Origin of the sequence: Ruegeria profundi (assembly GCF_001507545.1) — a bacterium.
GTDB lineage: Bacteria > Pseudomonadota > Alphaproteobacteria > Rhodobacterales > Rhodobacteraceae > Ruegeria > Ruegeria profundi.
The window spans coordinates 1-56,565 of sequence record NZ_LQBP01000002.1; the positions used below are offsets into that span (position 1 = coordinate 1).

Annotated in this window: 57 protein-coding genes and 1 pseudogene (1 of these 58 only partly in view); 27 read left to right on the top strand and 31 right to left on the bottom strand. The window is 55.1% G+C overall.

Annotated elements, in window-relative coordinates; all coding sequences use genetic code 11:
- Positions 1-132: 132 nt before the first annotated feature.
- From AVO44_RS03540 to AVO44_RS03585, 10 genes are read right to left on the bottom strand one after another with little or no spacing between them, the layout of a single operon-like run.
- On the bottom strand, positions 133-480 hold the full coding sequence (locus AVO44_RS03540; protein WP_068332726.1) for a RidA family protein: 348 nt from the start codon (positions 478-480) through the stop codon (positions 133-135).
- A gap of 13 nt (positions 481-493) precedes the next feature.
- The gene (locus AVO44_RS03545; protein WP_068332728.1) at positions 494-1,594 is read right to left on the bottom strand and encodes an NAD(P)/FAD-dependent oxidoreductase; all 1,101 of its coding nucleotides are present in this window, start codon (positions 1,592-1,594) and stop codon (positions 494-496) included.
- Positions 1,591-2,616: a histone deacetylase family protein gene (locus AVO44_RS03550; RefSeq protein WP_068332730.1), complete on the bottom strand. Its 1,026-nt coding sequence runs from the start codon at positions 2,614-2,616 to the stop codon at positions 1,591-1,593. The genes AVO44_RS03545 and AVO44_RS03550 overlap by 4 nt, the downstream gene beginning before the upstream one ends.
- Complete coding sequence (locus AVO44_RS03555) at positions 2,613-3,089, bottom strand: GNAT family N-acetyltransferase (RefSeq protein WP_068332731.1); 477 nt, start codon at positions 3,087-3,089, stop codon at positions 2,613-2,615. Before AVO44_RS03555 ends, AVO44_RS03550 begins: the two co-directional genes overlap by 4 nt.
- A complete protein-coding gene (gene kce, locus AVO44_RS03560) occupies positions 3,089-4,015 on the bottom strand; it encodes a 3,5-dioxohexanoate:acetyl-CoA acetone transferase (protein ID WP_068332732.1) in 927 nt (308 codons plus the stop codon). Before kce ends, AVO44_RS03555 begins: the two co-directional genes overlap by 1 nt.
- A gap of 1 nt (position 4,016) precedes the next feature.
- The gene (locus AVO44_RS03565; RefSeq protein WP_068332733.1) at positions 4,017-5,348 is read right to left on the bottom strand and encodes an aminotransferase family protein; all 1,332 of its coding nucleotides are present in this window, start codon (positions 5,346-5,348) and stop codon (positions 4,017-4,019) included.
- A 1-nt stretch (position 5,349) separates the two neighbouring features.
- A complete protein-coding gene (locus AVO44_RS03570) occupies positions 5,350-6,426 on the bottom strand; it encodes an ABC transporter ATP-binding protein (protein WP_068332735.1) in 1,077 nt (358 codons plus the stop codon).
- A gap of 58 nt (positions 6,427-6,484) precedes the next feature.
- The gene (locus tag AVO44_RS03575) at positions 6,485-7,624 is read right to left on the bottom strand and encodes an extracellular solute-binding protein (protein WP_068333951.1); all 1,140 of its coding nucleotides are present in this window, start codon (positions 7,622-7,624) and stop codon (positions 6,485-6,487) included.
- 55 nt (positions 7,625-7,679) lie between these two features.
- Entirely contained in the window at positions 7,680-8,465 is a 786-nt protein-coding gene (locus tag AVO44_RS03580) for an ABC transporter permease (RefSeq protein ID WP_068333954.1), read from the bottom strand.
- Positions 8,466-8,479: 14 nt separating this feature from the next.
- A complete protein-coding gene (locus AVO44_RS03585; protein WP_068332737.1) occupies positions 8,480-9,346 on the bottom strand; it encodes an ABC transporter permease in 867 nt (288 codons plus the stop codon).
- A gap of 92 nt (positions 9,347-9,438) precedes the next feature.
- On the opposite strand from AVO44_RS03585, the gene AVO44_RS03590 reads away from it, so the two are divergent.
- On the top strand, positions 9,439-10,407 hold the full coding sequence (locus AVO44_RS03590; protein ID WP_068332740.1) for a LysR family transcriptional regulator: 969 nt from the start codon (positions 9,439-9,441) through the stop codon (positions 10,405-10,407).
- Positions 10,408-10,416: 9 nt separating this feature from the next.
- On the opposite strand, the gene AVO44_RS03595 is transcribed toward AVO44_RS03590, so the two are convergent.
- The 3 genes from AVO44_RS03595 to AVO44_RS03605 form a co-directional block, all read right to left on the bottom strand.
- Complete coding sequence (locus AVO44_RS03595) at positions 10,417-10,689, bottom strand: helix-turn-helix domain-containing protein (protein ID WP_068332742.1); 273 nt, start codon at positions 10,687-10,689, stop codon at positions 10,417-10,419.
- A 72-nt stretch (positions 10,690-10,761) separates the two neighbouring features.
- A complete protein-coding gene (locus AVO44_RS03600; RefSeq protein WP_068332744.1) occupies positions 10,762-11,157 on the bottom strand; it encodes a helix-turn-helix domain-containing protein in 396 nt (131 codons plus the stop codon).
- Entirely contained in the window at positions 11,154-11,714 is a 561-nt protein-coding gene (locus AVO44_RS03605; RefSeq protein ID WP_157769922.1) for a GNAT family N-acetyltransferase, read from the bottom strand. Before AVO44_RS03605 ends, AVO44_RS03600 begins: the two co-directional genes overlap by 4 nt.
- Positions 11,715-11,924: 210 nt before the next feature.
- Here AVO44_RS03605 and AVO44_RS20975 point away from each other — a divergent pair, with 210 nt between their 5' ends.
- A complete protein-coding gene (locus AVO44_RS20975) occupies positions 11,925-12,083 on the top strand; it encodes a hypothetical protein (RefSeq protein ID WP_157769923.1) in 159 nt (52 codons plus the stop codon).
- Between the two features lie 46 nt (positions 12,084-12,129).
- Here the strand turns inward: AVO44_RS20975 and AVO44_RS03610 are convergent, their stop codons facing one another.
- From AVO44_RS03610 to ectA, 5 genes are all read right to left on the bottom strand, one after another.
- Positions 12,130-13,503 carry an aspartate aminotransferase family protein gene (locus tag AVO44_RS03610; protein ID WP_068332749.1) on the bottom strand — a complete coding sequence of 458 codons (1,374 nt, stop codon included), beginning with the start codon at positions 13,501-13,503 and terminating at the stop codon, positions 12,130-12,132.
- 344 nt (positions 13,504-13,847) lie between these two features.
- Positions 13,848-15,284, bottom strand: coding sequence for an aspartate kinase (locus AVO44_RS03615; RefSeq protein WP_082677377.1), 1,437 nt, complete (start codon positions 15,282-15,284; stop codon positions 13,848-13,850).
- Positions 15,285-15,316: 32 nt separating this feature from the next.
- On the bottom strand, positions 15,317-15,709 hold the full coding sequence (locus tag AVO44_RS03620; RefSeq protein WP_068332754.1) for an ectoine synthase: 393 nt from the start codon (positions 15,707-15,709) through the stop codon (positions 15,317-15,319).
- 4 nt (positions 15,710-15,713) lie between these two features.
- Entirely contained in the window at positions 15,714-17,003 is a 1,290-nt protein-coding gene (ectB, locus tag AVO44_RS03625; RefSeq protein ID WP_068333958.1) for a diaminobutyrate--2-oxoglutarate transaminase, read from the bottom strand.
- 63 nt (positions 17,004-17,066) lie between these two features.
- Positions 17,067-17,615: a diaminobutyrate acetyltransferase gene (gene ectA, locus AVO44_RS03630; RefSeq protein WP_420865714.1), complete on the bottom strand. Its 549-nt coding sequence runs from the start codon at positions 17,613-17,615 to the stop codon at positions 17,067-17,069.
- A gap of 196 nt (positions 17,616-17,811) precedes the next feature.
- On the opposite strand from ectA, the gene AVO44_RS03635 reads away from it, so the two are divergent.
- Positions 17,812-18,288: a MarR family winged helix-turn-helix transcriptional regulator gene (locus AVO44_RS03635; RefSeq protein WP_068332758.1), complete on the top strand. Its 477-nt coding sequence runs from the start codon at positions 17,812-17,814 to the stop codon at positions 18,286-18,288.
- Between the two features lie 22 nt (positions 18,289-18,310).
- Here AVO44_RS03635 and AVO44_RS20570 read toward each other — a convergent pair.
- A pseudogene (locus AVO44_RS20570) lies at positions 18,311-19,152 on the bottom strand (IS5 family transposase).
- A gap of 305 nt (positions 19,153-19,457) precedes the next feature.
- Between AVO44_RS20570 and AVO44_RS03650 the strand changes: the two are divergent.
- Entirely contained in the window at positions 19,458-20,513 is a 1,056-nt protein-coding gene (locus tag AVO44_RS03650) for a tyrosine-type recombinase/integrase (protein ID WP_068332762.1), read from the top strand.
- A 52-nt stretch (positions 20,514-20,565) separates the two neighbouring features.
- Here AVO44_RS03650 and AVO44_RS03655 read toward each other — a convergent pair whose 3' ends face one another.
- Positions 20,566-21,672: a ParB/RepB/Spo0J family partition protein gene (locus AVO44_RS03655; protein ID WP_068332767.1), complete on the bottom strand. Its 1,107-nt coding sequence runs from the start codon at positions 21,670-21,672 to the stop codon at positions 20,566-20,568.
- The gene (locus AVO44_RS03660; RefSeq protein ID WP_068332769.1) at positions 21,669-22,976 is read right to left on the bottom strand and encodes an AAA family ATPase; all 1,308 of its coding nucleotides are present in this window, start codon (positions 22,974-22,976) and stop codon (positions 21,669-21,671) included. The genes AVO44_RS03655 and AVO44_RS03660 overlap by 4 nt, the downstream gene beginning before the upstream one ends.
- A 467-nt stretch (positions 22,977-23,443) precedes the next feature.
- Here AVO44_RS03660 and AVO44_RS03665 point away from each other — a divergent pair, with 467 nt between their 5' ends.
- The 6 genes from AVO44_RS03665 (at position 23,444) to AVO44_RS03690 (ending at position 31,337) form a co-directional block, all read left to right on the top strand.
- Positions 23,444-24,127 carry a DnaA N-terminal domain-containing protein gene (locus AVO44_RS03665; protein ID WP_068332771.1) on the top strand — a complete coding sequence of 228 codons (684 nt, stop codon included), beginning with the start codon at positions 23,444-23,446 and terminating at the stop codon, positions 24,125-24,127.
- Positions 24,128-24,446: 319 nt separating this feature from the next.
- Positions 24,447-27,236 (top strand): bifunctional aconitate hydratase 2/2-methylisocitrate dehydratase, encoded by a 2,790-nt coding sequence (locus tag AVO44_RS03670; RefSeq protein ID WP_068332773.1) that lies wholly within the window; start codon positions 24,447-24,449, stop codon positions 27,234-27,236.
- A gap of 245 nt (positions 27,237-27,481) precedes the next feature.
- Positions 27,482-28,414: a response regulator gene (locus AVO44_RS03675; RefSeq protein ID WP_068332775.1), complete on the top strand. Its 933-nt coding sequence runs from the start codon at positions 27,482-27,484 to the stop codon at positions 28,412-28,414.
- 19 nt (positions 28,415-28,433) lie between these two features.
- Entirely contained in the window at positions 28,434-28,781 is a 348-nt protein-coding gene (locus AVO44_RS03680) for an Hpt domain-containing protein (protein WP_068332776.1), read from the top strand.
- 64 nt (positions 28,782-28,845) lie between these two features.
- Positions 28,846-30,903, top strand: coding sequence for a sensor histidine kinase (locus AVO44_RS03685; RefSeq protein WP_068332779.1), 2,058 nt, complete (start codon positions 28,846-28,848; stop codon positions 30,901-30,903).
- Between the two features lie 38 nt (positions 30,904-30,941).
- On the top strand, positions 30,942-31,337 hold the full coding sequence (locus AVO44_RS03690; protein ID WP_068332781.1) for a response regulator: 396 nt from the start codon (positions 30,942-30,944) through the stop codon (positions 31,335-31,337).
- Positions 31,338-31,386: 49 nt separating this feature from the next.
- On the opposite strand, the gene AVO44_RS03695 is transcribed toward AVO44_RS03690, so the two are convergent.
- The 4 genes from AVO44_RS03695 to AVO44_RS03710 all read right to left on the bottom strand — a co-directional run bounded on the left by AVO44_RS03695 (position 31,387) and on the right by AVO44_RS03710 (position 34,675).
- Positions 31,387-32,763 (bottom strand): sensor histidine kinase, encoded by a 1,377-nt coding sequence (locus AVO44_RS03695; RefSeq protein ID WP_157769924.1) that lies wholly within the window; start codon positions 32,761-32,763, stop codon positions 31,387-31,389.
- Positions 32,764-32,989: 226 nt separating this feature from the next.
- Positions 32,990-33,367, bottom strand: coding sequence for a response regulator (locus tag AVO44_RS03700; RefSeq protein WP_068332786.1), 378 nt, complete (start codon positions 33,365-33,367; stop codon positions 32,990-32,992).
- 259 nt (positions 33,368-33,626) lie between these two features.
- A complete protein-coding gene (locus tag AVO44_RS03705) occupies positions 33,627-34,187 on the bottom strand; it encodes a TetR/AcrR family transcriptional regulator (protein ID WP_068332789.1) in 561 nt (186 codons plus the stop codon).
- A complete protein-coding gene (locus AVO44_RS03710) occupies positions 34,184-34,675 on the bottom strand; it encodes an HPP family protein (protein ID WP_068333961.1) in 492 nt (163 codons plus the stop codon). Before AVO44_RS03710 ends, AVO44_RS03705 begins: the two co-directional genes overlap by 4 nt.
- 294 nt (positions 34,676-34,969) lie before the next feature.
- Between AVO44_RS03710 and AVO44_RS03715 the strand changes: the two genes are divergently transcribed.
- Positions 34,970-35,527 (top strand): CIA30 family protein, encoded by a 558-nt coding sequence (locus AVO44_RS03715; protein WP_068333964.1) that lies wholly within the window; start codon positions 34,970-34,972, stop codon positions 35,525-35,527.
- A gap of 51 nt (positions 35,528-35,578) precedes the next feature.
- Here AVO44_RS03715 and AVO44_RS21680 read toward each other — a convergent pair whose 3' ends face one another.
- The gene (locus tag AVO44_RS21680) at positions 35,579-35,710 is read right to left on the bottom strand and encodes a hypothetical protein (RefSeq protein WP_267885746.1); all 132 of its coding nucleotides are present in this window, start codon (positions 35,708-35,710) and stop codon (positions 35,579-35,581) included.
- A 57-nt stretch (positions 35,711-35,767) separates the two neighbouring features.
- Positions 35,768-36,013: a YdcH family protein gene (locus tag AVO44_RS03725; RefSeq protein ID WP_068332794.1), complete on the bottom strand. Its 246-nt coding sequence runs from the start codon at positions 36,011-36,013 to the stop codon at positions 35,768-35,770.
- Between the two features lie 173 nt (positions 36,014-36,186).
- Between AVO44_RS03725 and AVO44_RS03730 the strand changes: the two genes are divergently transcribed.
- A complete protein-coding gene (locus AVO44_RS03730) occupies positions 36,187-37,119 on the top strand; it encodes a hydrogen peroxide-inducible genes activator (protein WP_068333967.1) in 933 nt (310 codons plus the stop codon).
- A gap of 42 nt (positions 37,120-37,161) precedes the next feature.
- On the opposite strand, the gene AVO44_RS03735 is transcribed toward AVO44_RS03730, so the two are convergent.
- Positions 37,162-40,305 (bottom strand): efflux RND transporter permease subunit, encoded by a 3,144-nt coding sequence (locus tag AVO44_RS03735; RefSeq protein WP_068332796.1) that lies wholly within the window; start codon positions 40,303-40,305, stop codon positions 37,162-37,164.
- A gap of 12 nt (positions 40,306-40,317) precedes the next feature.
- Positions 40,318-41,478 carry an efflux RND transporter periplasmic adaptor subunit gene (locus AVO44_RS03740; protein ID WP_068332798.1) on the bottom strand — a complete coding sequence of 387 codons (1,161 nt, stop codon included), beginning with the start codon at positions 41,476-41,478 and terminating at the stop codon, positions 40,318-40,320.
- Positions 41,479-41,565: 87 nt separating this feature from the next.
- On the opposite strand from AVO44_RS03740, the gene AVO44_RS03745 reads away from it, so the two are divergent.
- Positions 41,566-42,207, top strand: coding sequence for a TetR/AcrR family transcriptional regulator (locus AVO44_RS03745; RefSeq protein WP_068332801.1), 642 nt, complete (start codon positions 41,566-41,568; stop codon positions 42,205-42,207).
- A gap of 10 nt (positions 42,208-42,217) precedes the next feature.
- On the opposite strand, the gene AVO44_RS03750 is transcribed toward AVO44_RS03745, so the two are convergent.
- A complete protein-coding gene (locus AVO44_RS03750) occupies positions 42,218-42,682 on the bottom strand; it encodes an NUDIX hydrolase (protein WP_068332803.1) in 465 nt (154 codons plus the stop codon).
- Between the two features lie 231 nt (positions 42,683-42,913).
- Here AVO44_RS03750 and AVO44_RS03755 point away from each other — a divergent pair, with 231 nt between their 5' ends.
- The 6 genes from AVO44_RS03755 to AVO44_RS03780 are packed head-to-tail and all read left to right on the top strand — an operon-like array spanning position 42,914 to position 48,138.
- Entirely contained in the window at positions 42,914-43,729 is an 816-nt protein-coding gene (locus AVO44_RS03755) for a DeoR/GlpR family DNA-binding transcription regulator (protein WP_068332804.1), read from the top strand.
- A gap of 54 nt (positions 43,730-43,783) precedes the next feature.
- Complete coding sequence (phnD, locus tag AVO44_RS03760; RefSeq protein WP_068332805.1) at positions 43,784-44,758, top strand: phosphate/phosphite/phosphonate ABC transporter substrate-binding protein; 975 nt, start codon at positions 43,784-43,786, stop codon at positions 44,756-44,758.
- Between the two features lie 56 nt (positions 44,759-44,814).
- A complete protein-coding gene (phnC, locus tag AVO44_RS03765) occupies positions 44,815-45,609 on the top strand; it encodes a phosphonate ABC transporter ATP-binding protein (RefSeq protein WP_068332806.1) in 795 nt (264 codons plus the stop codon).
- Positions 45,606-46,421, top strand: a complete 816-nt coding sequence (gene phnE, locus AVO44_RS03770; protein WP_068332807.1) for a phosphonate ABC transporter, permease protein PhnE — start codon at positions 45,606-45,608, stop codon at positions 46,419-46,421. The genes phnC and phnE (AVO44_RS03770) overlap by 4 nt, the downstream gene beginning before the upstream one ends.
- A complete protein-coding gene (phnE, locus tag AVO44_RS03775; protein ID WP_068332808.1) occupies positions 46,421-47,236 on the top strand; it encodes a phosphonate ABC transporter, permease protein PhnE in 816 nt (271 codons plus the stop codon). Before phnE (AVO44_RS03770) ends, phnE (AVO44_RS03775) begins: the two co-directional genes overlap by 1 nt.
- On the top strand, positions 47,233-48,138 hold the full coding sequence (locus tag AVO44_RS03780) for an HAD-IIA family hydrolase (RefSeq protein WP_068332810.1): 906 nt from the start codon (positions 47,233-47,235) through the stop codon (positions 48,136-48,138). Before phnE (AVO44_RS03775) ends, AVO44_RS03780 begins: the two co-directional genes overlap by 4 nt.
- 59 nt (positions 48,139-48,197) lie before the next feature.
- On the opposite strand, the gene AVO44_RS03785 is transcribed toward AVO44_RS03780, so the two are convergent.
- Entirely contained in the window at positions 48,198-48,722 is a 525-nt protein-coding gene (locus AVO44_RS03785; RefSeq protein WP_233421912.1) for a YceI family protein, read from the bottom strand.
- A gap of 182 nt (positions 48,723-48,904) precedes the next feature.
- Here AVO44_RS03785 and AVO44_RS21225 point away from each other — a divergent pair, with 182 nt between their 5' ends.
- The 8 genes in view from AVO44_RS21225 to AVO44_RS03820 are tightly spaced (at most 46 nt apart) and all read left to right on the top strand, a layout consistent with a single transcriptional unit that may run on beyond the window.
- Positions 48,905-49,072, top strand: a complete 168-nt coding sequence (locus AVO44_RS21225) for a hypothetical protein (protein WP_169794825.1) — start codon at positions 48,905-48,907, stop codon at positions 49,070-49,072.
- A 46-nt stretch (positions 49,073-49,118) separates the two neighbouring features.
- Positions 49,119-49,841: a CDP-alcohol phosphatidyltransferase family protein gene (locus AVO44_RS03790; protein ID WP_099045638.1), complete on the top strand. Its 723-nt coding sequence runs from the start codon at positions 49,119-49,121 to the stop codon at positions 49,839-49,841.
- The gene (locus AVO44_RS03795) at positions 49,838-51,451 is read left to right on the top strand and encodes a sulfatase-like hydrolase/transferase (protein WP_068332812.1); all 1,614 of its coding nucleotides are present in this window, start codon (positions 49,838-49,840) and stop codon (positions 51,449-51,451) included. The genes AVO44_RS03790 and AVO44_RS03795 overlap by 4 nt, the downstream gene beginning before the upstream one ends.
- Positions 51,448-52,353 carry a lysylphosphatidylglycerol synthase transmembrane domain-containing protein gene (locus tag AVO44_RS03800; protein ID WP_068332814.1) on the top strand — a complete coding sequence of 302 codons (906 nt, stop codon included), beginning with the start codon at positions 51,448-51,450 and terminating at the stop codon, positions 52,351-52,353. Before AVO44_RS03795 ends, AVO44_RS03800 begins: the two co-directional genes overlap by 4 nt.
- Positions 52,350-53,345: an ABC transporter substrate-binding protein gene (locus tag AVO44_RS03805; RefSeq protein WP_068332816.1), complete on the top strand. Its 996-nt coding sequence runs from the start codon at positions 52,350-52,352 to the stop codon at positions 53,343-53,345. Before AVO44_RS03800 ends, AVO44_RS03805 begins: the two co-directional genes overlap by 4 nt.
- A gap of 15 nt (positions 53,346-53,360) precedes the next feature.
- Positions 53,361-54,107, top strand: a complete 747-nt coding sequence (locus AVO44_RS03810; RefSeq protein WP_068332818.1) for an ABC transporter ATP-binding protein — start codon at positions 53,361-53,363, stop codon at positions 54,105-54,107.
- Positions 54,108-55,640, top strand: a complete 1,533-nt coding sequence (locus AVO44_RS03815) for an ABC transporter permease (RefSeq protein ID WP_068332820.1) — start codon at positions 54,108-54,110, stop codon at positions 55,638-55,640.
- A protein-coding gene (locus AVO44_RS03820; protein ID WP_068332824.1) for a glycosyltransferase family 4 protein crosses the window boundary here: on the top strand, positions 55,637-56,565 show its 5' portion. The gene runs 124 nt beyond the window's last position; 929 of the gene's 1,053 nt are visible here — the first part of the coding sequence; its start codon is at positions 55,637-55,639; the stop codon falls past the right edge of the window. The genes AVO44_RS03815 and AVO44_RS03820 overlap by 4 nt, the downstream gene beginning before the upstream one ends.

The following is a 56,565-nucleotide window of genomic DNA, read 5'->3' on the forward strand; positions in this document are numbered from 1 at the left end:
ACTACCACGTCGGGCTTTCGGCTATTTGCCGAGATCGCTGGATAGGTGTGTCCGGTAGGTCGCTGGCGTTGGCTGTTCTAAATGTTTGCGACACATCCCTTGACGATCCCCCTACAGCGGTTGGCTGAAAGCTCAGCGCGCCGCGACCACTATGAACTCCACCAGATATTCGGGGGTTGCCAGTCTAGCCTCACCGCAGGCACGGGCTGGCGCGTGCCCCTCTGGCACCCAGGCGTCCCAGACAGCATTCATTGCGGCGAAATCCTTCATATCGGCTAACCAGATTGTTGTCTGAAGAATGCGTGTCTTGTCACTTCCGACCTCGGCGAGCAACGCATCGATCTTGTCGAGGCAATCCTGCGTCTGCTGTGCGACCGGTGCACCGGCGGTGCCAACCTGACCTGCAAGGTAGATCGTATCACCAAGTTCAACGATCTGGCTCATGCGCGTGGCGGTATGATGTCGAGTGATGTCTGTCATGTTTTCCTCGTGGTCAGGGATTGAAACGACCCGGATCAAGCGCCCGAACGATGTCAGGCTGCAAGCCGAGATTGGAATTGCAGATCAAGGCAGCAGTTAAACGAGCCAACGCCGGGGCGGTTTGGACACCATAACCACCCTGCCCAGCCAGCCAGTAAAAACCTTCGGCCTTCGGGTCATATCCGACAACCGGCGTGCGATCATTTGAAAAAGTACGCAGACCAGCCCAACTGGTTTCGACGCGCGTGACTGGAGTGAAAACGGCTTGTTCGAAACGATGCAGCCCCTCTGCCAAAACCATGTCGTCAACCCACGCGTCATGGGGGTCGACAGGGTCCTCATCTGCCGGGCTGACCATCAGCTTGCCCGCTTCCGGTTTGGCGTACCATTTCTCGGTCGCGCTGGCGAAAAGAGGCCAATTCCGGATTTCGTAACCCAGGGGTGCTGGTAACAACGCTGCCGAGCGACGCATTGGCAACAAACGAAGGTCAGTCGCTTTTGCCATCCGGGCTATTCCTTCAGCCCAGGCTCCCGCGGCGTTGATCACTATCGGGGCCTGATAGCATTGGCCACCGGCCTGCACGGTCCAGAGGCCAGAGCTTCGGTGTAGCCCTGTAACTGGTGCATTGGCTTCGACCTTGCCACCGCGTACCTTCAGCAATCGGACATACCCTGCAAGCATTCGGTCGACGTCGATATCCTGCGCGTCCCACTCAATCACGGCACCTGCGATAGCGTCTTTTCGCAAGATCGGGACCAGTTCGACCGCTTGAGCAGGTGTCAGTTTCTCAAGCCCGGTTGACCCGGTTTTGTAGGCGTCGAGCGCATCGAGCTCTTCGTCTGTCGCCACCAGCATCTCACCACGAGGCGACAGAAGGCTTTGTTCGCTCACTCCGTCGGGCTGTTGCAGAAACGGAGCGGATTCCGTGTTTAATGCGCGCAGTGTCTCGTTGCCATAGTTGCGAATAAAAATCGCGGCAGAGCGACCCGTCGCGTGGTAGCCGAGCTGGCTTTCGGCCTCAAGAACAAGAACAGACATATCGCCCGCAAGCTCAGCCGCGGCACTGATCCCGGCAATTCCGCCGCCGATTACAATGGCATCTGCCGTTTTCACGCCGCCTCCTGAAATCCGGTTAGAACCCGTATCAGGTTTTCGCCCAGGCTATCGGACAAATAGCCACCTTCCTGCACGAACAACACGGGCAGTCCTGTTTTCGCAAGAGCTTTACCAATGCGCGCAAACCCGTCTTGGGTTACAGCCAAACCCTTGAACGGATCGTCGATCGATGCATCCAACCCGAGCGCCACGACAAGGGCGTCTGCACCAAAGCTCTGAACCCGTTGCAGGGCCGTATCCAGCGTCTCCATATAGTCGTCATCGCCGGTTCCCCGCTCCAATGGCAAGTTGAGGTTGTAACCCAGCCCGCGCCCTTCCCCACGCTCTTGCGCGTGGCCCCAAAAGAATGGGTAAAAGCGCGCCGGATCAGCATGGATCGAAACCGTCAGCACGTCGTCGCGCGTATAGAAGATGCCCTGAGTTCCGTTTCCGTGATGCACATCAACATCCAGTATTGCTGGTCGAAGGCCCGCCGCCCGCAAACGTTCCGCAGCAATACCGGAGTTGTTCAAAAAGCAAAAACCGCCCGCCAGATCACCAAACGCGTGATGCCCGGGGGGACGCGAAAGCACATAAGCTGACCTTTCCTCGCCCCTGATCAAGTCAGCCCCCGAAATCGCCGATTGAGCAGACCAATAAGCAGCCTCCCATGTCCCTTCAGCGATTGGGCAAGCGGTGTCGGCCTGATGAAACCCGGCCTGTCCAACAGCAGACTTGGGATACCCATCTGTCCGGGCCGCAGGATGAATGTTCGGGATAACTTCCTCACCTGCGTCGGGAATCCTACGCCAGCGTGAATAGATATTTTGCAGGAAAGTCAGGTATTCCGCCGAGTGCAGTGCCGCAATCGGCCCAAGCCCTGCGTCACTTGGAGCATAGAAAACGCAACCTGCGGCCTCCGCTCCGGCCATCAATACTTCGATCCGCTTTGGCTGTTCCGGATTGGGTAAGATTGCCCCGTTCGCCATGAAATGTTTCGGATCGTGTCGCCACTGCCGCGCGTCAAACACCGCTTTCATACTTCACCTTTCAGGGCCGCACACCCGGCCTTGTCCAAGATAAGTTCGATTTGCCCCTCAAGGGGCTCAAACCCCAACTGGTCGTAGAACCGTCGAGCGTTGAGGCTGTCATCATACACGCTGAGCTTGATAAAATTGGCGCCCCACAATTCGACCCCATCTGCCAGAGCTGCACTTAACAGGCGTGCGCCAAGTCGCCTTCCACGCACTTTCGGAGCAGCCCATAAATCAGAAACAAAAATCCCGGCACCGCCTCGCGTTGTCGAAAAAACCGGGGAATACAGCGCCACGCCCACGATCTCATCTGTCTCGGCAAGTACGGCGCGAAAGCCCGGCATATCCGCCCAGCCCACGTTTTCAAGGTCCGCCGCCCGAGCGGTATGTTCGTCATTCAAATCGTCCGACAAGCGCCGCAGTGCCGTGTTTATGCGCTCGGCATCACGTTGTTCGGCGACACGCAAACTAACCTGCATCAGAAAGCCGTCCTGTCTGCGCCTTTCAGACCCAGCATTACCCGCGCTTCGGCCGGGCTAGCCACCTCTCGACCAAGATCTTCGACAATTCGGCGGATTTTCCGGACCTGCTCGGCGTTCGATTTAGCCAGTACCCCGCGCGATATCATCAGGCTGTCCTCCAGCCCGACGCGGACATGGCCGCCCATTGCCGCCGCCATCGTGATCAGCGGCATCTGATGGCGCCCTGCTGCCAGAACAGAATAGTAATAATCCTGCCCAAACAGTTTGTCTGCTATCAATTTCATATGTGTCAGGTTTTCGGGGTCCGGCCCAATCCCACCCAGCACTCCAAATACGAATTGAATAAACAGCGGCCCCTCAACCAAGCCACGGTCGACGAAATGGTGCAGCATGTAAAGATGGCCGACATCATAGCATTCGAACTCGAACCGCGCACCGCGTTCGGTGCCCATCTCAGCCAGTATACGCGCCATGTCTCGCGGTGTATTCTTGAAGACAAGGTCATCTGAATTGCGCAGAAACGGCTCTTCCCACTCGTGTTTCCACTCGGAAATACGGTCAGCCGCCGGATAGAGCGCAAAATTCATCGTGCCCATGTTCAGGCTGCACATTTCCGGTTCAGCCCGCTTTGGAGCAGCAAGGCGGTCGTCAAGCGACATCACTGCGCTGCCCCCGGTGGAAATATTCAAAACGGCATCGGTGGATTGCTTGATCCGTGGAAGAAAACCCATGAAGTCGTCGACACGCGCGGACGGTTGTCCGGTTTCAGGGTTGCGGGCGTGAAGATGCAGGATTGCGGCCCCAGCCTCTGCCGCTTCGACAGATTGCGCCGTAATCTCATCGGGCGTGACTGGCAGATGCGGCGACATTGATGGCGTATGGATCGAACCCGTGATTGCGCATGTGATCAGAATTTTGGACATGTTACGCTGCCTTTCCAGCGATCTCGCCGGAAAACTGGGTCAGTGAAGCATCGAGACCTTCGATAATTTCGTCCAAATTCGTGTCAGACGTGATCAGCGGCGGGCACACCAGAATATGATCCCCTTCTATCCCGTCCCGCGTACGACGAGAGTAGACGATAAGCCCCTTTTCATACGCAATATCCACAACTCTCTGATAGGCATTCCACTCTTTGGGCAACGGGGTCTTTTTGTCCCTGTCAGCCATCAGTTCAAAGGCCGTCAGCAGACCTTTGCCACGTACATCCCCGATCATGTCATGCTTTTGCATCAAGCCATGCAGCCGCGCGAGCAGTTTTTCCCCTATGCGGGTTGCATTTGCACACAGACCCTGGGATTCGATTTCCTCGACAACAGCTAATCCGGCGGCGCAGGCCAGCGGATTACCGGCATAAGTATACCCATGTGCAAACCCACCAGCATCCAGCACGGCTTCGACCAGGTGGTCATCTGCAATCATTGCGCCCAACGGCACGTAACCTGATCCAATACCTTTGGACATGACCAGAATATCAGGGCGGGCAGACCAATGATCCGAGCCCAGAAAGCGACCTGTGCGCCCTGCCCCGGTCATCACCTCATCAGCTATCATCAGGATGCCATATTCGTCGCAGATCTCACGGATACGTTCCATGTAGCCAACCGGCGGAACCAATGCTCCAGTTGATGCCCCACCGATTGGTTCGACGATGAAAGCCATCACACTTTCCGGCCCTTCCTCATCAATTTTTGCGGCCAGCATGTGGGCATAGTAGCGACCGGTTTCCAGATCATTGGGGTTCAGGCCATCTAGATACGCTCGCGGTGCCGGGATCTTGGGCATTTGCCGCATCATCGGCTCGAAAGGCGCGCTCAGCGGTTCATAGCCAGTCACGGCAAGCGCCCCCAAAGTGCTGCCGTGGTATGAGGGCTGCCGTGAAATCACCTTCCATCGACTGCCCTGCCCGACGGCCTTCATATACTGCCGCGCAACCTTCAGCGCACTTTCCACGGCCTCCGAACCGCCCGAGACAAAGAAAACCTTGTTAAGCCCCTTGGGGGACAGTGCGGCCAACCTGGCGGCCAGTTTCTCGGACGCTTCGGTTTCGAAATGAAGGCGATAGCCGAAGGTCGATTTCTCCATCTGCTGCCGCATCGCGGCCAGCACGTTGGGATTTGAATGCCCTATGTTACAGACCATCGCGCCTGATGAGCCATCCAGATAGCGTTTGCCATCCTTATCCCACATATAGACACCTCGGGCCTGATCCAGAACGGGTTTGCGACCCCGGCCTTGATAGAACAGATGAGACATCTCAGCCCCCCTGCAGCGCCGCGCAGTCCTGCGGGCGGAAACCAACTGTCACCGCGCTGCCCTCGGCAAACGGTGTGTCGTCGATCATATTGATAGCCTGCAACTGCGTATCACCCACGCGCACGAAATAACGGACCGTCTGACCCTGATAGTCGACTGTTTCAACGCGCGCGGGGGCAGTAACTAGCCCATCGGTTGCCGTGCTTTCGTCAAACAACGTCAGCTTTTCCGCGCGCAGCACCAGCTTGGCCGGCCCCTGTTGAACCTGGCCGGCTTTGTCCGATGGTACATGGACTTTTCCAAAAAGCGGTGCATCCAGAACAACGCCTTGCGCGTCCTTTTGTTCGCAATGCCCGGCCAGAATGTTGGATGCCCCAAGGAAATTTGCCACAAACTCACTGGCCGGGGTGTTGTACACGTCAGAAGGCGAGCCAACTTGTTCGACACGTCCCGCGCTCATCACGACAATAGTGTCGGACATGGCCAGTGCTTCGGATTGGTCATGCGTGACGAACACTGTCGTCACTCCAATCTGGTGCTGAATACGCTTCAGTTCGACCCGCATGTCTTCTCGCAGGTTGGCATCCAACGCGGAAAGCGGCTCATCCAGCAACAGTACCTCAGGTTCGACCACTATCGCCCGCGCAAGAGCGATACGCTGTTGCTGACCCCCTGACAGAGCCTTGGGGTAGCGGTCGCCGACATCCGGCAGTTGCACCAGATCCAAGGCCGCCTGCACCTTGCCCGCAATGTCGGCCTTGGGCACATCCCGGTACTTCAGCCCGAACGCCACATTCTCAGCCACGGTTTTATGCGGAAAGAGTGCGTAGTTCTGAAAGACGATGCCCAGGTTTCGCTTGTGGATTGGCACATCGTTAACGCGCTTGCCGCCGATCAGGATCTCTCCCTCGGTCGGGTCCAGCAGGCCAGCAATCATCCGAAGGTTGGTGGTTTTACCGCAACCCGATGGCCCAAGAAGGGTAACGAAGGTCCCTTCGGGAATTTCGAGGTTGGTGGGGTGCACCGCCGTGAACGATCCAAAGCGCTTCACGATGTTTTTCAGTGTGACGGAACTCAATGGAACATTCTCCGGATCGATGGGTGGTCCCCCGGGCAATGCCGGGGGAGCGATAGGTTCAATAGCCCTTCTGGACGCGACCAAAGGTCTTGGACCAGTCGGCCTCGTGACCATTCCAGTAGTCGGGCTTGGCGAAGGTCAGTCCCGACAAAGTTCCTGTCGGATCAAACGCGGGCAGCGTCGGTATTTTACCACCTAACTCGACCTTCGTCGGATCGAGCGCCGGCGGATAGTTCTGTCCCTCGGCAACCGCAATCGACGTTTCCGGCGCCAGCATAAAGTTCAGCAGTTCCTCGCAGGCCTCCATCGGCGATCCCTTGATCACGAACAGGCATTCCTGCCAGCCAAACCCGTTGGGAGGGTCCATGTAACCGATGTCATGACCTTGCTCTTGCAACGCATAAATGCGCCCCGACCAGCCTTCGGTCACATAGATTTCTTCTTCGGCCAGCAAGCTCATCAACTCAGCGCCAGAGGTCCAGTATTTCAGCGCCAGATCACGGTGCGCACGAACCGCATCCCATGCGGCTTCTTCATCCGTTACCCCGTTCGGATCCTGACCGGTTTGCAACGCCGCGTACCACATCCGGGTGCGCCAATCGCTCCATCCGCCGATCTTGCCTTTCAGGTTTTCGTCGATCAGGATTTTCGCGCCGATTTCCTGCATCTGATCATCGCTGACATACTTACGGTTGTAGGCCAGCCCGGTTGTTCCGTAATCGTAGGGAACGCAGCTCAGCTTGCCGTCTGTTACCCCACGGAACACATCCACCAGTTTGGGGATCACGAATTCCAGGTTCGGGATGTTGTCTTCGTTCAGCTCCGAAGTCAGCTCAAGCCCGTGATAGCGCGCGTAGTCGAAAACGCCGGACAGGTGGGCAATGTTGTACTCTCCCGGTTGGCTGGCCTTGACGCGGCTCAGGTATTCGTCGCCTCCCCCAAAGGTTCCGTCGACTACGGCAATGCCGGTTTTCTCGGTGTAGGGATCGAAAGCGTGCTTGCGAAACGCCTCGGAAACGACACCGCCCCAGCCGTCGAAACGGACTTGATCAGTGGCGGCATGCGCATACTTGGCAAAAGGCGTCTGAACACCGTAGGCCAGGCCCGCCGCACCGATCAGCCCCAAAAAACCGCGGCGGTCGATGTCTCCGTTCATATAGCGTTCGCGAAGGCGTTCGTATCGGGTGGTATTGTCCATTTTCTTGGTCATTTATCTCTCCTTGTCGGGTGTTCAGTTTTGAAGGTGGCGGTTCTTATGTGCCGCTCTTTTTGGCCAATTGCCGTGCGATCCCGACCCCCAGAAGGGGCAGTCCAACGGTCATGACAATCATCACGGTGCCAAGCGCATTGATCTCGGGAGAGATCGAATTCCGCAACATGGCAAAGATCTGGGTGGGGACGGTTTCAACACCACCGGGTTTCCAGAACAAAGTGCCGGTGATGTCGTCGAAGCTGATCGTAAAGGCGAACAGTGCTCCGGCCAGAACCGCTGGCAACATTAGCGGCAGGGTGATCTGAAAAAAGGTCTGAACCGGGGTTGCGCCAAGGCTCATCGCCGCTTCTTCGACATCGCGTTTGATGCTGATCAGCCTGGCCTGCACCACCAATATCACGAAAGGCAGGGTGAAAATCACGTGACCAAACAACAGAAGGCCAAAGCTTTTGTTGATGCCAAGGAAGTTCAGAAACAACAAAAGGGCGACAGCCAGCACAACCTCAGGAACCAGTATCGGCGCAATCAGCAAGGTCGAGATGGTATTGGCACCCGGCACCCTGTAGCGCACCAATGCAAGGCTTGCCAAAACCCCAAGTGTGGTCGAGATCATCGCGGTCATTAGCCCCAATACGATCGACGTCCGGAAGGCCCGCAGAATTGCCTCATTGTTCCACAGCTCAACAAACCAGCGAAGCGAAAATCCAGTCATCGGGAAGCTGCCGAATTGCGAGGCATTGAAGCTGAGCAGCACGACAACGGCCACCGGCAGAAACATGAAAATGTAAACACCAATTGACCATGCCCGGATCAGGTTCCATCCCATTTTTCCACCTTCCATCAACCCAGCCCCTTCATCAGCTGAGCCATGCCCAGATACCGGTTGTAGATCATCACCAGCGCCCCCAATACAGCCAACAACATCAGGCTCAGTGCGGAACCAAGCGGCCAGTTGAGTTGGGTGATAATGGCTTCGAAAACGAGGTTCGCGAACATGGCATCCCGCGGTCCGCCAAGGACCAGTGGCGTGATGTAAGTCCCCGCCCCCAAGACAAAACACAGCAACCCACCGGCGGCTAACCCGGGCAGCGATAGCGGCAAGGTGACTTGCAGAAACGCTTCCCATTTGGTTGCACCAAGCGAGTTTGCGGCGTCTTCCAGATTGGTATCGATCCCATCGAGACTGACATAGATGTTCAGGATCATGAACGGCAGGAGGAAGTGCACCAGGCCCAAGATGACCGTCGCTTCGTTGTAAAGCATCTGTATCGGTTCAGAGATAATTCCAAGCGACAACAGCAGCGAATTGAATGCACCGGACACGCCCAGAATGTTGATCCAGCTCATCGTTCGAATGATGTAACTGATCCAAAACGGCAGCATCAAAAGCAGCAGCAAAATTGCCTTGTTCCCCCTCGATCTGGCGATGAAATAGGCTGAAGGGTATCCCATGATCGCACAGACAATGGTTGTGATTGCAGCAATGCGAAGGGTGCTGATCAGGATATCGCGATAGAACGGATCGGTCAGTGCTTCGTTCCAGTTATCCAGATAAAATCCGACCTGATCCGCCCCCGTCGCCGTGCGAAGCCAAAAACTGTAGACCACTATGAACATCAAGGGCACGAACAGCAGCAATGCCACTGCGGCAAGTGCTGGTGAAAGCAAAATCCACGGCTGTCGCGCTTCGCGGGTTTCGATTGACATTTCGGGCCTCGGGTAAACACTTGCCCTTACAGTGCTAATGCTACAATCATAGATCAAATAGATAATTAGAATTCTGAGTATAGTTGCTATCTATGACCGACTTAGTCAGCCAATACGATCCCGACCGAGTAGCGCGTGAGTTGGATTGGAACCTGCTGCGTACCTTTGTTGTTCTTGCGGAAAGTCATTCTATTACCGATGCCGCCAATCAACTTGGGCTTCGTCAGCCTTCCGTTTCTGCGGCTTTAAAAAAACTCGAAGACCGAATTGGCCGCAAACTGCTCGACCGATCACCGGGCCGATATGCGCTGACCCATGCCGGCCGCCTGCTCTACCATGAAGCTGTCGAGATCAACGGATCCGTGTTGCGTCTTTCGACCTTGCTACGAGACTTGACGGACGAGGTTCAGGGCAACATCAAGATTACAGCTGCCAGCCACGTCGTGTGTCCTGTACTCGACGACGCTCTGGCGCGTTTTCATTCAAACCATCCCAACGCGAGTTTCTCGATCGAAGTACATTCCAGCGCCGATGCCATTGCCGAGGTCGCAGCGAAACGGGCATCCTTTGCGGTTTGCCTGGTGAAGGATCACAACCCCAAACTCGAATACCGCCGCTTATATCGTGAATACTTTGGGCTGTTCTGTGGCCCAAATCACCCATTCTTTGGCAGAAAAGACTTAACTGTCGCGGATCTGGCGGGCCAAAGCTCTGTAAGCTTCGAAACGGACCGCCTCCAGGATGTACTGCGGCCGGTCACTGTCATGAGGGCTCAAGCCGAATTGGGACAGAAGATCACCGGCGTCTCTAGCCATTTGGAAGAAGTCCGGCGCATGATTATCGCCGGGCTTGGTATCGGCCCCCTCCCCCTGCACGTTGCGGCCCGGGATGTCCGCGATCGGCAACTTTGGCAGGTTCCTCCATATGACGGTCTACCGGCTATCGATGTTCACGTTGTCTGGAACCCAGCCACGGTCAAGAACCGAGCAGAGGAACTGCTGCTGCAGGAAATCCTGACTGCAATTGAGACAACACCAATGGAAGTACGCACTTACCGCTGAGTTTTGCACTCAACCGTATTGCTGCAGTCGGGAAATCGTTTCTTTTGGGTGAGCGTTCAACAAAGCGAGCAGCTTATATGCTGGACCTCCGGGGCGGCGCGTTTCCTGCTCCCACATCCGATAGCCAAATTCGCTCATCCCGATAAGTTCGGCCATTTCCGATATGGTCAAGCCGACCTTTTCGCGCACCTCAAGAGGTGAGGCTTCAGCGAATGAACTGGTCTTTTCTTGAGCACCTTGCGCCGTGTCAGCGGGTAAAAGACTGGGGTCCGATTCTGTCATAATCTGCTCCTTTCTTGTTGTCCTTTGACGCATGACCGTATGCCATACCTGAAGTTCGCAATTGCGCAGAAATCACGTTCTGCCGCGCAGGCGTTTTTCTACTGTGCTCAGTCCGCGCGTCGCCTGTGTGATATCCGCCTGAAGGCTACGGAGCTCATCTAGGATACCCCGCATGTTTTCTGAGGCCAACGAAGCATCGACGGGGTAAGGAGCACCTTCTCCCTCACCGCTTAGAAGCCAAACCAGAGATACCCCAAGAATGCCGGAGATCATCTGCGCTTTGTTTGCACGTGGCTCTGTTCGGTCTTCCTCCCATCTCTGGACGGTCCTCAGCTTAACGCCCAACCTTGAGGCAAGTTCATTTTGCGAATACCCCACGGCTTCGCGCGCGGCGAAGATCCGGTCTCCCAAAGTTGCGTTTGCTTTACCGCTCGGCTTCTCATTTGATACGGTCGTGTCTACGTTCATTCCACACTCCCACTTTTGCAAATATTTAGAGGCGCTCCGGCCGCAAGCTCAGAGCGATTATTCCCCAAGCGGATCGTCACCAGGTTGCTGTTTTCGTGGCGGCGAAAAGGCTCCAGCGCCTGGGTGATGAAAGGCTGGATATCCATCCGTGACCGCTGCCACCTCGCAAACCGACGGAACAACGCCCAGTTCCGCTTGTCGTCTGATGGAATGACGGTCTGAACACGGGTTACATCGGCACATACGTCCCGCCGCATCACCTGCCCCAGCATGAGCGAGGCAAGCCCTTTTTCAGCTTCACCCTCAGATACATACACTTGCCAGATAAACAGAGTTTGCCGGTCATAGGGCGGAATATAGGCCAACATCGCGCCGACCGTTTCCCCATCAAGTTCAGCGATGATTGAGAATTTATTGTAACCCTCGAATTTCGCGAGTTCGCCCAGCAAGTTTCCGATAGCTTTCTGATTTACGCTTACGGCCAACGAAGCTACTGCCATACTGTCTTGCGGCAAGAGGGTACGTAATACCGGAAATGGTTGTTCGAACAATTCCAAAGAATGCTGCATACAATGCTCCGTCATTAAACTTTGAACTACTAACTATCACAGGGAAGCGAAATTTCAAAAAAGCGAAATCTAAACCTATAATTCTGCCATGCAACTTCTATTTATGTTTCGCTAAGCTAATAAACTTCCAGCGCGATTCGACTTGGGCTATCGACACGGTTTTGGCAATCTCGTGCCGTTCGAGCCAAGAGTAGATACATGCATCTTATCGACATCAACCTTGTCGCCTCGCGCCAAGTTCTGCGTGCCGCCAAGATGTCTGGCCCGAAATTGGAGAGGGTCGCCACGATGCTTGACACCCAAGACCTTCAGAGCGATGCAAATCTGACGACAGGTGAGTTTCAAAAACCGGAATGAAAAAGGGCCGGAGCGGCCGGCCCTTTCGTCTAGCTTCCCTTACACCTTATCCGAGAACGGCTTTTACGGCCTGTACCGTCCCGGCCACCACCTGATCGGCCTCTTCGCGGGTCAGACAGAAGGGCGGCGCAAAGCCCAGGATGTCACCTTGCGGCATGGCGCGGGCGATGATCTTGCTCTGCTCCAGCAACTTGGCCGAGATTTGCGGACCGATTTTGTCGGCCGAGTCGAAGAAGGTGCGGCTATCCTTGTCTTTCACGAATTCCACCGCACACAGCATCCCTTCGCCACGGACATCACCGACATGGGCATGATCAGCCAGTGCCTCAGTCATGGTTTGGTTCAGATAGGTGCCCAGTTCACCCGCATTCGAGACCAGATTCAGTTCGTCGATCAGTTTCAGGTTGGCCACGCCTGCCGCAGCGCCGATGGGATGCGCCGAATACGTCCAGCCATGGCCGATCGGGCCGTTTTCGTCCGTGCCTTGCTCCAGCACCTTCCAGACTTTGTCTGACACTATCGAGCCGGACAGCGGCGCATAAGCCGATGTCAGACCCTTGGCGATGGTGATGATATCGGGTTCGATCCCGTAGTGATCAGAGCCGAACATGGTGCCAAGGCGACCGAAGCCAGTGACGACTTCATCAGCAACCAGCAGGATGTCGTGTTTCCTGAGCACCGCCTGAATAGCCTCCCAGTAACCTGCAGGCGGGGGCACGATGCCGCCTGTGCCCAGAACCGGCTCACCGATAAAAGCGGCGATCGTGTCTGCGCCTTCGCGCTCGATCAAAGCTTCCAGTTCGGCGGCGCAATGGGCGGCGAATTGCTCTTCGGTCTGGTCCAGATTTTCACGGCGATAGTAGTACGGGGCCTCGGTATGGATCACCTGCTCGACCGGCAAGTCGAATTTCTTGTGAAACAGTTCCAGCCCGGTCAGCGAACCCGTCACCAACCCCGAGCCGTGATATCCGCGCCAACGTGAGATGATCTTCTTCTTCTCAGGACGGCCCAGAATGTTGTTGTAGTACCAGATCAGCTTAACGTTGGTTTCATTCGCGTCCGAGCCGCCGAGGCCGAAATAGACCTTGGACATGTTCGCAGGTGCCCGGTCGAGGATCATTTTCGACAAGGTGATCGAGGCTTCGGTGCCGTGACCCACATAGGCATGGTAATAGGCCAGTTCCTTGGCCTGCTCACCGATGGCCTCGGCAATTTCTTGACGGCCATAGCCGACATTCACGCAATAAAGGCCGGCAAAGGCGTCCAACAGTTTGTTCCCGTCACGGTCTTCGATAAAGACACCGCTGGCGGTCTTGATTACGCGGTTCGGACTTTCACCACGCGCGTGCTGCGCCAGATGGGTCGAAGGGTGGAAAAAATTTTCGCGATCCCACTGGTCGAGTTGGTCATTCTTCAACATTAGCTTTCCCTTTGTGTCACAGCAACTTTACACTCGATTGCGGCAGTCAACAGTCTCGGAGAAAATTGCCTGTGACAAACACTCCGCGCCCTTCATTGGTCTGGGAAGGGCGCAAGATCAAGAGTGGATGGTGTTTCAGACTTCGGACAAGTGCAAACCATGCGATCTATGGCCAGGCAAGCTTCTTTGACAATGCCCGTCCACGCACCACCGCCTGTTACCTATCGCGAGCTAAGTGCCCTGATCGTGCCGCATACTATTCACTCCTATACCACGTGGTGCTTTCGTGGGTGCCGTTACAGACCAGCCTTGCGGACGCATCTTGAGATGTTAGGTGATGGGGGTCATGCAGCCTTGTCAAAGTGGGTCATTGCAGACTTGGTGATCAACTCCTCATGCAACGCAACGATTGCGTCACTGGCTGCATCGCGCGGAACAACGAATTGAATGTCCACATTGCGCGTGGTTTGTTGCGCTGCAATCACGTCAATATCTGCTTTTTCCAGCGCTTGCAGACCCGCACTGAAAGACTGCAAGCCGGACAGGTCACGCCCTATTGCAGAAACGACGGCTACGGAGCGCGCGCTAATGTCGGCGGAAGGAAAAGACTTCTCCAAATCTGAAATAACCCGACGAACAGTTTTCAACGAAGCCTCTACATAATGAGTGATCGTATTGGCATTCGAAGACTTCGAAGCAATGCGTACATTGTGTCTCCGCAATGCTTCCAGCGCTGTAGCGTCATAACCTTTGACCCCAACCATGTCCTGCTCGAACAACTCTAGCGCCACGACATCCAGACCCGTTATAATCTCGACAGCCGGGGATTGTGCTGGCTGATCATCAACCAATGTTCCGGGGTCCTCCGGATCAAAGGCATTGGTCACGCGCAGCGCGACCTTTGACTGGCGAAGGATCTTGGCGGCTTTTGGGTGAATTGCCTCCATGCCCATGTTGGAAAGCTGGTCAGCGACATCATAGTTTGTATGCCCCAGCTTGCGCACAGCTGCCTCTCCCACCAGTGCGGGATCGGCGGAGGAGAGGTGAAATTCCTTGTGAATTATCGCTTCTTTTGCCTTGGTATAGGCAGCAATATTGGAAAACGTAACCTCGGAATAACCGCGATCATATTCGCGCATCAATCCTTCACGGCACTGCGCATAGCCTGTGACGATGGGCATTTCACAAGACAGGTCCACATCGCCAAAGCCGCTCGCGATCCGTTCCTCAAGTGACCGTTCGATTTCATCCCGCCAACCGCTGAGATCAACGAAGCGTGCATTAACGCCTTCGCGTTGCAACATCAGCGTGGTAACAAAGGCCGAGTGCGCTTCACCCAGCCCGGACAAAAGCTCACGCACGATCATCATTTGGCTGGACAGGCGGAAATGCCCGTAGGAGCACAAACGTTGCAGGTCGAACAGGCAACTCCGGGCACCTTCAATGCGCTCACGAACGAAATCCTCGGCCAAGGCGCGATCTCCTTGGTTTTCCAAAACCGCAGCATGCGCTTCGGACATTGCTTTTGCGACCCGTGAAAGGGCATCAAGCCAGCCGTGATCGCTGTCATCATTCGCAAAGAGTGCATAAACACCGGGTTCACCGGTTTTCTTGTGTTCTAGCAGTAAGTTGGTGATGCCGCCAAAAGCTGACACAACGAAAACGCGATGATACAGGTCAGCACCGTTGCGGTCACCGATGAAAAGCGTGTCGCGCAACTCCCGGACGCGACTCATTGATGTTCCGCCGATCTTTTCGACGGTGTGTTCGGGGAAAGTCACAGGTAATTCACCCGGCGCAAACCGGGGCCTCTTTAACAGGTTTCCAGTGCGTATGAACCATCTTCGCGGTGGACTTCAGCCCCGGTGACAGGCGGGTTGAATACGCAAGCCATCACAAGTTCTTCTTCGGCACGCAGGACGTGGCGGTCATGCTTGTCAAGCGCGTACATGACACCGGGCTTGATATAATGCTTCTCACCTGTTGCAACATCTGTGATCGAGCCCGACCCCTGCATGCAGTAGACGCTTTCAAAGTGGTTCTTGTACTCGAACGTATGTTCGGAACCCTCTTCCAGAAAGGTTATGTGGAAAGAGAAACCCATGCCGTCTTGAGCAAGCAGCATTCGCACCGAGGACCATTTTGCGTCAGAGACTACTCGGTCCGGGTCGTTTTTTATAATGTCATTGAAGTCGCGTACAATCATGATGTTACTCCGCCGCCATTTTGTAGGTTTCCATTACGTTCCGGGACGCGTCGATGAGGATAGAAAGCCCTTTTCGGAAGGTTTCGTCCGGTGTCGTCAGTGGGGCAAGAACCTTGACCACCTGATCATCGCTACCGGATGTTTCGATAATCAGCCCTTCTTCGAAGGCGCGGCGGCAAATCTCGGCGGCCAACTCGCCAGACTGAACGTCAACGCCCTGCATCATCCCGCGCCCTTTCAAAGTCGCACCCGGAACCCTTTCTGCCACCTCGGTCAGAGCCGAGGTCAAAACAAGAGCCTTGGCGTTAATCTCTTTCTGAAACATCGCGTCCGACCAGAACTTCTCGATCGCAACTCGGGCCGTGACGAAAGCGTGGGTGTTCCCACGAAAGGTTCCATTGTGTTCAGCCGGGCCAAAGACGTCGTGTTCGGGGCGCACCAGCATGAGAGCCATCGGCAGACCGAACCCTGACACAGATTTCGCAAGCGTCACGATATCCGGGACAATCCCCATTTCTTCAAACGAGAAAAACCCACCGGTTCGACCGCACCCCGCCTGAATGTCGTCGATGATCAATAGCGCGCCGTGTTCCTTGGCAAGTTCAGCTACGCGTTTCACAAATTTTGGCCGTGCCGCGTTCAGACCGCCCTCACCCTGCACGGTTTCAAGCAGGATTGCTGCTGGGGCATCAATTCCGCTGGATCTGTCTTTAAGCATGGCGTCCAGGAAATCGGCGGCATCGTGATCACCTGGAAAAAAGCCGTCATATGGCATTCGGGTTACGCCATTCAGCGTCGTACCAGCACCTGAGCGATGATACGAATTACCGGTTGCCGCCAAAGCCCCAAGAGTGACGCCATGAAATCCGTTGGTGAAGGCAATGACATTGTCCCGACCCGTCACCTTGCGCGCCAGCTTCAAAGCGGCTTCAATCGCGTTGGCGCCTGTTGGCCCGGTGAACATGACCTTGTGATCCATACCGCGCGGCTTCAGGATATTGCGCTCGAATACTTCGAGGAATTCAGCCTTTGCATCGGTGTGAAGGTCAAGCGCATGGGCCAGACCATCGGACGTGATGTGCTCGATCAATGCAAGCTTCATATCCGTGTCGTTATGGCCGTAATTCAAAGACGAACAGCCCGACAAAAAGTCGATGTAGGTATTGCCGCTCGTATCGATCAATTCCGAACCCTGCGCATGGGCAAAGACCGTATCGAAGTTTCGACAATAGCTGCGCGCCTTGGATTCGCGACGTTTGAATACAGAGATTTCGGCTGACGTATCAGTCGGCATATCAAGTCCTTTTGGGATTGGGTAAGTGAAAACAGATAAGCGCCACATAAAGTCGGCACCTCTTTAGGCGGCTAGTCTAGTTGCTTCCGACAAGTCGATCGTGACCATGTATTCCGTGCTTTGACGGTCGCGAAAATGCTGCGTTTGGGTGAAATGGGCCTGGCTTTTCAACACAGCACCGCGCGCTTGGGAAAATTTCCGGAACAAGGCCCATGAGGCCATGTTGTCGCGCGTGATCGTGGTTTGAAGGCTTTTAATGTCTCTGCAAGCATCGCGTCGCAAAAGGGAGCTGAGCATAATAGAGCCCAATCCTGTTCCCCGCGCCGCTTCAGACACAGCCACCTGCCAGACAAACACGGTGTCAGTGTCATAAGGCAGAACATAGGCAGATATCCAGCCAACCACTTCGTCATTCAGCTCTGCCACCACACAGGTGTCCCTGAAGTGGTCACACTGGATCAGGTTGCAATACATGGAGTTTTCATCAAGCGGTTTGCATGAACGCACTAGGTCCCACACCCGGGGGCCATCTTCGGCTTCGGGCTTCCTTAAAACGGGAAATGCCTTGCGAGAAAAATCTCGTGCATGTCGCATTGATAACACTGCCTCCATTTTGCTTTGGTAAGCTAAGTAACATCAGTCAAATATGCTTTCAAGTCGATGGCTAACTAAAAGGTCAGTTTCCGAAATTTGCCAAAATTTAGCCAACCTTTGTAACGTTATGGAGAAATTTTTGTTTTGATCATCTAATAAAAAATCAAAATTCTCCTCTGTTGATCTTCTCGCCCCCGTCTGACAAAACCGAAAAATGAATAGGATTGACGCCAGCCTTGTTGCCTTGCGCCGAATACTACGGGCAACGGACTTGTTCGGCCGCGAGCTGGCACAGTCCGTAGGATTGACGGCGGCCCAGTTCAGAGTCTTGCAGATCATTGCTGAAACAGGACAATGCACTGCAACGGCAATTTCGCAGCGCATGCGCATTTCACAAGCAACAGTGACCTCGCTTGTCGACAAACTGGTTCGACAGAACATGGTGGTGCGTGAGAAATCTCAAACAGACAGGCGGCAAACCAACATCGTGGTGACAGAAAAAGGAAAACAGGCCATTTCCGATGCCCCCGATCCTTTGCAGCAAAGGTTCGTTCGAAAATTTGATGCCTTGGAAGATTGGGAACAAGCCGCGTTGATCGCCTCACTAGAACGTGTGGCCGCGATGCTGGATGCGGAAGATATTGATGCGGCCCCTGTTCTGGATACAGGCGAGTCTCTTACACCTTCGTGACACTATGACTTAGGGTCAGGATTCATAACCAATAGATGACTGTAGCTGCGAGTGCGATTGCGGAGAGGAAGACTTTGGGACAGCGATCATAACGTGTTGCTACGCGCCTCCAGTCTTTGAGCCTACCAAACATGATCTCAATACGGTTGCGCCGTTTTTATCGGCGCTTGTCATATTTCACGGTTGTCTTGCGTTGCTTTCGACCAGAGATGCAGGCGCGTATCCCTTTGTCTTTTAGCGCATCTCGAAACCAGTCCGCATCATAGCCGCGATCCCCGAGCAGCCAGTCGACATCTGGAATACTGCTCAGTAGCGCTCGCGCACCGATGTAGTCACTGACTTGGCCAGCGGTGACAAAAAGGCTGATCGGCCGCCCTTGGCTGTCACAAATAGCATGCAGCTTGGTATTCATGCCGCCCTTGGTTCGGCCGATCAGACGGCCACGCCCCCCTTTTTCACGGCCATGCTGGTCGCGGTACGATGTACTTTCAGATAGGTCGCGTCCACTGCCCGGCAGGGCATTGCATAGCAATGTCCCGAGAGGGGATCATCACGGTCTTTTCCTCGCCGTATTCGGCTGCCAAACCGACCATCATCCGAGCGAAGATACCTTTCTCACTCCAACGCTTCCATCGGCTATAAAGCGTTTCCGGGGCTTACGCGGCCCCACTGGGGCCACGGTCCCCTTCAACTGTGCGGTCCGTATTCTTTGGGAGCGTCACGCTACCGCAACCCATTGCGATTGATGAAGATAATCCCGCTCAGCACCCTCTTGTCATCGACCCGTGGCTTACCACGCGACCGCGGGAAGAAAGGGGAAAGTTTGGCCATCTGCTCGTCAGTCAGCCAGAAAAGGTCGCTCATATCACCGCTCCGTTTTCCGAGCGTGAATCATGCAGCGCTTTGAAAATCAATGCATCCTGACCCTAAGGGCACCGTGACATTGGTGCAGACATGGGCTCGATCAGAACCCACATCGGGCGGATCCAAACTGCACTTTCGATGCCCGATGTTTCCACGCTGCAATACGGAGTTGACCCATTCAATGCTCGTTTTTCAGCCCTTTTGCACATCATATCCGGTTGCGGGAATTTCCACGCTCATTCTTGATAAGTATCTCTTATCATATATGATTGATTTCGCCGTAAAATGGGCGCAGAATGTGCCCCATGACGGCCCCTGCCCCCTATCTGCCCAGCCCCTCCCCTGCCCTGTCTCAGGCGGATCAGGACGCATTGACCGATCTCTATATCCGCGGCACCCCCGGCAATACGCTGCGGGCCTATGAGCGCGACCTGCTCTACATCACCGCCTGGAAGGCTGCGCGGTTCGGGGTGGCGCTGGACTGGCCCGAGGCTGAGGCTGTTGCGCTCACCTTCATTCTCGATCACGCCCGTGATCTGAATGACGCAGCAGATGGCGACGTCGCGCGTCAGGCTGCCGATGCGCTGATCGCGCAAGGGCTGCGCAAGACCCTCGCCTGCCCTGCCCCGTCGACGCTGGATCGGCGCATTGCGTCCTGGCTGGCGTTTCATCGGATGAAGAATCTCGCCTCGCCCTTCGAGGCGCCGCAGGTGAAACAGGCCCGGTCCAAGGCCCGCCGCGCCGCGGCCCGCCCCCCTACCCCGAAATCGCAGCACCCGATCACCCGGGATGTGCTGGAACAGCTGCTTGCGACCTGCCAGGGGTCGCGCCGCGATTGCCGCGACCGGGCGCTGCTGATGCTGGGCTGGGCTTCGGGCGGGCGTCGGCGGTCCGAGATCACCGGGTTGCGGCGAGAGGATGTGTCGTTGAAGGAATTCGACAAGGAAGGTCTGGTCTGGCTCTCGCTGCTAGAAACCAAGACCACAGCCAAGGGCGAAACCCCGCGACTGGTGCTGAAAACCCGCGCCGCGCAAGCGCTGGTGCATTGGATCGAGATCGGGCAGATCACGGAAGGACCGTTGTTTCGGCCGGTCTCAAAAGCGGATCGGGTGTTGAAACGTAGCCTCAGCCCGGATGCGGTTTCCCAGATCGTCAAACATCGGCTGGCGCTGGCCGGTTTACCCGAGGACTTCGCCACGCCGCACGGGCTGCGCTCCGGCTTTCTAACCCAGGCCGCGCTGGACGGTGCCCCGATCCAGGCCGCCATGCGCCTCTCTCTGCATCGCTCCATGGCCCAGGCGCAGAAATATTACGACGACGTCGATATCGCAGAAAACCCGGCAGCGGATTTACTTGGATAAAAAACGCCGGGCTATGAGCCCGGCGTCTATCCCTTGTAATTGGGTGAAAACCTTACCCGTGGGTAAGATCGTCCTCTTCCTGAAGATCCTCAAGCATTGTGGCAATCGCCTGCTCTAGCTTGGCCCGATCAACCCGAGTAAAGTCAAGGTCATAGCGAACTTCGACCCGCCCACTTGAGGCCGCGCATTTCGCGACCCCTGCCCGACCCGACACCTGGAACGTCGTTTTTGCCCGCCGCGTTTTGCCACCACTTGTCGCTGTCGGCTTCTTGGGTGCCACAGCATCAGGTTCGACAAAACGGCGAAGGAGCGCCACTTCGCGCGCCGCATCGCGGTCAGGCTCACTCATCACTGCAGTACTGATGTGACGCACCAAACCGGGATCGGCATCAATCTTGCGCTTAAGTTCCACCCCTAAATTCCGGGGAATGTCATTAGGATGCATTAGAACCTTGTCCAGCATCATCAAAAGACTCGCGAATGCCCGGATATAGCTGCGTTTGGTGTAGCTGGCAGACTTGAACAAAATCGCAACCGCTTTGTCAACGCTGTCGCAATCATGCGACGGATTCTCTGCATAGGCACGCGCCAAAGCGCCCATTTCGGCAAAGGAGATATCCTTGCGGATCAGGTTCTCATCCACCATCCGACGATAACTGTCGCTCACATCGGTTGCCGCTGAAATCCCTGCAGGGATTTTGGCGTAACGATCTTCGCCCGTTTCCTCATACAACGCCCGATAAGCGGATAAGCGGCGCATGCCCTGTATCAGATCGAAGCGACCGTCCGAACGACGCTCTAATCGGATCGGGTTCGACAGGCCAATATCGCGGATCGAATCCTTAAGCTCGTCCAGCTCTGGGTCAGGACCCGGCTTACGGTCACGCGTCAGTTTCTCGGTGACGACATCCGACAGGGCGACATGTTCAGTCACAAGACCTTCAGAGCGCAGGCGAACCAACTCATGAGCCAATCGGTCGTTTTCGGCGCGAATGGTATCTTCGGTAGATTGTTGATTACGTAGGGCGTCGGCGTTCTCAGAGATTGCAGCGGCCATTGGACCACGTCGCTTTTCTAGCACCTTATCAGGAACTTTCCCAACCGGTATATCATCCATCACCGGCATATCGATGTCGAACATTCTGCGTTTACGGCTCATGCGTCATCCTCCAGCTGGTCCCAGGCCGACAGCATCACGCCCCGGAATTCTTCGTACACGTTGTCAAATGTCGACCGGGCGCGGCGCCAGGTCTCGCGCGTCATCTCGCGGTAATCCATCTCATAGACTGAACTTAGAAAGCGGCCGGATTGTTCAACGGCTCGCGTCATCTCAACCGGATGCTCGGCAACATGATCACCGAACACCTTCTTGAACGCATCGAACATGGCAAGGTGCAAGGCATTGCCGGGCTCGTATCGCGTCAACAAGAAGCGCAACTCGCAAAACGTCTTGGGAAGGCTGATCTTACCCGTGGGTAAGGTTTTATCGAAACCATACGCAAGATCCTCAAGCGCCTCGGCCAACTGTCCAATGAATGAGGTCGTCGAGTCATATTCCCAGTATCCGGGGCCAGACGGAACATAGAGCATGTCAGCCGCAAAGACCGCGTTCATCGATTGATAGCCGATCGCTGGCGGACAATCGAAAAGGATCAGGTCGTACGCATCGTCGGGTATCTGGTCCAGATACCGCGACACTGCTGCAAAGAATGACCACTCTGGATTCAGGTGACGGTACTGCGCCGACGCGAACTCGACAAATGCAGCGTTGGCGCAAGAGGGGATGACATCAATGGTCGACCACGAGCTTTGCTTGATAAAATCCGCAATACGCAGATCCCCCAACCCCATATCTGTGATTGAGGGCGGCAGTTCGCGGCGGGGCAGGGCGGTACCGGATTCAGCAGCAGCAGGGCGGTTGTTCATCCTCTCGGTCTCACGGATCAGATCGCGGGCCATGATTCCCCATACGGTAAAATCCTCTGCCACATCGGTCAGACCCATCGAATGGCTCAGCGTCGCTTGCGGATCAAAATCAACCACCAGCACGCGGTAACCGTCCAACGCGGCGGCGTGCGCCAAATGCAAAGCGACAGTCGACTTTCCCGCGCCACCCTTAAAATTGGCCACCGCAGCGCGGATCGCACGTTTCCCCACGGGGCGAGGCGGCATCAGGGATTTGCGGTTCACCCTGAGACGGCGGCGCAGCTCGTTTACCTCTTCCAGACTGAACCAGCGTTGGCGGCCTTCTGGCTCAACCTCACCACTGGGTAAGGTTGGGTCTGCCGCCAGCTTTCCGCGAAAGGTCGATTGGTTGACGCGAAAGATCAACTCGGACACCTCCCAGCTGGAAAACCGGCGAAGGGTCTTTTCCATCTCGGGGCTGAATGTCTGCTGGCGGATCCAGCCCTGAAGTTTGAGGGACTGATTGCGCAATGCGTTCAGGTCTTCGTGCGTGTACATGCCTCGGGTCTCATCGTTTGGGACGCTATTTTCTATGTTTTTTCTATTTACGCTTGATTTGCACTTTACGCAAAAGAAAATATGATCGACGTTGAAACTTACCCACGGGTAAGAAAATAGGGGTTTCCGGGGCTCGTATCGATTCGCAGGACGGCTGACAGCGATCCGAGGCCCGGCACAGTTAACGACCCCCGATTTGGGGGGTCACTAAGCACCGAAATACCCCATTTAGGGGGACACAACAGAGAAATAGGGGGACAGCCACAACGTCCCCCATCACCATTACTTCACCTATTTTCTTATTTTGGATTGAGCCGGGATTGCGGCACCATCGCATCAAACTCAGACTCCGCTTGACAGAATCGAGAGTTTGGACGCTAATCAGCACATCGAAATGAAAAGCGTTGGCAAACAGCGTGACACTGGTGGTATACTCCACCTAGGCAGACAGAGCAGTGAGAGCAGCAATGCAACTTGCAAAACCGGTTGGGCGAAATGCGTCCGCTGTAAAATATGATATATTATCGGCTCTGACCGTTCACGCCCTGTCTGGCGACAAGCACCTTCAGCGCAGTGTACTGCGAATAATCGTCCTGATCACCACCCGCTACAATTGGCGAAACAACGAACTTTCAATCGGGCGGCAAGAGATCGCGCGGCTTTGGTCGGTGAATGAACGCACTGTTAAACGTGAAATGGCGAAGTTTCGAACGATGGGATGGATTGCTGTAAAACGCCCGGCGGCACGGGGCAGGGTCGCGGTCTACGAATTGGATCTGAAGCAAATGCTGCTGGACACCTCTGAAAACTGGGCCACGATCGGACCTGATTTTCGTGATCGGATGATGGACGAGCCCGAGTCGGATACCAATATTGTTCCGTTCCAAGCCAAACCCGCGCCGCCTGATGCAGAGGAAGGGGATGTTTGGGCGCAAGTGCAATCGATCCTGCATGGGCGCGACCCTGAACTTTGGGCCAGTTGGTTCCAGCATCTGACCGAGCTGGACAGGGTAGGGGGAGTCGCGATTCTGATGGCTCCATCCCGCTTTATGGCCGATTACATCGCGCAGAAGTGGTCCGGTCGATTGTTGGCAGCGTACGGCCGCGTGGACCCTTCGGTGCGCAGCCTTCGTTTTGAGACAGCAGAATAGCGGCTTGTGAACTATCCAACTCATTTCTCCATATATAGGTAATAGGCAAAAACACCATTTTATGACCATTACGCAAGTAAGACTATTTTGAATGTGGACAGTTAAAGCGATCAGGGCTGGTCAATCATCGCATGGCTTAATTCCGGCCAGCGCCTACGCCTTGCAGTGATCGTGCTGGCGTGGCTTCACGTCGTCATGAGATGGTCTATTGAAACCTCGGAGAAATTAGTATACCGCTGCATACAAATTTAGACCGGGCTTCGCCAAGCTGCCGTAAACCCGATCCAAACCGCCACCAATAGCAAAAGCCGGAACAGCCATGAGTCTTTACACAGATTACCTAAGCGAGATCGAAAACCGCAAAGAGCAGGGGCTTCACCCCAAACCTATCGACGACGGTACCCTTGTGAAAGAGATTGTCGATCAGATCAAGGAACCCGGTAACGAACACCGCGCTGAATCGCTGAACTTTTTCATCTATAATACACTGCCGGGCACAACCAGCGCTGCGGGTGAGAAAGCAAAGTTCCTGAAAGAGATCATCCTGGGGGACGTCGTCGTCGACGAAATCTCAGTTCCTTTCGCATTCGAATTGCTGTCACACATGAAGGGCGGTCCCTCGGTTGAGGTTCTTCTGGATCTGGCGTTGGGTGAAAACGCCGAGATCGCACAGCAGGCGGGTGAGGTGCTGAAGTCGCAGGTCTTCCTGTATGATGCTGACACGGACCGGTTGAAGCAGGCTTTCGAGGCCGGCAATGCGGTCGCAAAAGACATTCTGGAAAGCTATGCCAAGGCCGAGTTTTTCACGAAACTGCCCGAGATCGAAGAAGAGATCAAAGTCGTGACCTATGTCGCTGCGGAAGGCGATATCTCGACCGATCTGCTGTCACCGGGCAATCAGGCGCATTCGCGGTCTGACCGGGAACTGCATGGTAAATGCTTTATCTCGCAAAAGGCGCAGGATGAAATCGAGGCGCTGAAGCTGCAGCATCCTGACAAGCGCGTTATGCTGATCGCCGAAAAAGGCACCATGGGAGTGGGGTCATCGCGGATGTCGGGCGTCAACAACGTGGCGCTGTGGACTGGTAAGCAAGCAAGCCCATACGTACCGTTCGTAAATATTGCACCTATCGTCGCGGGCACCAATGGTATCTCGCCAATCTTCCTGACCACCGTTGGTGTGACAGGCGGTATCGGGATCGACCTGAAGAACTGGGTCAAGAAAGTAGATTCCGAGGGCAACCCGATCCTGAACAACGATGATAGCCCGATCCTCGAGCAGAAATACTCGGTGGATACCGGCACTGTCCTGACCATCAACACCAAAGAGAAAAAGCTTTTTGACGCTGATGGCAAAAAGGAACTGGTCGACCTTAGCGCTTCATTCACGCCGCAAAAGTTGGAGTTCATGAAGGCTGGCGGGTCGTATGCCATCGTCTTTGGAAAAAAGCTTCAGACATTTGCCGCGCAGACACTGGGTGTTGAGCTAAAATCGGCTTTTGCGCCATCAAAAGTGGTTAGCCACGAAGGTCAGGGTCTGACCGCGGTTGAAAAGATTTTCAACCGCAACGCGGTTGGCGTTCCGGAAGGCACAACCCTGCATGCCGGGTCGGATGCGCGCGTCAAAGTGAATATCGTCGGATCGCAGGACACCACCGGCCTCATGACCTCGCAAGAGCTTGAGGCGATGGCCGCCACCGTTATCTCGCCCACTGTGGACGGCGCGTATCAGTCGGGTTGTCATACCGCCTCGGTCTGGGACAAGAAAGCGCAGGCCAACATCCCGCGCCTGATGTCCTTCATGAACAGGTTTGGTCTGATCACCGCGCGTGACCCCAAGGGCGAGTATCATTCCATGACCGACGTTATCCACAAGGTGCTGAACGACATCACCGTGGATGACCGGGCGATTATCATTGGTGGCGACTCGCACACGCGGATGTCCAAGGGTGTGGCGTTTGGTGCGGATTCGGGCACCGTTGCGCTGGCGCTGGCGACCGGTGAGGCCACGATGCCGATCCCGGAATCGGTCAAGGTGACATTCAAAGGCAAGATGGCCGACCACATGGATTTCCGCGATGTGGTGCATGCGACCCAAGCGCAGATGCTGAAGCAATTCGGAGATAACGTTTTCCAGGGCCGCATCATCGAAGTTCATATCGGCACCTTGCTGGCGGATCAGGCGTTCACCTTCACGGACTGGACGGCCGAGATGAAAGCCAAGGCGTCGATCTGTATCACACAGGACGAAACCCTGGTTGAATCGCTTGAGATCGCAAAAAGCCGTATTCAGATCATGATCGACAAGGGCATGGATAATGAGGCTGGCACTCTGCAAGGCCTGATCGACAGAGCCGACAAGCGAATTGCCGAAATCAAATCGGGTGAAGTTCCTGCACTGAAGCCGGATGCGGATGCGAAGTACTTCGCCGAAGTTGTAGTCGATCTGGACGAGATCAACGAACCGATGATCGCTGACCCGGATGTGAATAACGAGGACGTCTCAAAACGGTACACCCACGACACGATCCGTCCGGTGTCCTACTATGGCGGTGAGAAAAAGGTCGATCTTGGCTTCGTTGGCTCCTGCATGGTGCACAAGGGTGATCTGATCATCGTGTCACAGATGCTGAAAAACCTTGAGAAGAAAAACGGCAAGGTCGAATTCAAGGCGCCTTTGGTTGTCGCAGCTCCCACTTACAACATCATTGATGAGTTGAAGGAAGAGGGCGAGTGGAACACTCTGCAGGAGTATTCGGGCTTTGAGTTTGACGACCTTTTCCCGAAAACCGCGGCGCGCACCGAGTACGAGAATATCCTGTACCTGGAACGTCCGGGGTGTAACCTGTGCATGGGCAACCAGGAAAAGGCAGCCAAGGGCGATACGGTGCTTGCGACCTCGACCCGCCTGTTCCAGGGCCGCGTGGTCGAAGACTCAGCCGAGAAGAAGGGTGAATCTCTGCTCGCCTCAACGCCGGTTGTAGTTCTGTCCGCAATCCTGGGTCGAACACCGAAGATCGATGAGTACAAAGAGGCCGTCGAAGGCATCGACCTGACCCGCTTTGCACCGGCCGCGACACCGGAAAACACGAAATCGGCGCATTTTTAAAGCCGGTCCTCGGCTGGCTCTCATCAGGGGGCCAGCCCATTCGTTTCTGCGCAGATAATTTGTTACTTCTCGCGTGTCCGTGTCGAAACGTGACCGCGTGACATGATGTTCTACAGCGCTTCTTCATAGACTGACAAATTTACAACCTTACAAAGGTTAAGTGACCCGATCAGTAAACTCTGGATTGAATCTCTTCGTCTCGTACCCCTATAAGGTAGGGCGTCTTGCTACGGTCAGAGTAGAAAATGAAACTTCTTGTTGTCGACGATGATCCAACTTTTACCGAGCTGATGGTGGCAGAATTGTCGCTGCTTGGACTGGATAGTGTCGATGTGGTTCATTCGGGGCAAGATGCGTTGGACTGCATCTCCGCGTCACAGACGCCCTATGATTGCTATTTGGTAGATGTGGAAATGCCCGGCATGAACGGAGTTGAGCTGTGTGAGAGGATTACGACAAACCCTCTGACCAAACGCGCGCCCGTGATCATGGTCAGCTCAAGCGCGTCGCTCGAGCATATTGATGGCGCTTTCGCCAAAGGTGCCACGGATTATCTGAACAAACCCCTGCAACGGCGTGAGCTGCAAGGCCGTATGCGGATGGTTCAGGCGTTGGCAACGCAGACATCCAAACCGACCTTCACCAGCGACAGCAATACAGACGCATTGGATGCGGTCAGCCTGTCCGAGATCCCAAATTGCATCGATTACCTTGCGATGCAGAACTATGTCCTCAAGCTTGGGTCGTTGCGGATCAACAGTTTTATCGCGTTTGGCATCCATATCGTGAACCTGTCGGACGTGTTTGCTAATAAAGACCAAAGTGGCCAAATGGATGCGCTGATGGACGTTGCGGAAATGATCAGCGAAAGCTTCGGCGGCGCAGAATTTTTAATGTCATACGCGGGGCAGGGCGATTATGTCATATTGTTGCCGCGGGCGCGCGGGTTCGACAAAGACGCGTTCGAGGATCAATTGGAGCTCAAGTTCAGTGAATTGACCGATTGGTACAAGAGCGCGGGTGAAGTGGGACCGGTGGTCCAGATTGGGACGCCGATTTATCGCAACCTTCTCTCATTCAAAGCGCCGGACGATCTACTGGATATGGCGATAACCGGAGCGAGAAGCGCGCAGCACGACACTACCGTGAGCGCGTCGCCCAAAGGCGGGTTCGTGTGAGACGACAGATGTATAGCGAATGACCCAAACGCCGGAGAACATACAGATATACGAGCGCAAACTACAGATATTGCGCCAAAAGTTCATTGAGGGGCTGCACACCCGCATTCTGACCCTTGAGCAGTATGCAATCGAATTCAGGACGGGTGAAAACAATCATGAAGTACTGGATGCAATCCGGCGCGAGTGCCACAAGCTGGCAGGTGTCGCAGCGTCCTTCGGGTTTCCCGATATCGGTTCGCGCGCAAGTGAAATCGATACGGCCATAACTTCGGGTACGATGACGCGGGACGGGGTTTCCGAGTCACTCGAGGATCTCATGAACGAAATGGAAGACTTGCTGGACAACGCGCAGACCAATAGCTGAAACGATCTTTCTTGGACTGCGCGCCACGCACGGAAAATAGTCGGAATTACAGGATGTTCGGCAGATGATTATAGCATCAGGACACAAAAGCTCGGCCCGGCGCCAGTTGCGAATTCTGACAGCCATTTATTCGGGCATCATTCTGATCGCGATCGCGTCCTGGTTCATTCTGGATCGCGCCTACGTTTCTGCCTCCCGCAAGGCGCAGCAGGAGTCCATGCAGCAGCTTGTGGAAATGGTCGGGGTGCGCGCGGACGAAAGGTTGCGTGGCTATGGGCTGATCGTTGAAGGACTGGTGAACATTTTGGCGTTTGACGGGCAGCTTAGCCAGGATGACTTTAATGCTCTGGCGGATATCGTGATCCAAGACAACCCAAGCATCATCAGTGTTGTCCGTGCGCAAGACTATGTGGTTACCGATGCCTATCCTACGGCTCACAACTCCGCCCTTGTTGGGGTGGATTTCCAGGATCTCCCCGAGGTGAAGGAAAGCCACGATAGGACAATCGCGTCAGGGGAATTTGTCGTCTCAGGCCCTATTGATCTGATACTAGGGGGGCGCGGTTTGATTTTTCGTCGCGCACCCATGATCGGTGAAAATGTAGTTTACTCCATTGTCGTTGATTTCGAGTCCTTTCTAAGCGAAATCGGAATTCGACTTGACGACACCAATCTGCAGTCACTCAGTACCGTTCGAAAAACGAATGCCAAGGGGGGCAGCTTGGATCATGTTTTTGGCGACCCTTCGGTATGGGGGCATGATCCGGTTGTGACAGATATCTCTTTGGGTGAGATTTCCCTTCAATACGGAATGGCGCCCGCAAATGGATGGAAGGCGACGCTCCAGGGTCGGCAAATCATTGGAACCCTGATCCTTATCCTGGCTTCAATCGGAATGTTCGGCGTCAGTTACGCACGTCGCCTGATCCGGGACCGGTCCCAGGCGCGGCGCCAATTGATGACAGCCATAGAATCCATAAGAGACGGGTTTGTCATCTATGATGCGAATGATCGCCTGTTGATGTGCAATGACCAGTATTTGAACTATTACGCTGAGATGGCTGATCTGATGAAACCCGGCGCCAAGTTCGAGGACATAATCCGTGCTGCTGTTGATCGCGGACTGCACCCCGAGGCGGTTGGAAACGAAGAGGAATGGGTTGCCCAGCGTATCGAGCGTCACAAGAATCCGGGTGAACCGTTTGAACAGCAACTGAGCGACGGTCGCTGGCTCAAAATGGCCGAAGCCAAGACCCGCAGTGGTGAGACTGTTGGCTTCCGGGTCGATGTGACTCAGCTAAAAAATGCGCAGAAAGCTGCTGAAACGGCGAACAAGGCAAAATCTGACTTTCTCAACAACATCAGTCATGAATTCCGTACCCCGCTGTCGGTTATCGTGGGCTATTTATCATTCCTGAAAAGCAACAACTATCTACCAAGCTACAAGACTCTGGCCTTGGAACTTGCCGACAATCCCAAGGCGCTGGCCGCATTGGAAAAATTCTCGGACGAAGTTGCAACATTTTCGGGGAAGGCCGAAAGATCAGGAAAGCACCTTCAGGATCTGATAAATTCGGTCCTTGATTGGGCCGTGGTTAGTGAGGACAGTGTGGAACTGAATCGGTCTCGCTTGAACTTGGAGCAACTTCTGGGATCGCTGGTTGAGGACTTGCAGCAAAAGGCGCAGGAGAAAGGCATCGAACTGCGGGTATCCTTGTGCGAGGTTTGGTTAGACGGGGATGAGCTACGCCTACGGCAGGTATTTTTGAACCTGCTGTCGAACGCGCTGAAATTCACCGAGGTTGGTTGCGTGTCCGTATCCATGACCAAAGTGGCGGACCGGGCCTATGTGACGGTTCAGGATTCCGGGCCCGGGATTCCCGAAGACCAGAAAAACAAGATTTTTGAACGTTTTGCGCAGATCGACAAGTCATCACGCCGCAACCACGCAGGAACGGGTTTGGGGTTGGCGATCAGTAACAGTTTTGTGAAGCTTCATGGTGGTCACATAGATGTTCGTAGTAACCCCAACAAAGGTAGTATCTTTACTGTGGGCTTACCGTGCATAGACGTGCAGGACACTGAAATCGCCGAGAGTGCCGCTTCAATCAGTGCAGAGTAAGCCGGGAAAGCCAAATTGGAAAACGCGAAAGACGATCAATGGGCGAACTAAGAACCATCCTGCACGTTGATGATGATGACGATATTCTCCATTTGGCCAGAATGGGGTTCGAGATAACAGGCGGATTTAGTGTTCATCAATGCCGGTCCGGGGCCGAAACGCTTGCCAGTATCGGGTCTGTAAACCCAGATCTTTTGTTGCTGGATATGATGATGCCGGATTTGGACGGCATCATGCTGTTGTCAAAGATCAGAATGATGCCTGCGTTTGTGAACCTGCCGGCGGTTTTCATGACCGGTAGCGTTGCATCAGGCGGGCAGGGTGCCACAGAGTTACCCGGAGTGATCGGTTTTATCATCAAACCGTTCGATCCCCTGACAATCGCGGACCAGCTCAAAACGATCTGGGCCGAACAGGGCATGGGGCGGACCTGAGCAGTCTTGAAAATTAGCCTCGTGGCCTGTCAGCAGGTTTGCGGGTGGTTCAGGAACCGAAGACAGGGCCAGACGTCGGCAGTTCGACGATAAATGTTGTGCCGGGGCCGGTGTTCTTGGTGTAGGAAATCGAGCCGCCCAAAGCATCCATGATACGCATCGAAATATTCATCCCAAGGCCAGTACCGCCGATCTTGCGTGTGTCCGATGCATCGATCTGAGAAAAATGGTCAAAAACAATTTCATGATCCTCTTCTGCCAAACCGATCCCGTGGTCGCGAAACAGAACACGGGCCTTGCCATCCCCTTCCTGCAGCGAAACCAAAACTGTACTTTCCGGTGGTGAAAACTTTGCGGCGTTTGCCAGGATGTTGGCAAAGACCTGTTTCAACCGGATTTCGTCGACATTCACCCAAACCGGGGTCTGGTGTGGGTCTGTCTCAATGGCCACACCCAGGGAGTCTGCAAAAGGCTGATTTTCGGCAACAGAGTCCGCGATAACGTCCACAAGGTTGGATTTCTCGCGTGAGATTTTCATTTTTCCACTTTCGACGCTCTGAAGATCAAGTATTTCGTTAATCAACATCAACAGCCGGTCGCAGTTTCGCTGGGCCACGTCGAGGACAAAGCCAACCTTGTCCGGCAAGGCACCCAGTTTCCCCGAGGCCGCCAAATCAACCGATCCCTTGATTGAGGTTAGCGGCGTGCGCAACTCGTGGCTCATCGTCGAGACGAATTCGGTTTTTGCCTTGTACGCCATTTTCGATTTCTCGTGTTCCTTGCTCAGGCGGTCCATTTGGCCAAGTTGCGTGCGGTAAAACCCAAGATAGCTTCGGGAACTGTCAAGAACGAAGGTCAGTACAAAGAGGCTGGTAAAGAACTGGGCCCAAAGTTCGGATTTGATCGGCGCGTCGGTCAGAACGATGTCGCGCAGTGGAATGAACAGGAAGGCGGCTGTAAAAATCACCAGTCGTATGATGAGAACCGACAGCAAATGATGGCTGTGCATGGCTGCAAACAGCGCGCCGGAAAACAGAAAGAACAGTGACATGAAATGCGTTGTCGGGCCTTGAATGACCGCGATCCCGATCGAGTATGTCACGATGATGGCAGTATTGATCAGCGCGCCTGCATACAGAAATGGTAACCGCTTTCGCGCCGAGGCAACATCGCCCGGATCAAGTTTTAGAACTCGTTTAAAAGACCAAAAATCAAAGATCTCGGATGCGATGACAAATAGCGCAAGAATACCGGCAAACTGTGCGTCATAGTAAAATGCGGCAAGGCCAAGGGTCGCGACGTAGATGATCTGCCTTTGCCACACGAGTTTGACGCCGACGTGGCAGTAGTCTCGCATTTGTTGCACAAGCAGGAGGGATTGGTTTTCTTCTACAGGCTCTTTCACGGCCGGATGCAAATTCGTCAAACGCCACGTCCTTTGTTTGCCCGATAGCAATTCGATAACCTGTGCTGCTTGGCTGCCAAACCCGCAAAGGTTGAAATGTTCGGGCTCAGTATATCCGGAAAAGTGGTCAGGGGTAGGGTAAAAACCTTGCACAAATACTACATTTAGAACAAGCGGCACGGTCAATCTGTTTGTGCCCGGTGCAAAAGGCTGTTCGGGGCCATCTAAACTGCGATAGGAAAACGGTTCACTTATTCAATATCGCGTTTAACTGATCCGGAAGGGCGATTGGATCAAAGGGTTTTGTGATGCAATCCACCTTGTGCCATCCGACAAGTGTTTCCTTAAAGGCCTGATCTGTTTTTGCCGTCATAAAAACCGCAGGTGTTTCCTTGTACGGGTGAAGTTTCCGCAACTCCCGCAACAGCTCAACCCCGTCCATTTCCGGCATCATTACATCAAGCAGAAAAAGATCCGGTTCCAGCCCGGTCAGGTTATCCAGCAAAGCCCGGGCCGAGTTGAACTGCGCAACGTCGAAACCCCCGACGACCTCAAGCGACATACGCGCAATCGAGATGATGTCTGCGTCGTCATCGACATGCACAACTTGCGCTTTGCGTTCCATTATAAAAACCTCGGTTGTTTGGTCGGGTTTGCGGCACCAAAATAGTAACCGTCAAACTGCACGATGTCAGTGAGGCTTTGGCCAATATACCGCAAATCCGCTGATTGGGTCACAGCTTAGGTCGACACTGCATCAGCGACGATTTTGCGGAGGAGAAGAAAGCTTTTAAAATGTGGCATTCACAGCAGGCAGGGGAGTGTGGCAAAGGGGCAAGGTCTTTTACCAACTTGCAAATGTCCCGCCAAGGGCGCTGTCGCAGCTAAGGGTTCGCCCCCGGCTTTATGCGCAAGTCATCGATGAGCGAATGGAATGTCTCAGGATGTTCGGTGGCGCGGGCCAGTATGATGCCACCTTGTATTGTCGCGACAATCCTGCGGGCCTGGAACAGGGCGTCTGAAACTGTAGGCTGCAGCCTTTCAAGGCACGCGGCAAGGGATGAAATCCATCTGTTAAAATATGACCGGACCGCATCAGTAAACTGATCCCGCGTCGCGTCCAGCGCAAAGGCGCCGACAAGGCAAATCCGGTTGCCACCTTCGAAATAAGCCGTAACCGCATCCAGCATCTTGTTTATAGCGGCTGGCGGCGGCAGAGAGTCCAGAATGGTGAACACATTTGTTTCAAACCACTGCGAGACATGCGTCAGGACCGCGGTCGCCATTTCCTTCTTTCCACCGGGAAAAAAGTGGTAAAGGCTGCTGCGGCCCAGTCCCGTGCGGGCAGAGATGATGCCGATGCTTGCCCCTTCGTATCCGTGATGACGGAAAACTTCGGCGAGAACAGGAATGACGTCATCTCTTTCCGCGACGGTACGTGTCATTTTCCGGACCCTTGTGGATATGCCTGTCCACTCAGCCGATGAAAGAAACTCGCCAGAATTACAAGAACTATTGACCCAGAGAGAACGGGAAATACCAGAAAAAGGAACCCTGGGTCGGCGGCGAAAACGACCAGCGGGTTGGCGCCTGCCGGGGGATGTGTCACGCGCAAGGCAACCATAACGGCAATGGCAAGACCTACGGCAAAGGCCAGGGCCCACCATTCGTCAGGCAACCAAAGGCGCATGAGCAGGCCAACCAGGCTGGCCGCGAAATGGCCGCCAACGACATTGATGGGTTGGGAAAACGGGCTTGCCGGAGCGGCAAACAAAAGGACGCAGGTTGCGCCGAAGGGTGCCATAATCAGCGCCAGATGGGCGCTGTCGGTCAAAAGCCGTAGGCAGGCTATAGCCAGAAGCCCACCCACGCCTGCAAGAACAACGAGCCTGACACTTGGCGTTGGGAGGCTTCTTTCAAAGTAACGATGCATAGCATATCCTGTAACGGTCATTCCAAACTGTAATGATCGGTACAGAGCTGGCCGGATCGGGTCAATCGCGTTCGATTGTGTTGACGTTTTTTTGAAAAGGTCGAGATCAGGGTCGCCAATGATCAAACCGTTCTAAACGGTGTCACGTCGGCGCACACTAGGTTTCCTCAGTGTTGCTGGCTAGTAGATAGTCAAGGCTTGCTGGCATCAGGCGCCGGTCTAGGTTTGTAGTCACGAATGGTCGGGTAAAAACTTGGCCAGCGATTTGAGCGCTCATGACCGGGAGATTTAATGATGCGGCTGCTTTTGCAACGGTCATTCATAGTAGTTTTGTGGTTGCTTGCACCCGTCACTGTCGTTGCTGAGGACATCATGATTGAGAATTTCAAGGCGCAGCCAGAGACGCGCTGGCGCTTTTTTACCGATGATGTGATGGGCGGGGTTTCTACCGGGACGGTCGCTTTTCTGACCGAGGGCGACACGACTTATGCGCGCATAACTGGCAGTGTGAGTACCGAAAACAACGGTGGGTTCATCCAAATCCGGATGGATTTGCCTGATGGGGCGCCAGAAGATGCAGCCGGTGTGCGCATTGTTGTGCGCGGCAACAGCCAACGGTATTTTGTGCATCTTCGCACCAGCGGAACCGTGCTTCCATGGCAATACTACCAAGCAGGTTTTGATGCAAAAGAAGGCTGGAGCGAATTACGCCTTCCTTTTGAAGCATTTGAACGATCTGGACAGCTTCTTCGCGCTGTACCCCGTGCGAGCAGTCTGAAATCAATCGCCGTTGTCGCGTTTGGCCGGGACCACAACGCAAAAATTGATGTCAGCGAAGTTGGGTTCTACTGAAAAGGCGAAGCCCCGCACGAGAGGGGTCGCGCGGGGCAAACGACCCAGGGTCTAGCTGTCGTTGGTCTTGCGCAGCGTCGGACGTTTGTCTTGGTTCTGAGCAGGCTTTTTGCTGGCTTTCGGGCGTTCGTTTTTTTGCCCGTTTTCTCCATCGTCAAGGATGGCTTGCTTCATGTCGGTCAAGTCCGTGCTGTGGAAATACTTGAGCCCTGTCATTTGATACATCTGTGGAAACATGGGTTACCTCTGCGGGTGTGGGGGCTGGTTCGGGTTCATGGCGCTCAGCGTGCGCAGAAGCCCGTCGTAATGTGACATCTGGTCCTTCAGCTTGAGCCGACGGCGTTTGAGCTGTTGCAAAGATATGTTGCAAGGCAAAGGCCGCTTAAGCTCATCCGCGATCAGCTTTTTCACTTCGCGGTTCTTTATGTTGAGTTCAGCCAGACGTGTTTTTAAGGAGAAGGTTTTGACACGGGCAGTTGTGGGCATCTTGGTCTCCTTTCGCTGTTGGTGTTCGAGGGTGCATGGGTCAGCTTGCCATGCGGTCTTTTGATCAGGGGCGCGTTTGCCGCTGCCTTGATCAGATATGGGTCCAATTGAACCTTGAAAAAGATGATCATATATGTGGGATTGATCGGAAAAACCTATTTAAAGGAGATGTCGTGGCAAGCGGGGTGACGTTGAAGCAATTGTCTTACTTCGTGGCACTGACCGAGGCTCAGCACTACCGGCGCGCGGCCGAACGCCTTGGCATCAGCCAGCCGTCGCTAAGCCAGCAGATTGCCGGTTTGGAAACGACACTTGGCGTCGAATTGGTTGAACGTGGCCAGCGTGGGGCCATCCTGACCCCCGGCGGGCGTGAAATTCTTGCGCAGGCGCGGCGCGTTTTGGAAGAGACTGAGGCGCTCACCGCGTTGGCCAGGGATGCCAGTGCCGGTGTAAGCGGGACCATAAGGTTGGGGACATCGCCGACGCTCGGGCCTTATTTTTTGCCTCATGTCATGCGGCGTCTGCGAACGTCTTATCCGTCGCTCAAACTTATTGTGCGTGACGCTGCCCCGCTTGTTTTGCAGGAAGAGCTTCTTTTGGGTCAACACGATCTGATCCTGACACAGCTTCCGGTTCGATCGGCTGACGTAGCGGTTGAACGCCTATTTCGCGAGCCTCTGAAATTGGCCGTGGCGCAGGATCACGCGTTGTCCACCAAGTCGCAGGCGCGCGATGCCGATCTGGCGGGGCAGGATATTCTTGCGCTGACATCAAGCTATGCATTGCATAACCAGATTGTTGCCCTGTGCGAGGAGGTGGGTGCAAACCCGCGGCAGGACTATGAAGGCACCAGTCTGGACGCGTTACGGCAAATGACGGCCCTGAACATGGGCGTTTGTTTCTTGCCTGCGCTATACGTGCGGTCCGAGGTTTCGCCTGACACGGGCGATGTCGCAATTCTATCGTTTCGAAAGGACCGTTTCACACGCTCTGTCGGGCTTGTCTGGCGCAAACGTTCTGCGCATAAGCGGACCATTGATAGCATCGCGTCAGTTATCCGCTCAGTCGCGCGTGACAAGTTTGCCGGTTTGGTAACGGCAGTGTGACCACTTGGGTGTCCTTCTGCAGGGTTAAGAACGCCGCCGCCGTTATTCAGCGGCAAGCGAGACAACGGCGTTTCCCGTTGCGCCGGGGTTTTGGCTGGACAGACGCTGTTTTTTGAACCGTCCGCGGTAGACCAAGGCAAAGACCGGTGGCGTGAAGTAGAATGTCACGACCGTCGACAACAAAACTCCGCCAGCAATGGCCACGGCAAAAGGTGGCCAGAAGGCACCGCCGTCCAATATCAGGGGAAGGAATCCGCCAAATGTCGTCACAGTGGTTGAGATGATGTGGCGGCTTGATCCGGTGACTACCCGTGCCATGGCATTCCTGTCGCCGCGGCTTGCCTGGGCGTCTTGCTGCAATCCGGTCAGGATGATGATGGCTGCGTTGATCGAAACACCAATTGACCCGATGACGCCGATTATGGCTTGGATACCAAACGGGAATTGCATGATGGCCAGGGACAGCATGGACAGCCCGGCTGACAATACGCAGACCACCAAGGTGACAACCGTAAGCCGGAAAGAGTTAAAGGTCAGCACGATGGTTGCAATCGAAAGCGTTACGATCAGGCCGACCGAAGCCATCAGATTGCCAACCGTACTCGACCGCGCATCGCTGTCGCCGCCCAATGTCATCGTGTAGCCATTGGGGAGAGTGAAGCCTGACGCGTCAAGCGCCTGCAACACGTCCCGAAGGGCTTCTTCGGGCAAAACTCCCGGAACGATGAACGCCTGAATCGTGTTTTCACGAATTCCATCCGTGCGGGTTATCACGCTTTCGGCTGGTTCAATTACGGGTTGGGCCAATTCCGAAAGCGGCACTGCGGGAAACACACCCGTGGCCGAGACAGCAGCCGCGTTTGGCAACAGGATTGGCATGCTCACAATCGTGCTGAGATCCGAGCGGACCTCATCCCCAAGCCGTACACGGACAGGCAGTTGTTCGGTGCCCTCGATCAGCGACCCTCCTGTCACACCGACCAGCGCGGTATCCAGTTGGGCGGCAATATCGGCGACGTCCAATCCAAGAAGCCGGGCTTTGACCTCGTCAATCTCGAACCGGATCTGAGGATTGCCGCCGTTGACGCTGGCCCTGGCCTGTGTCACCAGATCAAGGTTGGCCATGATTGACCGGATTTCATCGCCAAGGTCCCGTAGAACGGTGATGTCTTGCCCTTGTATCTTGACCTCGACCGGCGCGGCAACCGGCGGGCCCTGCACCAGATTGCGCACGATGATCTGCGCATTGGGGAAATCTATGTCCAAACGGGTTTGCAGGTCGGCGACAAGACGGGCCGCGTCGTCAGCGGTATGGGTCGTGATCATCGCTTGCGCAAAGGCTGGCTCGCGTGAGCGGTCGCCAACGATATTGTAGTAAAAGGCTGGCCCGGATTCTCCGATCGTCCAATAGACACTGCTTACGCCCTCATCAGCCAACAGCATCTGGTCGATCTGCATTGCCGTTGCCTGCGTTTTCGTGATTGACGTACCACCCGGCATGTCGACCTCGATATAGAACTGATTGCGGTCCACGCCCGGAAAGAACTGCGCCGTAAGTGTTGGGAATGCGGCAAAACCCAGCACCGGTAGCACCAGTGCTAGTGCGATGGACCGGACCGGATTTGCAACCGACAATCGGATGGACGCTTCGAAAACGCGGGCGAGGGGAGGGATGCTGATGCCGCGGCTCAGTACACCTGCGTCGGTTTTATCTGACAAAAGCCAACCTGCAACCGCCGGTGTCACGGTCAGGGCAACAACCAACGACCACACCAGCATAAGAACCACGGCGATTGCGATGGCACCAACAAAATCACCGGCAGGCCCCGGAAGAAGAATCATCGGCATAAAGGCCAGCGCCGTTGTGACGGTGGACGCCAACAAGGGCGCAGCCAGCCGACGCACGGCATCCTGCACGGCGGTTACGCGCGCCATTCCGTCCTGTAGACGACGCCGGATTTCGTCTGTCATCACGATGGCCGCGTCAACGAGCAAGCCCAATGCGACGATCAAGCCGGTGACAGACATTTGGTGAATGGGCAGGCCGATCATGTTTATAGTCGCCAGTGTCGCCAAGGACACGACGGGCAGAACAAGGGCCACGATAGCAGCAGCCCTGAAGCCTAGCGTTATAAACAGTACGCCGACCACAAGCGCCACGCCAATTGCCATGTTCTTACCAACCTCGGTCAGGCGATCCGACGTGTATTGGCTTTGATCAAAGAGCAATATCTCCTGAATTCCCAACGGGACCATGGCAGCGCCAGCCTCAAGTTCCTGACGTAAGAACCCGGTCCAACGGTCGATCTGAACACCGTCTTGTGCCAGCACTCCGACCAGTACGGCGGGCATTCCATTGGCAAAGGCGAGTGCAGATTGCGGGTTTCGCGCGCCACGATCAACGCTGGCAATGTCACCAAGCTGCACCACGGCCCCTTCGGCACTTTCGCGCAGAACGATGCTGCGCAGACGGTCGAGTGTTTCGATCTCGCCGCTGATATTGATCGTCAGATCCACGTCGGATTGCAGTCGGCCCGACTGAACCTTGCCATCAGCTTCGGCAATCCGCTGTGAAATCTCGGCCGCGCTCAAACCCAATGCCGCGGCCTTGTCCATGTCAACGCTGACCAGAACCTCTTCTTCGGGCTGTCCAAAGTAATCCACCGCGCGTGTGGCGGGGATTGTGCGCAACCTGTCACCCAAGGATTCGGCGTGACGCCGAAGGAGAGTGACCGGATAGTCTTTGCTGTCCGCCGACACGGCGATAACCGCCGAATAGGCCGAGATACCTTCGGCGTCGAAATCCGGTGTCAGAACACCGGCAGGGAAATTCTGGCTGGCATCGTCGACGGCATCACGGGCTTCGGACCACACTTGTTCAATGGTGGCTTCGTCCAGTGTTTCAAGCAGTTCTACGGACACGACCGATACACCGGATCGCGACACCGAACGGATTTCATCCACCTCGGCTATTTTTCGAAGCTCTTCTTCGATTTCTGCGGTAACAAGCGCTTCGACCCGCTCGGGGTCAGCGCCCGGAAACTGCGTTGTGACCGTGGCAAAAAGATTGGTGATGGTCGGATCTTCCTGACGTCCAAGCGACAGGAAAGACGATAACCCGGCGGAAACCAATACAAAGATGATCAAAGCGACCAGTCTGGGGTGACGAAAAGTAAGCGTTTCCATGGCCAATCTCCGTCACTCGGTGGTATCGAAGGTGACGCGCTGACCAGCGGTAACGCGCTGTGGCCCCTGGTCGATCAGGACAGTGCCATCGGGAAATACACCCCGGACAAAGACGCGTTCATCCTCGGCATGCAAAACCTCAACGCTCGCCACGCGAACGGTTTTTTGCGCATCTGCCACCAACAGCGTCCACTGTCCGCGCGCGCCTTCTTTCAGGGCGGTGGTCGGCACCCAGGTCCCGACACTTTCTACCGGATCGTGCACGTGGACGCGCGCCGTCTGTCCAAACGCAACGTCGAGCCCGTTCTTGAGATCAAACAACGCCGTGCGGGTTCGGGTAAGAGGGTCGATATCCGGTCGCAACGTTGCAAGCTTGGCTTGGTAATGCGCATCGGCAATTTCAATTTCAACGTTCGACAAAAGTGACGGGTTCACATCAAGCGGTATGCCTATCCGAACCTGGGGCGAAAGAACTTCTACCATGCCCAGTACCATCTCACCTGATTGCAGCGTTTCGCCCCCATCTACATGCCGTGAGGTTATCCGGCCCGCAAAAGGTGCTTCGATGCTGGATTTTTGAATTCTTACGGTTACGTCGCGCAGGGCTGCGTCCAGCTCTCCGATCCTGGAAAGCAACTCATCTTGTTGTGCGACGGCCTCGTCAAGACGGGCCTGACTGGTAAAGCCCTGACCAATGAGCTTGGTATTCCGTTCGACTGTCTTTTCGGCAAAAGCAAGCTGGGCGGCGATGGCATTGCGTGAGGCAGTCAAGCGATCCTGTTCAACCTCAAGCAGCGCGATATCAAGGGTTGCCAGCAACTGACCTTTTGCGACCTCTTCCCCTTCATCCACCAGAATCTTGTCCAACCGGCCATTCAGTTCGAATGAGATATCGGCGGACCGCTGTGGTTCGACCTGGCCGATGAAAATGCGGTCAACGGTGAAAGATGTTTCCTGCTTGATCGGAGTCACTGATACAGGCGTGACCGCGGCGGCATCTGGTGCCGGTACGGCATTTGCCCGACGCGTCAACTCGGACGCCCCGAAATATACCGCCCCCGCCGCAAGGGCGATGACACTGACGGTCAGTCCAATCCGAACCGTGCCGCGCAAAAGGCGTGACAGCAGCGTCGGTCTTTTTGGCTCGGTCGGGCTTGTGTCTGGATTCGGCATATCGGAACCTCGTCAAGTTAGTGCCTCTAACATATGTTAGAACGCCTTACTTTGACAAGAGGTACGTGATCTGCGACATCTTGGATCATGACAAGCACAAAAAATCTTTTGACCAAAGACAGAAAAACGCGGCCTGAAACCGCGAGCAAAAAGGCCTATCACCACGGTGATCTTCGCGCGGCTTTAATAGACGCAACCCGGCAGTTGGTTGAAGAAAAAGGGCCGGACAGTTTTTCGGTTTCAGACGCTTGCCGCTTGGCAGGTGTTTCTACGGCAGCACCCTATAAACACTTTAAAGATAAGACAGAAATGCTTGTGGCGGTCGTACTTGAGGGGATGGCGCGGCATCGTGAAAACATGCTTGCCGCGCTTGAGGGTATCCCAGAGGGATCACCAGAACGCATTACGGCGATCGGGATGGAATATGTTGCCTTCGCGCTAAATGAACCCGGTATTTTCCGGTTGAAATTTGGCGGGTTCACGGATCGTATTTCTGACCCCCGCCTGGATGAAGGAGGTCAGCAGAGTTTTGAGATTCTACTGACCGAGGTCGCCAAATGCCTGGGTGAGTCGGAAATCACCGCAGAGGTGCGTCGGCGTGGTTTTTTACTGTGGAGTTTTGTTCACGGTCTTTCATTCATCTTGCGCGACCATGGTCTTGCTGAAAAAGGTGAGGAGTTCGACTTGCAAACTCTTCTCGATGATGTTGCGGAACGAATGCTGAATTGATTGCGGCTGGCTACGCAGCTTTTCGAAGTCGCTTTATGGCGGCCTGAGCTTCCTGATTGTCTGGCAGATCCCTTAAAAAGTGCGACAGGTCTTGTTCCGCCACCAGCTTTGCGGCCTGGTCGGGCGTAAACCAGTCACGGGTACGTTCATCCTTTTCTTTCCAGCGTCGCTTTAGCTTTTCAACGACCATGGGGAAAACAGTTACACGACAGCGGACGTCACTTTTGTCTTCGTACTGTTTGTCATAGAAAAAATGACTGATTGGTCGTTTCGAAACAACGCCAACCGCACCTGCTTCTTCCAATGCTTCGATTTCAGCGGTTCGCCAGGGCTTTTTACTGTCCACCACCCATCCTTTCGGAACAACCCACCGTCCCGTATCACGTGACGTGACCATCAGAACGCGTAGATTTCCGCTCTTGTCCCAGCGCATCGGAAGTGCCGCAATCTGCTCTGTCCATTCATTCTGGCGCATGTATTCCTACGTTTCTGCCAATCGCTTTATAGCCAACCCGACATGAACGAGCCCGGTGCATACGCCGGTCGGTTGACTTTCCCAATGTGTTCCACCTGATCATGCTCGCTTAGCTGAACAGTGATTTCGGTCTGTCGAACTCTCACATTCAATGAGGGTTATGCAACAAAAAATATTGCAAAATGACCGAAAGCCCACAAAAGTGAACAAGAAATTTGGTCGAGCCATGGGATGCCCGAAACAAAACCGCGCATTTTGAAACCTGAAAAGCCTCAGGACCGGGTCAAAAAATCCGACCGGCGCCAGCAAATTTTGCTGGAGTTGAAGCTGCGCCCGCATGTTCGCATCAACGAATTGGCGCAACGCTTCAATGTCTCGACCGAGACGGTGCGGAGGGATTTCGAAGCCCTGTCCAGTGACGGCCTGATCGCGCGCGCCCATGGGGGCGCATCGGCCCCGACGCAAGGCCATTATCCAAGTCTGGATGAACGGACCAGCGCACAGGTTGAAGAGCGTGAAAGAATTGGGAACTGTGCGGCTGGCCTGGTTCAGGATGGCGAGACGGTCATGATCGATTCTGGCTCGACCACCATCGAAATGGCGCGTGCGCTGGCCTATCTTGGGACCGAATGTACGGTGATTACGAACTCCATTCCCGTTGCAATGACCCTTGGCCAAGGCGCTGTTCAGGTTCTGCTGTGCCCGGGAGAATACCTGGCATCCGAATCCGCAACAATCGGAACCGAGACGCTGGAGTTCCTGTCCCGTTTCCACGTCGACCGGTGCATGATCGGATCCTCGGGGTTTTCAACAGAAGGCCCGTCAGAAACCGTTCGGGGCTTTGCCGCGGTCAAAAGGATGATGCTGACGCGCGCCACGAAACGCCACCTTTTGATTGCGTCCGGGAAATTCGGCCGCAAGGGACTGACCTTGGTTCAGGGCTTTCCCGGGTTGGATTCGATCATCACCGACGCAAAGCCGAAGGGCGAGTTGCTCAGGACGATCAACAGTGCCGAGGTCGATATTCTCGTAGCTGGCAAACACTGAATTGGAAGATTTACAGCGGCCTGCAAAAAAACCGCGCAAACCTGGGAGGAAAACATGAAAATTGACATCAAACTACTTATCAGCGCCTCGGCAATTTCGCTGTTATCGTTGGCTGGGACGGCTTCAGCACAAGACTGCCCGCGCGGTGACCTGGATGAGCGGTTTTGCGACGCTGACGGCGATCTGATCGCAGATATTCCAACGGATCCTTCGCAACTGATTGACCCTGAAACGTTGATCTTTGCATACACTCCGGTCGAAGATCCGGCCGTTTACAAGACTGCGTGGTCTGACTTTTTGGAGCATCTCGAAGCCGAAACCGGCAAGGAAGTTGTCTTTTTCCCTGTTCAGAACAATGCCGCCCAGATCGAAGCGATGCGTTCGGGCCGTCTGCATATCGCGGGTTTCAACACGGGCTCCAACCCTTTGGCGGTAAACTGCGCCGGGTTCCGTCCGTTTACGATCATGGCGTCCAAAGACGGTAACTTCGGTTATGAAATGGAGATTATTACTTATCCCGGGTCAGGGATTGAAAAGGTCGAGGATATCAAGGGCAAACAGCTGGCGTTCACGTCGCCCACCTCAAATTCCGGGTTCAAAGCACCTTCGGCTATTTTAAAGAGCGATTTTGATCTTCTGCCCGAGCGTGATTTCGAACCAGTTTATTCGGGTAAGCACGATAACTCGATCCTCGGGGTGGCAAACAAGGACTACCTCGCGGCGTCTATTGCGAACTCGGTCAAGTCGCGGATGATCTTGCGCGATGTGATCAAAGAGGATGACGTCGTCACCATCTATAAATCGCAGACTTTCCCGACCACTGGTTTTGGCACCGTTTACAACCTGACGCCCGAGTTGCAGGAGAAAATCCGCAACGCGTTCTTCAGCTTTGAATGGGAAGGCACAACGCTTGAAGCCGAGTTCTCGAAGTCGAACGAAGGGCAGTTCCTTGAAATGACGTATCAGGAGTTCTGGGACGTGATCCGCAAGATTGACGCGGCAAATGGCGTCTCATACGCCTGCGAGTAAAATCTATCAAAGGCGGGCCTGAGGGGCCCGCTTTCCACCCTAAGCAGGGGCAATACATGCTGCGTCTTCAAAAGCTGACGAAAACATACAAAACCGGGGATCAGGCGCTTAAGGCAATTGATCTTGAGGTGCCAAAAGGGCAGGTGCTTGCGTTGATCGGGCCGTCTGGCGCGGGCAAATCAACCATGATCCGCTGTATCAACCGCTTGGTTGAACCAACAAGCGGTGGTGTCCTTTTGGACGACGTGGACCTGACCCGGCTGGGGTCCGGTGCATTGCGGAAAGCGCGCCGCGAGATGGGCATGATCTTTCAGGAATATGCGTTGGTCGAACGGCTGACCGTGATGGAAAACGTCCTGTCGGGGCGGTTGGGATATGTCGGTTTCTGGCGCAGTTTTCTGCGGCGGTATCCGCAGTCGGACATTGATGAGGCCTTCCGCCTGCTGGATCGGGTGGGGCTGCTGCACATGGCCGACAAACGCGCAGATGAATTGTCAGGCGGCCAGCGTCAACGGGTCGGTATCTGCCGTGCCCTGATTCAAAACCCGAAACTCTTGTTGGTTGACGAGCCGACAGCCTCGTTGGACCCGAAAACCAGCCGTCAGATCATGCGGCTGATCACCGAGCTATGTCATGAGCGCGGTTTGGCAGCGATCATCAATATTCACGATGTGGCCCTTGCGCAGATGTTTGTGCCCCGTGTCGTGGGTCTTCGGTTTGGAGAAATTGTTTACGATGGTCGCCCGACAGGCCTTACCCCGGACAAGCTGACCGAGATTTACGGCGAAGAAGATTGGGAAGCGACCATTGAAAAAGTGGACGATGACGAAGAAGTCGAGGCCGCAGAATGAGCCACAGAGAACTTGATGACATGCTGGGAAAAGGCTGGCGTAAACCAGCCTTTGTCAAAAATGCGTGGCTCCGCTGGGCATTGAGTGTGGGCTTTGTCGCCTATCTGATCGCAGCGTTTCTGACCATCGATGTGGACTGGGGTCGGGTTTACGAAGGACTGGACAGGGGCTGGGCGTTTGTTCTGGCTTTCACAAGCCCGGATTTCATTTCGCGCTGGGGCGATATCTGGAGCGGCCTGCTTGAGAGTATCGTGATGACCGTTGCTGCATCGGTTGTGGGTATCTTGATTTCGATCCCAATCGGATTGGGCGCAGCACGCAACATAGCCCCGCTGCCGGTCTACATCGTGTGCCGCGGCATCGTTGCCATCAGCCGGGCCTTGCAAGAGATCATCGTCGCCATTTTGCTGGTGGCCATCTTTGGGTTTGGCCCGCTGGCAGGGTTCCTGACACTTTCCTTTGCCACTATCGGGTTTCTGTCCAAGCTTCTCGCCGAAGATATCGAGGCGATGGACAAGGTTCAGGCCGAGGCGATCAAAGCCTCTGGCGCGCGTTGGATGCAGTGGATCAACTACGGGGTTCAGCCGCAGGTCATGCCGCGCCTTGTCGGGCTTTCCATGTACCGCATCGATATCAACTTTCGCGAAAGCGCGATCCTCGGGCTGGTTGGGGCCGGTGGGATTGGCGCAACACTGAATACCGCGTTTGATAGGTATGAATACGACACGGCTGCTGCAATCCTCATCCTGATCATCGGGATCGTTATGGCGCTTGAATACCTTTCAGGCATTATCCGAGCGAGGGTCCAGTAATGCCCGTACTTGAACGCGACGATGCGCATATCTGGCGCAGGCGGACTACGGGCCAAAGTCTGGTTCGCTGGTTCGGGTGGCTGTTGGGCGTGGCGGTCTTTGTCTATTGCTGGCAGCTGATTTCAGAGTCTACGACCTGGTTCTTTGTTTGGGACGCACCCCGCATTGCCAACGACATTTGGACGCGAGCGACACCGCCTAAATGGGATTATATCACCCAGTTAGGCCGCCCGATCTGGGATACGCTCAACATTGCCACGCTTGGAACGATCATTGCCTTGATCCTGGCAGTGCCCGTGGCGTTTCTGGCCGCGCGGAATACAACGCCATCAGCGCTGTTTATCCGACCGATAGCCCTGTTGGTCATCGTTTCGACACGCTCGATCAACTCGTTGATCTGGGCGCTGTTGCTGATCGCAATCATCGGGCCCGGCGTCTTTGCGGGTGTCATTGCAATCGCTATCCGGTCGATCGGATTCTGCGCTAAGCTGCTTTATGAAGCTATCGAGGAAATCGATCACAGCCAGGTCGAGGCCATAACGGCGACAGGCGCGTCGCGGTGGCAGGTCATGGCTTATGGGATCGTGCCACAAATCCTGCCCGCCTTTGCTGGCATTGCGGTGTTCCGCTGGGATATCAACATCCGCGAGTCCACGGTTCTGGGGCTGGTTGGTGCTGGTGGCATCGGGTTGCAATTGTCGGCCTCGCTTAATGTTCTGGCGTGGCCGCAGGTCAGCCTGATCCTGATTGTAATTCTCGTCGCGGTCATGATCAGTGAGTGGGTTTCGGCAAAAGTCCGAGGAGCGATCATTTGACCGGTGTCACAACTCAGGACGCTTTTGACGCTTACGAAGCTGTGCGCCACCGGATGCCCGAGGTCGCGCCGGCTGAGGTGACCTATCGACACGCCGATACGCTGGAGGATATCGCGGATGAGTTCGACGTGTTCCTTCTTGATGCGTTCGGAGTTCTCAATATCGGGGAAACCGCGATCCCTGGAACGCCCGAGCGCGTCAAGTCGCTGCAAGCTGCTGGCAAGCGCGTGTTAGTTGTGTCAAACGCTGCGGGATTTCCGCACGCGACCCTTATGGAAAAATACACACGGCTTGGTTATGATTTTGCACCGCGTGATGTGATTACCAGCCGGGCCACGCTGCTGAGCGAACTTAATGGTCAAAGCGGGCTGCATTGGGGTTTGATGGCGACACCAAGCGCGGGTCTTCGGGATCTGGAAGGTTTGAATCTGACTTATCTACAGGATGATCAGCACGCCTATGACGCCGTAGATGGGTTCTTGCTGGTCGGGTCGGCAGCTTGGACCGAAGCGCGACAGGCAATGTTGGAAACCGCCTTGCTTGCGCGACCGCGCCCGGTCTGGGTCGGAAATCCGGATATTGTTGCGCCGCGCGAAGATGGCTTTTCAAAAGAACCCGGTCTTTTTGCGCACCGCCTGGCTGACCGGACCGGAGTTGTCCCCCAGTTCTTCGGAAAACCTTTCGGCAATATCTTTGACCTCGCGTTCCGGCGGCTCGGTACTGTTGACAAATCTCGCGTCCTGATGGTCGGCGACAGCTTGCATACAGACATTCTGGGCGCGCGTGCTGCCGGTGTGGCGTCGGCGCTTATATCAGGCTTTGGGTTTTTCGCAGGGCATGAGGTAGGGCCCGCTATCGAGCGGGCAGGCATTGTGCCTGACTTTGTTGTCACCCGCCCCTGAACGCCTCGGTCGTTCCAATTTGCGCAGTGGCCGTAGGGGCAAATGCGATATATGCGGTCTCAGTTGTCGCTTTTGATAGCTTCCGTTTCGATGTTGATAGTGACTTCGTCACCGACGAGCCCGTTGTCAACGCCGTAGGTCATTCCAAAGTCGCTTCGCATAATCGACGTATTCAGCGAAAGCCCAAGCACCTCACGGCCGTGTCCGAACGGATATTCCGCAACTTTGTTGAGCGTTGCGTTCAGGGTCACTGGTCTGGACTGGCCAAGAATGGTCAGATCACCGGTGACAGTACCAGAGTTTGTATTGGTAGGATTACCGCCATTTGCCGTGAACGTTATTTCGGGAAAGGTCGACACGTTCAAAAAGTCGCGGTTGCGAACATGGCTGTCCCGCGCGTCTTGGAAGGTCGTGACGGATTCTGCTCGGATGGCGACCTGAACATCGCTAAGTTGCTGAGTTTCCGTGTCGTACAGAAAACTGCCGGTGACCTCGGTGAATACGCCAAGGGTCTTTGCATAGCCGATATGATCAATCGTGAAATAAACCGTCGTGTGATCGGGGTCGAGGTCGTATCGAGCCATATCGGCCAGAGATGCCGTTGCGAATATTCCGAAGACGGCAGTGGTGCAAAGGATTTGCTGAATTGGTCTTCTGCTAAGCGCAAACTTTGGTTTTTGTGTAATTCTCATCGCCTGCGGCCCTCCGGATAATATATTCAATAACTATGATATAGATTGACCAAGGATAAAGGCCGAAAAAAAACATGAGCATCAAAAAAATGTGCTGCACGACATCGAACAGTCATCGCGCAACAGGTTCGGTTGTGCTGCTTGATGCGCCTGAAACAAGCCTTGCTCCCATAAACCTTGTCAGCGTCGCTGCGCTTTGCGGACGGACCAACGCGAACAAGACTTTGGGAGGGTACCCGTAATTGATTGTTGTACTAGGTTTGTTATCAAAGAAATTTGGTGAAGTGCATGTTTGACAGTGATATTTTTAATAACGCAAGGACCGCTGAGGTAGATTCACCGATAGTTGGCCTGAGTATTTCAAGTGGTTTTCTCGCGCTCGGCATTGTCGGCGCCGCGCTTCTGACCAATGGGTCCGCGCTGGTGCCGTTGTTGATTTTCGGGGTAGCTGTGGTCCTGGTGATGCGCGGTTTGCGGTACTCTTATCCCCACAATATATTCGGGTTGTGCAACGTCGTGACCCTTGTGCGCGCTGCGATGGTTGCGTTTCTTGCCGGTGCGGTGATCGACGCGACCGTATCAGGCTGGCTAGTATTCTGGGTCGCGGCTGCTGCGTTTTCGCTGGATGGGATCGATGGCTGGTTGGCAAGGCGGGCAGGTCTGACATCTCAGTTCGGCGCAAGATTTGACATGGAAACTGACGCGCTTTTGGCTGCTGTTTTGGCGATGTGGCTTTTGGCAACGGGCACGACGGGCCCTGAAATCCTCGTCTTGGGGTTCATGCGATACCTTTTCTGTGCCGCATCCTTTTTCGTGACACCATTGCGCGCTGACCTGCCCGTGTCGTTTCGGCGTAAAGCCATCTGCGTGATACAGATCGGCGCGCTGATTGCTTTGCTGTTCCCAATGACACCAGAGTTTTTGGCAGCGCCGGTATCAATTTTTGCCGCAATTCTGCTATGCTGGTCATTTGCAGTGGATATCAATTGGCTTTTAAGGCGCGCAACATGAAGCAAGCCCTTATCCCGGCCCTTGGAGCGGCAGTTGTTTTTGTTGTGTTCGCACTGCCCAATCATCCTGATGCGATGGGGTGGGGCGCATTCATGCGTTGGCCGTTGGAGTTGCCGGTTCTGCTGCTGTTGATGGTGCTATTGGGTCGGCGCGCGGGTGTGACGCATCTGGTGGCGTCGGTGCTTGTGATCCTCACTGTCTTGAAGCTGGCCGACTACGTGATGTTCATGGCCTATAATCGGCCATTCAACCCAATCGTGGACGGATCGCTGATTAATGCCGGGTTTGAATTTTCGCGGGACAGTCTCGGGGTCACCTGGGTTGGTGTCGCGTTGGTTTTCGCCGCTTTACTGCTGGCTTTGTGGTTTCTGGTTTTGCTCCGGAGTTTGGTCTCTTGGGCGGAATTGAGCCCGAGCGGAAAGACCACGCAAGCCGCAGGTGTGGCCGCGCTGGGATGTTTCGCGTGGGCGGTGGCTGACGCCGGGCACCATATGAACTTCTGGAAACTCCAAGCCAGCCCCCCGGGAACCACATGGACAACACGTTTGGCGATTGACCGTGTGGACCAGATGCAGAGGACGTCGTCGGACTTGGTACAGTTTCGCGAAGCGGCTTTGTCAGATGCTTATGCCAACCGCAGAGGGCTGTTGAACCAATTGGAGGGGCGCGACGTTATCCTGATCTGGATCGAAAGTTACGGTCGCGCGAGTTTCGACAACCCGCTTTATGCGCCGACGCATTTGGCCACTTTGCGCACCGCACAGAACGACTTGTCCGACCTGGGGTTCGCCATGAGAAGCGGCTGGCTAACCTCGCCAACTGCGGGTGGACAAAGCTGGCTGGCGCACGGGGCGCTTGGCAGTGGTTTGTGGACTACGGATAATGGCCGGTATCAGGCAATGATCGACAGCGGCAAGAAATGGCTGTTTCACATCGCCCAAGATACCGGTTACCGCACGACGGCAATCATGCCTGCGATCACACGCGATTGGCCCGAAAGCGACGCGATGGGGTTTGACTTGATTTTTGACAAGTCAGCTCTCGGGTACGAAGGTGATGCCTTCCGATGGGTAACAATGCCTGATCAGTTCACCTTGGCCGTCTACCCCAACCTTTTGCCGCCGGACCCACGACCTGACTTTATCCAGATCGCTTTGATATCATCACATGCCCCATGGACGCCAATCCCCGATTTGATCCGGTGGGAGGATGTTGGAAATGGGACCGTTTTCAACGAAATGGCGGCCCGCGGACCAGAGCCGGAGGTGCTGTGGAAAGACAAGGACGCCGTTCGGGATGCCTACCGCAGATCGGTGGACTATGTCCTGAACGCTGTCTTTTCCCACGTCGCACAATTGGCTGATGACGCCCCATTGATTGTCGTGGCTGGCGACCATCAGGCAGCCGGGTTCGTATCGGGCAGCGGCAACATGGATGTCGCGGTTCACATGATCGGTCCACAGCACGTTCTGGACCGGATCGAACACTGGGGTTGGACGGATGGTCTTGTACCCGGTGCGGACGTGCCGGTCCGTCGCATGGACAGTTTCCGGGATGAATTTGTTGCCGCATTTTCCGGGGCGACCTCGACCGCCATGGTGGCGAAATGACGCGCTATTGGATCAGGTTGGCTGTTTCGATCGGTGTCATTTTTGCGCTGTTGTGGTGGACCGATGCTGCCAAGGTTTCAGAGCATTTGATGTCATTGCATCTGGGATGGATTGGCATCTCACTCCTTGCGGTGACAGGTGCAACCTTATCGATGGCTCTGCGATGGCAACTGACGGCACGCGCCTTGCAAATCCAGTTTGATTACCCGTTTGCATTGCGAGAGTACTATATTGCACAATTGACAAATTCGGTGCTGCCGGGTGGGGTCACCGGGGATGTTGCCCGCGCCTTCAGGACGCGCCATCAGGCAGATCTGCTGCGTGCGTCGCAATCTGTTCTTGCCGATCGTTTGTTAGGGCAGGTCGCAATAATTTGCGTTCTTTTCGTTGGGTTTTCTGTTGCGCTGATGTTTCCTCTGGCGGTCGACATGTCTGTGCTGAGCTGGACGGTCGTCCTGACGCTTGGATGTGGCCTGATCGCCGTTGTCGCTTTGTCGCGCTTTAACACAGCGGTTGGCAGATTTGTTTCGTTCCTTCTCAGGCTACAATCGCAAACCGAGTTTCTTTTGTTGGGCGTTGTAAGCTCTTTCTGTCTCATCTTCGGGTTCTACACGTCTACCCGCGCCGTTGGGGCCGATATACCCATTGAGAGCTTGGTAACTGTCATTCCGCTGATATTGTGTGCCATGATCATACCGCTATCCATCGGGGGCTGGGGTTGGAGAGAGGGGGCGGCTGCCGCTCTTTTCCCGATCATCGGGCTAACCTCCAGTGAGGGCCTTGCATCCAGCATCACCTATGGCGCCGTTGTTCTGGTTGCTACGCTGCCTGTTGTTTTTGCTGTGCTTTGGCCAAGAATTACCGGATCTCATTCATCAAAAGGGAAGGCAAGTTCACAATGATCAAACCTGTACATCTGACACGTCGATTTTTCTTGCAAACCAGCGCGGCAGGATTTGCTGCCTCTGCTACGGCTTTGCCCGCGCTCGCGGCCAATCTGCAGCCGGTGACCTTTCAGCTGTCGTGGTTGCATTCTGTTCAGTTCGGCGGCAGCTACATCGCGATGAAGAACGGGTATTGGTCCGATCTGGGTTTGGATGTCTCACTTGCACAAGGCGGACCAAACGCGCCGGTCGAACCGCCAGTGGTCTCGGGAACAGCTTTGGTTGGAATTTCTGCCGCCGACTACACAGCTGCCGCGGTAGAGCAGGGCGCCCCCTTCAAAATAATAGCGGTTGCGATGCAACGGAACCCGTTTGCAATCGCGTCATTGAGCGGCAATCCGGTGAATGAACCTGCTGATCTGATCGGGAAAAAGATTGGCATGGCGGTGGCCAACACACCGGTTCTGCAGGCGCTGTGCACTTTGAACGGCATAGACATAAATCAAATTGAAATCGTTCCTACGCAATATGACCCTGCACCCCTGGTCAGCGGGCAGGTGGATTGTCTTTTGTGCTGGGAAACCGATTTACCTGTCGCCATGACGGTGCAGGGCGTGGAAAACACCACTATGCTCATGGCGGATTACGGCTATGCCGTGCATTCGCAAACCTACATCGCCACCGAAGAGTCATTGACCGAAAGACGCGACACGCTGGTCTCGTTGCTGAAAGGTGAGGTGATGGGGTGGAACGACTATTACAAAGATACGGATGCTGCGGCCGCACTTGCCGTAGAAATGTTTCCCGATGCCGGGCTTGATCCTGAGGCACAGAAACTTCAAGCCGCCCGGCAGGTGCCGCTTATGTTCTCGGACCTGACGGCCGAACATGGGTTCGGTTGGTTCACGCAAGACACAGTTGCTGAGAACATCGAAACCCTGGGCTTGTTGGGGCGGCAGGTTACGGCAGACCTGTGGGATCGCTCGGTCCTGGAAGAGGTTTATGGCTGATCCGAGGATTGGCTTGTGACCAGGGCCGATATCCACTGTGACAACATCCAGAAAAGCTTTGGCGCTGTCGAAACAGTGTCGCAGCTTTCGATTGTATTCAAATCCGGGCAGACAACAGCATTGGTTGGTCCGTCCGGGTGTGGAAAATCAACCATCCTACGCATGATCGCAGGTCTGGAAACGCCCGACACGGGAAGTATCCGAATAGGGCAAGAGACACCCCGGCAGGTCGCCCGCCGCGGGGGGCTGTCGATGGCGTTTCAGGATCCCTCTTTGTTGCCGTGGCGCAGTGTGCGCTCCAATATCGCGCTTGGTGCCGAATTGGCGCGCAAGCCCGTGGACCGAGTTGATGAATTGATCGACCTTGTCGGCCTTGTCGGATTTTCTGATCATCGGCCTGCCGAATTATCTGGCGGTATGCGTCAGCGCGCTGCAATTGCACGCAGCCTGATTTCGGCACCCGATGTCTTGTTGCTGGATGAACCTTTCGGCGCCGTCGATGCAATCACCCGTCGGCGGCTAAACCGTGATCTTCCCCCGTTGTGGCGTGAACGCAAGACGACCACGCTGCTTGTGACACACTCGGTGGAGGAGGCTGTGCTGCTGTCCGACCGCGTCATCGTGCTGTGCCCGCGGCCGGCGCGCGTTTTGGCGGACATTCCCGTTGACCTGCACCACAATCGCGCCTTGCCAGAAACAAATGCACCGGCTTTTCGGGACCTTGCGATGCGCGTTTTGACTGCGTTGGAAGAGGCCGCCTGAATGGCCGTTGGTCGTTTCATCGTAACTGCGGTTGTGTTCGCCTTGGTTTGGGAGTTTTTGGCGCGCGCTCAAACGGGCAGTATGATTATCAGCGGGCCGGTCGCCATTGCCGAATACCTGACCAACAACTCAGGCTTGATTGTGAGGGCAGCCACCGAAACAACCACCAACGCGGTGCTAGGTTTTCTTTGGGGCAACCTGGCGGCCATGATGCTGGCGGTTATCGTTACCTTGCTGCCCCGGTCCGAATGGACCATTTCAACGCTTGCCCTGCTCGTGTTCTGCATACCCCTGATCGCAAGTGGTCCTATTCTGCGCGTGTTGTTCGGACCGGGGCCGGGACCGCAGATCACGCTGGCTGCTTTGGCGGTGTACTACACGACGTTTCTGGCATTTTTGGTCGGCCTAAAGGCTGTTTCGCAGAATTGGACGGACTTGATGGGCGTCTATGGCCGGGGTCGTGTCGCGACGTTGTTCACGGTGCGCCTCAGGGCCAGTGTGCCTTATCTGTTTGTCGGGTTACAGATCGCAGCCCCAGCCGCCTTTCTGGGCGCCATGATCGGAGAGTTCACCGGCGCAGAGCGTGGTCTGGGTGTTCTTACCCTTCGCGCCATGCGGGGGCTGCAAACCGATGCAACATGGTCCTTGGCTTGCGTTTCGGCGGGGATTGCAATGCTTGGATATGGATGCCTCGGAGCGCTGAGGCGAAAATTCACGCCGCACGCACCGGTGATATTGTTCTCACCAAAGCGTTTGGATCTTGGGCGGTCCATTACGATCCAGCTGATTGGTTTCGTATCCGTCGTAGGTCTGGTTTTCGTTTTATGGCAAGGCGCGATGGACGCATTTGGTCTGAACCCCTTTTTTGCAAAACGGCCCGGCGACATCTTTAGATTTCTGTCCGAACCAGCACATCTGAATACGTTGCTGGCGGCGCTTGGGGCGACTTTGGCCTATGCTGTTCCGGGGTATTTGGCTGGTCTGGGCCTTGGGGCGGGGCTTGCAATCTTGCTCATGCTTTGGCCGCCAGTCGCACGGGCCACTATGCCTATCGCGATTGCTCTACGCGCTGTTCCAATCATAACCACCGCTCCGCTTTTGGTTCTTGCCTTTGGACGCGGTTTTACCGGAACGGTGGCGATCGTGGCCGTCATGATTTTCTTCCCAACTCTTGTCGCATGCCTTCAAGGGCTGCGTCAGACCCCTGCGCAAATCGTGGACCTTTTCGAAAGCTATGGCGCAAGCCGATTTCAATTGCTGCGCTCTGCACAGATACCAGCCATGTTGCCAGCTTTGTTTGCGTCCGCCCGCATGGCCGTGCCGGCGGCTTTGTTGGCTGTAACAACGGCTGAATGGTTGGCGACCGGTCGGGGTATTGGTGTCCTGATGGCGCTGACCTCCAGCACGTCAGACTACAATATGCTGTGGTCGTGCGTCGTCGTGCTTTGCCTTGTGGCGGTTGTGTCTTATGCGTTTGTCGCGTGGTGCGAGAAAAAGGTCCTGGGGATATATGCAAATGAGCAATTGGCATGACTGAGGCGGTCTTCGCAATTCCCGGCGACAAGGACCGGCGCACCGGGGGATTTATCTACGAGGCCACGGTACTGCGCCTGTTGAACGAAATCGGCTGCGAAACCCAGCATCTGGAACTGCCCGACAGCTTTCCTGAACCAACGCGGCAAGATATGGCTGCCACGATCAAAGCCCTTTGCGCCGTACCCGAGACACGCCCGATTATTCTGGATGGCTTGGTGTTTGGATCAATCGACCCTGACGGGCTCGCGCAGGTCAAGGCACCGATCATAGCAATGATCCACCACCCCTTGGGGCTGGAAACCGGGTTAACGGCTGAGCGGGCTGCATTTTTGATGCTCAATGAGGCGGCGGCGCTTCGGCATGCGTCTCGTGTTGTGGTTCCAAGCCCCGAGACGGCTCGGGTCCTTGTTCAGAGTTTCGACGCCAAACCGGATCTGATTGCGATCGCCGCACCGGGTTTTGATCGACCGAAGGTGAACAGGCAGCCAGTTCAGCCGCCATTGGTTTTATCCGTTGGTCTTCTGGCGCGCCGAAAAGGGCATGACATATTGCTGGAGGCTTTGGCGGGAATAAGGGACGTTCCGTGGCAAGCTGTGATTGTCGGGAAAGAACATGACAAGCCCACCGCCAATGACCTGTATGAACAGGCACGTGTGTTGGATCTAGACACGCGGGTGAGATTTGCGGGAGAATTGGACCAAGATAGCCTGAACCGGTTGTTCAACGCGGCAAGTGTCTTTGCGCTTGCCACACGCTATGAAGGATACGGCATGGTTTTAAGTGAGGCCATGCTGTTCGGGTTGCCAATCCTGTCCTGCAATGTGGGCGCGGTCCCGGAAACGGTTGGAAACGCTGGTATTTTGGTGCCACCCGATGATCCGGATGCCTTTGGTGCTAAATTGCGTTTCTTATTGGAAGATGC

Excerpts from the sequence above, each read along its gene's own strand:
- AVO44_RS03540 (WP_068332726.1), bottom strand. The coding sequence starts at position 480 with ATGACAGACATCACTCGACATCATACCGCCACGCGCATGAGCCAGATC.
- AVO44_RS03550 (WP_068332730.1), bottom strand. The coding sequence starts at position 2,616 with ATGAAAGCGGTGTTTGACGCGCGGCAGTGGCGACACGATCCGAAACAT.
- AVO44_RS03555 (WP_068332731.1), bottom strand. The coding sequence starts at position 3,089 with ATGCAGGTTAGTTTGCGTGTCGCCGAACAACGTGATGCCGAGCGCATA.
- kce (WP_068332732.1), bottom strand. The coding sequence starts at position 4,015 with ATGTCCAAAATTCTGATCACATGCGCAATCACGGGTTCGATCCATACG.
- AVO44_RS03565 (WP_068332733.1), bottom strand. The coding sequence starts at position 5,348 with ATGTCTCATCTGTTCTATCAAGGCCGGGGTCGCAAACCCGTTCTGGAT.
- AVO44_RS03575 (WP_068333951.1), bottom strand. The coding sequence starts at position 7,624 with ATGGACAATACCACCCGATACGAACGCCTTCGCGAACGCTATATGAAC.
- AVO44_RS03580 (WP_068333954.1), bottom strand. The coding sequence starts at position 8,465 with ATGGGATGGAACCTGATCCGGGCATGGTCAATTGGTGTTTACATTTTC.
- AVO44_RS03585 (WP_068332737.1), bottom strand. The coding sequence starts at position 9,346 with ATGTCAATCGAAACCCGCGAAGCGCGACAGCCGTGGATTTTGCTTTCA.
- AVO44_RS03590 (WP_068332740.1), top strand. The coding sequence starts at position 9,439 with ATGACCGACTTAGTCAGCCAATACGATCCCGACCGAGTAGCGCGTGAG.
- AVO44_RS03595 (WP_068332742.1), bottom strand. The coding sequence starts at position 10,689 with ATGACAGAATCGGACCCCAGTCTTTTACCCGCTGACACGGCGCAAGGT.
- AVO44_RS03600 (WP_068332744.1), bottom strand. The coding sequence starts at position 11,157 with ATGAACGTAGACACGACCGTATCAAATGAGAAGCCGAGCGGTAAAGCA.
- AVO44_RS20975 (WP_157769923.1), top strand. The coding sequence starts at position 11,925 with ATGCATCTTATCGACATCAACCTTGTCGCCTCGCGCCAAGTTCTGCGT.
- AVO44_RS03610 (WP_068332749.1), bottom strand. The coding sequence starts at position 13,503 with ATGTTGAAGAATGACCAACTCGACCAGTGGGATCGCGAAAATTTTTTC.
- AVO44_RS03620 (WP_068332754.1), bottom strand. The coding sequence starts at position 15,709 with ATGATTGTACGCGACTTCAATGACATTATAAAAAACGACCCGGACCGA.
- ectB (WP_068333958.1), bottom strand. The coding sequence starts at position 17,003 with ATGCCGACTGATACGTCAGCCGAAATCTCTGTATTCAAACGTCGCGAA.
- ectA (WP_420865714.1), bottom strand. The coding sequence starts at position 17,615 with ATGGAGGCAGTGTTATCAATGCGACATGCACGAGATTTTTCTCGCAAG.
- AVO44_RS03635 (WP_068332758.1), top strand. The coding sequence starts at position 17,812 with ATGAATAGGATTGACGCCAGCCTTGTTGCCTTGCGCCGAATACTACGG.
- AVO44_RS03650 (WP_068332762.1), top strand. The coding sequence starts at position 19,458 with ATGACGGCCCCTGCCCCCTATCTGCCCAGCCCCTCCCCTGCCCTGTCT.
- AVO44_RS03655 (WP_068332767.1), bottom strand. The coding sequence starts at position 21,672 with ATGAGCCGTAAACGCAGAATGTTCGACATCGATATGCCGGTGATGGAT.
- AVO44_RS03660 (WP_068332769.1), bottom strand. The coding sequence starts at position 22,976 with ATGTACACGCACGAAGACCTGAACGCATTGCGCAATCAGTCCCTCAAA.
- AVO44_RS03665 (WP_068332771.1), top strand. The coding sequence starts at position 23,444 with ATGCAACTTGCAAAACCGGTTGGGCGAAATGCGTCCGCTGTAAAATAT.
- AVO44_RS03670 (WP_068332773.1), top strand. The coding sequence starts at position 24,447 with ATGAGTCTTTACACAGATTACCTAAGCGAGATCGAAAACCGCAAAGAG.
- AVO44_RS03675 (WP_068332775.1), top strand. The coding sequence starts at position 27,482 with ATGAAACTTCTTGTTGTCGACGATGATCCAACTTTTACCGAGCTGATG.
- AVO44_RS03680 (WP_068332776.1), top strand. The coding sequence starts at position 28,434 with ATGACCCAAACGCCGGAGAACATACAGATATACGAGCGCAAACTACAG.
- AVO44_RS03685 (WP_068332779.1), top strand. The coding sequence starts at position 28,846 with ATGATTATAGCATCAGGACACAAAAGCTCGGCCCGGCGCCAGTTGCGA.
- AVO44_RS03690 (WP_068332781.1), top strand. The coding sequence starts at position 30,942 with ATGGGCGAACTAAGAACCATCCTGCACGTTGATGATGATGACGATATT.
- AVO44_RS03700 (WP_068332786.1), bottom strand. The coding sequence starts at position 33,367 with ATGGAACGCAAAGCGCAAGTTGTGCATGTCGATGACGACGCAGACATC.
- AVO44_RS03705 (WP_068332789.1), bottom strand. The coding sequence starts at position 34,187 with ATGACACGTACCGTCGCGGAAAGAGATGACGTCATTCCTGTTCTCGCC.
- AVO44_RS03710 (WP_068333961.1), bottom strand. The coding sequence starts at position 34,675 with ATGCATCGTTACTTTGAAAGAAGCCTCCCAACGCCAAGTGTCAGGCTC.
- AVO44_RS03715 (WP_068333964.1), top strand. The coding sequence starts at position 34,970 with ATGCGGCTGCTTTTGCAACGGTCATTCATAGTAGTTTTGTGGTTGCTT.
- AVO44_RS03725 (WP_068332794.1), bottom strand. The coding sequence starts at position 36,013 with ATGCCCACAACTGCCCGTGTCAAAACCTTCTCCTTAAAAACACGTCTG.
- AVO44_RS03735 (WP_068332796.1), bottom strand. The coding sequence starts at position 40,305 with ATGGAAACGCTTACTTTTCGTCACCCCAGACTGGTCGCTTTGATCATC.
- AVO44_RS03740 (WP_068332798.1), bottom strand. The coding sequence starts at position 41,478 with ATGCCGAATCCAGACACAAGCCCGACCGAGCCAAAAAGACCGACGCTG.
- AVO44_RS03745 (WP_068332801.1), top strand. The coding sequence starts at position 41,566 with ATGACAAGCACAAAAAATCTTTTGACCAAAGACAGAAAAACGCGGCCT.
- AVO44_RS03750 (WP_068332803.1), bottom strand. The coding sequence starts at position 42,682 with ATGCGCCAGAATGAATGGACAGAGCAGATTGCGGCACTTCCGATGCGC.
- AVO44_RS03755 (WP_068332804.1), top strand. The coding sequence starts at position 42,914 with ATGCCCGAAACAAAACCGCGCATTTTGAAACCTGAAAAGCCTCAGGAC.
- phnD (WP_068332805.1), top strand. The coding sequence starts at position 43,784 with ATGAAAATTGACATCAAACTACTTATCAGCGCCTCGGCAATTTCGCTG.
- phnC (WP_068332806.1), top strand. The coding sequence starts at position 44,815 with ATGCTGCGTCTTCAAAAGCTGACGAAAACATACAAAACCGGGGATCAG.
- phnE (WP_068332807.1), top strand. The coding sequence starts at position 45,606 with ATGAGCCACAGAGAACTTGATGACATGCTGGGAAAAGGCTGGCGTAAA.
- phnE (WP_068332808.1), top strand. The coding sequence starts at position 46,421 with ATGCCCGTACTTGAACGCGACGATGCGCATATCTGGCGCAGGCGGACT.
- AVO44_RS03785 (WP_233421912.1), bottom strand. The coding sequence starts at position 48,722 with ATGGCTCGATACGACCTCGACCCCGATCACACGACGGTTTATTTCACG.
- AVO44_RS21225 (WP_169794825.1), top strand. The coding sequence starts at position 48,905 with ATGAGCATCAAAAAAATGTGCTGCACGACATCGAACAGTCATCGCGCA.
- AVO44_RS03790 (WP_099045638.1), top strand. The coding sequence starts at position 49,119 with ATGTTTGACAGTGATATTTTTAATAACGCAAGGACCGCTGAGGTAGAT.
- AVO44_RS03795 (WP_068332812.1), top strand. The coding sequence starts at position 49,838 with ATGAAGCAAGCCCTTATCCCGGCCCTTGGAGCGGCAGTTGTTTTTGTT.
- AVO44_RS03800 (WP_068332814.1), top strand. The coding sequence starts at position 51,448 with ATGACGCGCTATTGGATCAGGTTGGCTGTTTCGATCGGTGTCATTTTT.
- AVO44_RS03805 (WP_068332816.1), top strand. The coding sequence starts at position 52,350 with ATGATCAAACCTGTACATCTGACACGTCGATTTTTCTTGCAAACCAGC.
- AVO44_RS03815 (WP_068332820.1), top strand. The coding sequence starts at position 54,108 with ATGGCCGTTGGTCGTTTCATCGTAACTGCGGTTGTGTTCGCCTTGGTT.